Below are 49,159 nucleotides of genomic sequence, written 5' to 3'. Positions count from 1 at the left end.
TTAGGTGGATACTTAGCTAGGTCAAATGACCCGCCTCCAGGTAATACAGTCATTTGGCGTGGTCTTAATAGACTATATGAACTGAAGGCAGGCTTTGAGCTAGCCCAAATTTGTGGGTAATTAAATGCCATCTGTGGTGATTAGGATTGAAGATAACAAAACCTAGAAATCATTCGTGAAGGGTATAAATGAATTTTTTTAATAAAGATATGCTTTTTAGTATTCTTATGTCGTTAATTAAAGGTTAATCTATTATTTTATTGTTGTCTGAATTTTGGTTGTGTATAGTTAGTATGTTAATTGTTGTTTTCCTGGTAGCTCAATGTTAAGCCTGTAAAAATAATAGGCAAAGGAAGAAAAGCATGAAGTTACGAAAAGATGACAATCAAAGCGAAGTCAGCATCTATGCAAGAAGACTTTCTGACCGTTATTTTAAAGCAAGCCATGGCTGGTATTTTTATACTAGAGAGGGTGAAACGATAGGCCCTTATTATGACAAAAACTCTGCTATGCACGGAGTAAATGATTATATTGAATTTTTATCTTTGGCCTCTTCTACTGTTTTAGAAAAGTATTTTAAATATTCTCATAAACAAACAGTAGCCCAAGTTGAATAATAGCTGATTACATATTCAAGAAGCTGTCAATTTTATTTTTGAAAAGCTCTTAACAGTTTAGTGATAGGAAGCCTGGTAAGTTGTTATATTATAAGGTTTCATCAATTGCTTTTTTGTTTCATGAATCGCTTATAAAAATAATTTACTGATAGCCTAAAAAAGGCTGGAACTATTGGGTCTATATAAACCAAATAGAGGCTTATATAAGTGAAATTAAGAAAATTGAATCAGCTAAAAAAATCACTAAAGAAGCTACAAATAATCCTGTGTATAAGCCTTGTGGTTTGGGTCGCTGGATGCACGATTCACCCTCGAACAGGTGAAGTGGAAGTTGATGTGCCAGAGACAATTCACATTGAACCAGGGTCATCACCTAGCAACGGTAAATTCTGCCCGCCAGGTCAAGCGAAAAAAGGACGTTGTTAATGCATGGATGATTAGCACTAAGCAGCATATTTTATTCCTACGTTGTCTTGGTGCTGCCAAACTACTTTACCAACCTTGGAGTTGCTCAACCGATTCAACTGAACCACCTGGCCAAGTTTTAACGGCTCTTCACAACATATCGCTGCACCGCCGGCAGACTGATTGACAATAGTACAATGGATGTGCTCGTGGCCACTACCAGCATCAATTTCAGCTGGCTCGTAACAGTTGATGCGCGGATAAATACGGCGATCTTGGGGTTGATTAGCGCCAGGGCCAATGCCTAAGTATTGTATTTCGTCATAATCGAGTGCTTTGAGTATGTTCTCTGGCTGATAATTTTTATTTAGCTCCATTAACTTTTCAACGCTAGGATGAATAAACTCATTCAAAGCAGGTAGTAGCCCTTTTTTATGGCGTTGGCTAGTTCCAATTGCCCGGCCAGGTTTTTTTAGTCTAATTAGATCAAACAAGTGATAAAATAGTGAATAGGTCTGATTGATAGCTGGGAATGACTCGTCCAAAGTGTTTTCTATTTCTTGTGTATATCTCTCAATATCAGACACCATTTGGGCATTAAATTGTAAGCCTGCTTCACTGGCCTCTCCCATCATCCACAATAAGGCTTGGTCTGACAAATAGGAATCAGTATAACCACCGCCAACATTAGCATGAACCCCACTGAACCAAACTTGTTTTATATTTTGGTCTGGTGATAACTCGGCAGTAGAATTAGTCCAGAGGTCAGGGTCAAAGGGGCCGCGCTTTTCATCAATCGCGATAGCCTGGCGGGCAAATTTAACATTATTGCCAAGCTTAGTGTCAAAAAAACCAACCCAGTATTTATGCGACAGTTTTTGTAAAAAGGGTAAGGGAATGCCTAATGCACCTACGGTATCCCAAACACCTAGAAAGCGGATGGAAATATTATTGTTAGAAATCTGTTTTATATGTAAATAGTCTTCATGCTCATTGGTCAGAAACCGTTGTTCTGGAGACATACGATAATATTTGTAAGCTTTTGATAACAGGTCTAAGTCATTTTTATTTAATAACCCAATTAACCCAATAAGCCCACAGAGTGCCCGGATAGTATAGGCACCTCTACTAAACCCAAAGCAGTAAATATCATCTCCTTTACAGTAGTTATTGGCAAGAAATCGGTAGGCTTGCAGAATGTTGCGTGAAATACCATAGCCAGTAAAGCCTCCTAGATATCTTTCAATCAGTCCTTCAGTGCCTATACCCGGGTCATAGAAAACCACTTGGGGAATTTTTAAGCGCAAACCAGGGCCTGAATAAGCCATTGGCTCAATTGCCCGCATGATTTTAACCACATTAGTTGGAATCATGCGTTTAGTCTTTTTGTCTATTTGATCTGGCCGGTTCCAAGTGCCATCACAGCATAAGATAATTCGTTTGGCCATTGTATAACTTTCATCAAACAGCTTTCAAAAAACGGTAACCACCATTGTAAGTATAGAAGCAAGATTGGACTAATTACGAAATTATTTGTTAGTTTGGTATCCATACTAAAGCCTCTTAAAAAGAGGGATTAATAAGCTGATAATGTCTCTGGGTAACGAATTTTATTCTTGTCATCTATACCCAATGCGAAGGGTTTTTAGGTGAGGACAACAAGTGACGAAGCCTCATGAGCCTATTGCAATAGGTGATTGGGGTGACAGTTAAATGCTCCTCGGCAATTGTTCCTGCATTGCCCTAATACATGACATCCATGTCATAATGTATTAACTGTATTCACACCATCCTTGGTGATTAGGAACGATGATAACAAAGCCTAAAAATGATTCGCGACGGGTATATTTCAAATATAGACATAAATTTGACAGTTATATCTAATTAATACGTCAAATATAAAAAATTGGCGTATATGCTATATAACAATGATGACTAATTGGCACTGATATTTGATGCAATTCATAATAAGAATGGCCACTCATCACTAAAAATTTGTGGCTTGTCTTTTACGCAACCGTAAAATTCTCAGTGTACTAACTTATTTATTAGAAGAGCGAATCAACATGCATGGAGAAAAGGATATATGCGGACAACAGGTTTTACGCTCATTGAAATGTTAATCACGTTAGCTATTGCTTCTATTCTCTTAGGTGTTGCTTACCCTGCTTTTAATAATATGATTAATGAAAATCGGCTAACTACAACCGCTAATTCTTTTATTGGAGCGTTAGCGATAGCACGTAATGAAGCTATTAAAAGAGGTGTGCAAGTTAGTGTTGTAGCTAAAGATGCAACGGATAATAATAATGAATGGGGGAGAGGCTGGACAGTTCAAGATGCGGCAAATAATGTTATCAGAGACTTTCCCTCATTGAACCAACAAAATATTAGTTTAAATAGTACTGGTAATATTAATACGATTACCTTTAATGCCCGTGGTTTTCTAGCAACTAATCAAGATAACGTTGATATCCAAATACCTGGTAGTACAACCAGCCGTTTGGTAACAATCACTCGCTCTGGTGTTACTCGTATAGAGAAATTATGATGGAAAATTCAAACACTTATAGGGTTTCAGAAAAGCACAGGATAATTAGGAAACAGCATAAAATAGTCGATGAAATGAAAATTTATCGACAGCAAGGCATTGGGATAATGGAAATATTAATTTCTATTCTTGTGCTATCGATTGGTTTATTGGGTTTGGCAGGATTGCAAGCGGTTGGTTTAAAAAATAATAGCCAGTCTTTTGATAGAAGCTATGCAGTATTTTTGGCAAATAATATTTTAGACAGAATTAGAGCAAACCCTACTGCAGACTATACAACAGGTATTAACGATGCTCCTAGTGTAGCAGCTAATAGCTGTGAAACTGGAACTTGTAATGCCAATGCATTAAGAGATTACGACTTAGCTCAGTGGAAATGTTTATTAGGTCGTTTTAATCAAAATGGAAACTGTGTAACTTTTACCTCAAGTGTATTAAATCCAGCGAATAATCAGTTCCAAAATACTCAGCTACAAGGCTTATTAAGTGATGGTACTGGCTCTATTACAAGAGTCGTTACAGGGAGTACAACCCGTTATACCATCTCAATTGAATGGGCCGATCCAACCAACGTAACAGACCCTAATGATCCAGCCAATACAGGGGTTAACAAGCGCTCTAATTATACTATGGTTACGGATATATGAAAGCTAATAGAATCTATAAAAATAGTGGTTTTACTATTGTTGAGATGATGATCTCGCTAGTATTGGGAGCATTATTATTAGGCGGTATTATTAGTTTGTTTACTAATAATCAACAAACCTATCGTATTATTCAAGGTACTGCAAACTTGCAAGATAATGCACGGTTTGCGATTGATGTCATCAGTGAAGATATTCGCATGTCTGGATATTATGGCTGTTTATCGAATAGTGCGGCTCCAGTATACAACCCATCTTTGTTAAATACTGGCAGCAATATTGACTTTCTTTTTCAAAACCTTTCGCTGGGTTTAGAAGCTTTTGAGGCTACAAATGTAACTACTTGGCAACCAGCATTACCAGCGTTATTAACGGTAGACTTACCCGCGCTTAATCGTCCTCCCCCTCAAGGTGGAACGGATGTTGTTGCAATTAAAAGAGTGATCAGTAACGGTGTAACCCTGAATAGCTTAAATGATCCAACCAAAACAATGCAGGTAGAGGGTACTGGTTCTTTTGCACAAAACGATGCAGCAATCATTAGTGATTGCGAAAAAGCAACACTCTTTCAAGTTACCGCTGCAAATGATTCTGGTACTAACCAAAACATTGAATATAAAACAACAGGCGCCACCCCAGGTAATATAAATGCACCTATATCAACAGGTGCAAGCTATGTTGCGAGCTCATCAAGTGTTTATCAGTTTGCTAGCGCTGTTTATTATATAGCCCCAGCCTGGGATACAACTAATAATCAAGCAGTCACGAATAATAGAGGAGATCAAGTGCTTTCCTTATGGCGAATACAGGGTATTAATACTGCTGGTCAACCAGTTCCTGAAGAGTTATTAAGAGGAGTTGAAAATCTGCAAGTGGTGTATGGGGTAGATAGTAACCCTGCACCACCTAATGAAGGTGATAATACAATTGACCAGTATCTGAATGCAAACCAAGTTGATGCTATTGCAAATGGGTTTGAAAGGGTAATAACTGCAAGAATAGATCTAACAGTTAACTCTATCGATTCTATTGGTACCCAAAATGATGGGGTATTACGTCGTACTTTTTCTCATACCGTAAAGCTTAGAAATAGAGGTAGTTAATATGCTAGCGATTATATATACAAAAGCAAAAAATTTACCTGTGTCAGCTGCTAAAAGATTAAATAATCTACCGGATAAACAACAAGGGGCTGTATTATTTATTAGTTTAATTATTCTGCTTGTTTTATCTATTATAGGCATTAATGCAGTAGATAGAGCTAATATTGACGCAAAAATCAGTGCAAACTTTCGAGACTATAATGTTGCTTTTCAGACAGCAGAAAAAACCCTGATGGAGGCCGAAGGTTTTGTAAGGGATAATGTTGGGACCTTGGCACTATTTACTGATAAGGGAGATAATGGCTTATATTCAAAAAGTGCTGCAGATGGTGCGATGTGGCAAAACTGGAAAAATATAAATACACAGAAATTAACCTCACAGCAAATGACTGGATATTATGTACAAGGAGATCCAGAGTATTACATAGAAAACTACGCCACTATTAAACCTGATAGTGCTGTTTTAAACCAGGATAATTATGGAGAATCTGCCGCCTTGGGAGAAATAGAAATATTTCGTGTTACAGCCAGAGGGGTGGGTAGCTCGGCAGACTCACAAGTAATTTTACAAAGTATGTACGCAAAACAAATGTAATATGCAGGGGTAGCTTGCAAGGGGTAAAAAATATGAAATGCCACAAGCCCACAATGAGAAGGACACCTATTGCGCTGGCAGTTGCATCAATAATGGTTATACCAACAACACATTCTGGGCCTTTGAACTTAGCCCAGAATGCTCTAGAAATAGCGCCAGGCGCTGAACCAAATATTGTTATTTTATTTGACGATTCTGGTAGTATGGACTGGGAAGCATTAATGGCCTCGGGGGTTATGATAGCTAACCAGCCAAATGGTACAAATATTGGTGGTTCAAAAGGGAGTGTCGTTCATCAACCTGGTTGTGGTTATTCTTATTATTATGGTGTAGATTTTAACTCAAACACATATGGATCTAAGTGTTATGTGGCAGAAACTAATAACTGGCGGTTTAGGAACAGTGACTTTAATAAATTGTACTTTGACCCCAACAAGGAATATAAACCTTGGCCTGGTTTGAATAAGCAAGGCAAGCCATTTACTAATATTGATGTTACTAAAGCACCTGATAACCCCTATGACCCTAAAGAGTTTATAGATCTAACAAAAGACAATGAGGTTTTTCCAAGAGGCAGCTCCAGTGTTGGATTTAAATATTATACCTGGAAAGACGATGGTGATGGTCTTTTTGAAAATGGAGAGCAAACTGAATTTAGAATAAAAAATGCTGATGCAAAAACTAAACAAAATTTTGCTAACTGGTTCAGTTATTACCGTTCTAGAGACTTGGTAGCAAAAGGAGCCTTAGGGTTTGTTTTGGAAGATTTAACCAATGCCAGAATTGGCTTTACTACTATAAATACTAAGGCAAATAACTTCCCTGTTGCGTCAATGAATGCTTCTGCATTATCTGGCAATAAAAAAGCACTATTAGATAAAATATATGGAACGCCAATCCCAGCAAGAGGAACCCCACTAAGAAGAAATTTACGTGATGTAGGTAAATACTTTGCCTGCCAGTCAGGTAACCGATTTGATGCTAGTGGTGCTAACTGCCCTATCCAGCCAGCTCCCATTGGTACTTGCCAACAAAACTACTCATTATTGATGACTGATGGTTTTTATAACGGTGGATCCCCTAGTGTAGGTAACCAAGACAAGAATAGTAGTAATCAATTTGATGGTGGCGCATTTGCTGATGGTGTGAGTGAAACGCTGGCAGATGTAGCAATGAAATATTACAAAACTGATTTATCAGGTTTAGATAATAAGGTACCTACTACTAAATATGACATAGCACGTTCTACTTCATTAACAACTGATGATACTTTACATCAGCATATGTCTACTTTTACAGTGGGCTTTGGCTTAAAAGGCAGTGTAAGTAATTTTCCCACCAATCCTTCTACAGCATTTAACTGGCCTAACCCTTTCAACAGCACTTTGGCTAAAGTGGATGATTTATTGCATGCAGCTTACAACGGGAGAGGTAATTATCTAAGTGCTGGTGATCCAACCCAGCTAGTTACTGGTTTACAAGAAATGTTTCGAGGTATTCAAGCTGATTCTGGTGCAGCCAGTGCAGTGGCATTTAATACCCAAAGTATTAAAACAAACTCTGTTGCGTATCGTGCTTTGTATAATCCTAAATTACATAATGGCGATGTATTGGCTCATCCTGTTAATCAAACAACAGGGGTTGTAGATACGAATACAACACTTTGGTCAGCAGCTGAGAAGCTAGATGAAAAGCTTTCAGGTAATAATGCTAATAATCGTAATATTATTACTTACCGAGTTAATGCAGATGGTACTAAAACAGGCGTTCCCTTTAATTATGATACTCATTTAACTGCCACTCAAAAAAGCTTATTAGATAATCCTGTGCCTTTTGCATTGCCTGCAGGTTATGGTGATAATGATGGAAAAATAGGTGACGAGCGCCTTGCTTATTTGCGAGGAGATCAGACGCATGAAGGTGATAAAGCTGATCAAGGCGAATTCCGTGGCCGGTTAAAAAATAAGGGTAGGTTAGGAGATATTATTCACTCAACACCGAGTTATGTTGGTGTTCCTTTATTTACTGGGCGTGATAATGCCCCCTATCCAACTAATAATAAATATTCCAGTTTTGCTTCTACTTATAGTAATAGAACACCTATGCTGTATGTTGGTGCTAATGATGGCATGCTCCACGGTTTTAATGCTACTACAGGAGAAGAAATTTTTGCTTATGTGCCTAATGTGCTTTTTGACAAACTAACTGATTTAACTTTCCCTGATTATGTTCATAAAATGTATGTGGATGAAAAGCCTAGTATTAATGATGCTTTTTATAATAATGCCTGGCATACCGTATTAATTGGAGCACTTGGAGCAGGTGGGAAAGGACTATTTGCTTTGGATATTACCAGTCCAACTACATTTGCTACGGAGGCGGGTGCTTCTAATAATGTGATGTGGGAGTTTACTTCAGCGGATGATGTTGATCTTGGATTCACCTATAGTCGCCCAATTATTACTATGACCAATGCCAAGGATGGTAGTGGTGAGCATATTTGGGCTGCCATTTTTGGTAATGGCTATAACAGTAGCAGTGCAGATGGTGATGCAGCACTTTTTATTGCTAAATTGAGTGGGGGGCTTGATGGTAAATGGGTGCTCAACCAGGATTATTATAAATCGGTTACAGGGAAAGGTAAGGCAGAAAGTAGTGATGGCCTGACACCTAATGGTTTAGGTATCCCCAGAGCAGTGGATTATGACAGTAATGGTACAGTTGATTATATTTTTGTAGGAGATTTGCAAGGGAATGTTTGGCGATTCGATTTAACCAGTAGTAACCCCGTTGATTGGAATAATGCTGCTAACCGGCAAATTATATTTACCGCAACAGATAAAAACGGCAAACCTCAGCCAATTGTTAATCAACCAATAGTTGTGCGTAATCCCAAACAAGGGCTAGCAGGTGTTATTGTGGTGGTAGGTACTGGTACCTGGTTTAAAGAAGATGATATTGGTTCTACTGACATACAGGCTATGTATGGAATTTGGGATGATTTTACTGGTAGTGGTTATCCTGTCAGTAAGAGTGAGTTGGTTGAACAAGATTTTATTAATGAGGTGGATCAAGTCAGTGGTTTTACAGTTAGGAGCTTAACCAACAACCCAGTGGATTACTCCAAAGATAATGATTTGATGGGATGGCGACTGGACTTTGATGCAGAGATTGCTGGTGGTGGTGCTATTGAATATCCCGGTGAACGAGCTGTACGCAGACTATTCTTAATTGGTAACAGCCTGTTAACAACAACGGTTATACCAAACCCAGCACTAGCTTGTGCAGTATTACCAGGTGGTTTCTTGATAGGGATTGATCCCACCACAGGAGGGAAGTCCAAAACCACAGTTTTATTTGATTTGAATAATGATGGAAAATTTGATGGGAAGGATAGTTTACCCAATGGTACTTCTGTGTCAGGTATTCGACTGGATGAAATACCTAATGATCCATCCTTTATTGGCAACAGAATAGTGATACAGCAACATACAGGAGAAATAACCGGTTTTGGAGCTAATATTGAAGGAATGAATACTGGACGCCTCTCATGGAGACAGTTGTTTGTTGAGTAACGTGCTGGAGCTAAAATGATGAAATTCGCCAAAATTTGTAAGTGCTTAAAACGATATCTAGTCCCTCTGCTATTGCTGGTTGGTATGGCCAGTGCTGAAGATATTGCTCAACAAAATATCGTAGCTGAGAGTTTACCAGCCTATTATCCTGCTCAATTTGAGCAGGTTAGAGTTATTAACACGATTAACACTGGAAAAAACTTTCTGGAGGCAGACGCACTGCACTTTAGTATATGGAACAACGCCAAGGTACATTTATTGAAAACTGAATTTGGCAACTTGGTTGATTTAAAGCCAGGTATGGTAATAGGGTTTACGATCAAAAAGTTTGGCGATACCAGTTATATTAATGAAATATGGGAGCTTCCTGAAGAAATGGCACCTCCTCTACAATAATAAATAGAGAAAAATAATGATGAAACAAAACAGGTTGAGGCTTTTAGCATTGGGTTTTACTTTAATTGAGTTATTAATAGTCATTGCAATTGTGGGGATTTTGGCAGCAGTTGGCTATCCGTCATACCAGGAATATGTATTGAGGACTAGGCGTGCTGATGCCCAGTCGGCCTTAATGCAAATGGCTAACGCCATGGAGCGTCGCTATACAGAAGCATCTCCGGCAACTTATACTGGCTTAGCGGGTGCAGGAGGTGTTCCCAATAATGATTTTTTTCCAGATGAAGTCCCTATTGATGAAGCTAACCCTGATAATCCAACCCATAACTTAAGAATAAACAATGCGACAGCTACTATGTATGTATTGACAGCAGAGCCAATAGATACTTCACCTGGAGATAGAGATGGCTATTTGGCTTTATCCTCAACAGGAGCTCGTTGTTGGATTCGAGGAACCTATGCGCCTACAGGGCAGTTGACTGACCAACAGGTCAGAGACTGTACTGGTGGAGAAAGTTGGTAATATAGCCTTTGTGGTGAGTATCTGTTGTACGTTTTGAGTAATTATATTAGCTGACGAATGGTACTATTGACTGATCCTAAGTAGCCTCTGCCAAATAAGTTCAAGTGGTTAATTAAATGGTAGAGGTTATATATTGATTTTCTTTGTTGATAGCCTTTTTCAAGTGGATAAACAGCTTGATAGCCTTGATAGAATGCGTCGGGTAAGCGTTCAAACAACTCTGTCATGGCAAGGTCAACTTCTCGATCTGCGTAATAACAAGCAGGATCAAACAGTACTGGCCCAGTTTCTGTAAAACCGGTGTTGCCTTTCCATAAATCACCATGCACTAAAGATGCTAGTGGTTGATGCTCTGCTAATTGATTGTAAATAACATCAATAATCTGTTGGTTGGGTGCAGCAAGCATATAGCCATTACTGGTTGCTATTTCCAGTTGATATCCAATGCGTTGTTGGGCAAAAAAATTTGCCCACTCATTATTCCAACTATTTTTTTGAGCTGTATGCCCAATAAAATTATCATCGGGCCAACCATAGTGTTGTTTACCGTTATTTATTTTGTGCAAGTGTGCTAGCTGCTCGCCATATTGAAACCAATCTCCTGTGGTGATGAGATTGAGGTATTTCAAAACAAGGAACTGGTTATCCTCATACTCACCAAATATTACTGGCTCTGGAGCATTTATTGCTTTTGTAGCCAGAATAGCAGTTAGTCCATTGAACTCTTGTTGAAACCAGTCAGATGGCATGCCAGATTGCAGCTTAAGAAAAAGTTGCTGCTTAGAGCCTTCCAGTTTAAAAGCTTGGTTAATATCACCTCCATGAATAGGGTAGGTTGTTATAGTGTGAAAGTCCTTATTAAGCTTGCAACTGATGAGTTTGTCGATAGTTGTTAGTAGCTGAGTATTTAAAGTTGGCATTTAAATGTCCTTGTAAGTCAGTGAGCTATACTATCAATTTAATATTGACTATACAGTAAAATGAGTAGGACTGTTGTTTTGCGAATCAGAAAAATAATGGTGTTATTGTTGCTGGTGAGTTTTGGACTATCTGGTTCACTTGTACTGGCTCAATGTCAAAAAAAAATGTTCTTAATAGCCTGGAATGGTTATGAGCCTTTTTTATACCAAAATGAGAATAAAGAAGTCACTGGGCTTGATACAATAGTAATTAAGAATGTATTTGATAGAGCTGGCTGTAAATATCAATTTATAGAAATGCCCTGGAAGCGGTCTTTGTTAGAAATTAAGCAAGGCAACTTGGATATGCTGCCTACTGCCTCAATCACGGATGAAAGAAAAAAATACGCTCTATTTAGTGATGAATATCGTGATGAAGAATATCGAATTATTATACGAAAAGGAGAGGCAAAGGAATGGCCGCTCAAAAAACTGTCTGATATTGTTAGCTTAAAGATGCGTATTCTGGTTGAGTTAGGTGCATGGCTCGGGGATGAGTATAATGCAGCTAGAAAAAAGGAAAACTTTGAACAATTATTGCTAAAAATGCCCCTAGTGGATCACAGGGCACTAAAAATGCTGTTAGCCAGTCATGTAGATGGTCTTATTATGGAACCTCCCACTGCAAAGTTTAAAGCAATGGAGCTAGGAAATTTGGATAGAATTGATGTTCATCCGTATATAGTCAATGCTGATCCCGTTTACTTTATGTTTAGTAAAAAAACTGTTAGTCCCAAAGACATAGAAAAAATTAATAAAGCATTATTAGAATATAAAAATACAGCTGAATATAAGGCGTTGTACGACTTTAATAAATAATTATAAGGTTGGTGAATAGTTTCATAGGATTGTGAGAAAATTCTATTAAATTCTTGTCTATACTGATTGCTAAGTAAAGGTTTCTTAAAACTGACAATAGTTTGACTATTATTTGCCGTAGAGATACAAATATTGCTTTTATGGCGATGGATATAGGGCTCACCACTATAAATTCATCTGAAAGTCGATCAAAAGTAATTTGGTTAAAATGTAAGTAACCTGTTGTGTCACAGGTTGCTACAGGTTACTGACGGTATGCTGCTTAGTAAACAGAAATATGGAGCCATTGCCAGACGACTACTCATCGCTGTCGTTGGGGTGAGTACTACAATTGCTATTTTAACCACTAGTGTACAGCTAGGGCTTGATTATTGGGAAGACATGCGTCGAATGAACGGTGTTTTTCAACAAATTAAGGCTTCTAGTGTGCCAAGTATTATGCGTTCAGTATGGTTATTTGATGAACCTCAAATCAAAATTCAGCTAGATGCGTTTGTTCAAATTCCAGAAGTAGTATATGCCGAAATTCGCCAGGACGATGAAGTTGTTTGGAAGGCTGGTGAAATCGAAGCAGATCGAACCTTAAAAGAAGAAGAATTTGAGCTTATTGCTAAGCCTCTTAACTCATCTCCAATTGACTTAGGAAAGTTGAAAGTTGTTGCTGATATGAGCCAGATTTATAGTCGGCTTATAGATAAATTTGCAGTTATTCTAGTTTCAAATAGCATAAAAACAGCAATTGTAGCAGTAGTTATCTTACTCGTATTTTGGAACCTTGTGACGCGCCATCTAATTAGAATGTCCGAATACTTAAAAAGCACTGAACCAGGTGATGCGAAGAAAAAGCTGACTCTATTGCGAGGGCCAAGTAAAGAAAATGATGAGCTGGATATATTAGTTAAAGCAATAAACGATAATTATCAGCATTATGCAAGTAATAAGCACTATCCAGGTATTTCTGATAACGAAGGTATTTTTTATAAAAAAATTGGCGAAGAACCTCTCAAGCAAGATAATAGTATTTCTAATGCATTACAACAACAAAAGCAAGACGTTCTCGTTGAAACGGAAAAAATGGCTGCACTAGGAGGGCTACTAGAAGGTATAACTCAGGATATTGAGCATCCTTTAACAACAAGCAAGACGGCTACTAAGGCACTTCAAAATCAGTTAATAGAAGCTGAGCATCAGTGTGACGAAGAGTCAGTAAATAAAAATGTTATTTTAGCGCTTCTCCATAATTGTCAGAATCATATTAAAACCCTTACTTCAAATTTAAACTCTGTACACCGAATGACTGCTAATATTCGGCGATTTGCCAGTGGTAGGGAAAAAGTTGTCTTTAAAAATGTAAAATTAAAGGAAGAAGTAGAAGAGGTTGTAGATGCTGTGCTGTCCCAACACCCAACAAAAAATATTAACACTATCATCAATATTGATGAAGCTATTCTTTTATCCACTTACCCGGCAGCAATTCACCAGTTATTAATAAACCTGGTTACCAATGCACTGCAGCATGGTTTTGAAGAGGGAGCTGTAGGAGTACTGAAAGTGGCCGCTGAGGAAAAGGGAGATACAGTTGTATTAACAATAGCAGATGATGGTAAAGGTATGGACCCTGAAACACTTGCCCATATCTTTGATCCTTTTTTTACAACAAAAGTAAACAAAGGCGGAACAGGGCTTGGTATGTACATAGTTTACAATATTGTTACTCAAAAATTACAAGGAACTATTATTTGTGAAAGCCAGCCAGACAAAGGTGCCAAGTTTATTATTTCACTCCCTTCGTTAGAATTTGCTAATGTTATTGATTTAGGTGCAGGATAAACTGCACTTAATCCCAGTTATGCCCATGCAAAGCGTGTTTTCAGCTAGCTTGTGCTTACAGCTAACATATATTATGTGACGTTTATGTTGTTCTAGTCCTTAGTTATGTGTCGTGGTTTGTTGAATTTCTTTGCTCTCTTTTTCTGTTGAAAGATTATAAGCTTTCCTGTGGTCTAACCTTTAATAATGCCTGTAGCTAGTAAAAGCGGGTCATATATAACCACTCATAAAGAGTATACTTATTATGTAGGGCAGGCAGGTAGTGATAGGAGAAAAGAATGCATCAAACTGTCAAAAATTACTATGGAAAAGTCTTACAAAACTCACAAGATTTAAAAACCAATGCTTGCACTACAGATACAAAACTACCTCTCCATATTCGACAAGCCCTTGCTAATGTTCACGAAACCGTATTGAGTCGATACTACGGATGTGGATTAGTAGCGCCAGAAGTGTTAGCAGGCTGCAAAATTTTAGATTTAGGCTGTGGTGCTGGCCGTGATTGCTATGTTTTAGCCCAATTAGTAGGGGAGGCGGGACATGTAGCAGGAGTAGATATGACAGATGAACAATTGGCTATTGCATCCCAGTTTTTGGAGTATCATCAACAGCAGTTTGGTTTTAAAGCCAGCAATGTAGCCTTTTATAAAGGCTATATCGAAAACTTGGCAGAAAACTCTTTTGATGTGATTATCTCTAATTGTGTAATTAATTTATCACCAGATAAGGAGTCGGTGTTAAAACAAGCATATCGCTTATTAAAACCTGGTGGAGAAATGTACTTTGCTGATGTTTATGCTGATCGGCGAATTTCACCTGAACTAGTTGATGACCCTGTATTATATGGTGAGTGTCTAAGTGGTGCGCTTTATTGGCAGGATTTTTTAACTATAGCTAAACAAGCTGGATTTATAGATCCAAGATTAGTTAGTGATAGAGTGATAAAAATAGAGCAGAGCGAAATTAAACAAAAATTAGCCAATACTAATTTTTATTCAGCCACTTACCGGTTATTTAAGTTGCCAGAATTAGATAGTAATTGTGAAGATTATGGGCAGGCGGTTATTTATAATGGAGCTATCCCTTATAACGAAGAACAGTTTGTTCTTGATAAGCATCACATTATTGAAGCTGGTAAAGTATTTCCAGTCTGTGGTAATACCTGGCGTATGCTAGCTGAAACTCGATTTAAACCTTACTTTCAATTTATTGGTGATTTCTCAAAGCATTATGGTGCTTTTCAAGGTTGTGGTATAACACTGCCATTTGCTAAGGATGAATCAGAAGCAACAGCAGCAGCTTGTTGCTAAGAAAAACAAACCAGAGGCATAGTGAGTGGGCGATATCATAACCAGCAGTGAAGCAAGAAGTACTGAGTGGAACTATACCAGCAAAGGAGAAAAACGGGGTTATATTCAACCCCGAGGTTTAGATGAACTGTGGTTTCATATTGGTACAGCTTGTAACTTGTCTTGTTCGTTTTGTTTAGAAGGCTCTAAGCCTGGTGACAATCGATTACAGTTGATGCGTCTGACGGATGTTAAGCCTTTTATTCATGAGGCATTGACGTTAGGTGTACAACAGTTTTCCTTTACTGGTGGAGAGCCATTTGTAGCCAAGGATATGGTTAAAATACTTAATTATGCGGCACAATATAAGCCCTGTTTGGTATTAACTAATGGTACTGACCCAGTACTCAAAAGAATGAACAGTATTTTATCTTTAAAAGATACTAAATATCCCATTGCGTTTCGGATTAGTTTGGATGACATAAGCCCACAATTACATGATCAGGAAAGAGGAGAAGGCTCATTTGAGAAATCTCTGCAGAGCCTTCAATTACTCCATCACAATGGTTTTAAAGTTTCTATCGCGCGACAAATGGTTAATCCTAATGAAGATAAGGTCAAGCAGGACCAGGTTTTTTATCAACTATTGAGCCAGTATGGTTTGCCTGATAGCATAAATATTATTGCATTTCCAAATTTCTTTCAGCCAGGTAGTACAGTGGAAGTACCAGAAATAAGCGAAACTTGTATGACTACTTATCATACAGAAGAAAGCAGACAACAGTTTATGTGTGCTTATAGTAAAATGCTAGTTAAGATAAATGGTAAAATCAAAGTGTATGCTTGTACCCTGGTGGATGATGATAAAGACTATGAAATAGCTGATACTCTAACAGAAGCTATGACGGCAAGGATAAGCTTAAAGCATCATCGTTGTTTTAGTTGCTTTGCTCATGGAGCAAGCTGTAGTGAATAAATCTCATTTGCAACAAGAGGTATATTTCTTAATAAGTTCAATATAAGCTTAGAAAAGGATGCAAATTTCTTATTGGGTATCCAAAAATATAAAAAATAGTTGCTAAATCCTGCAATAAACATTTCTTATATAAGATAAATTACGCCCTACGCTTTGGGTATACCTTTCTCATCGGGTGTACATGGTGTCGTAGATATTTATTGCTGTTAAGAAAAACCATGCCTGCCATCTTTAGTGTTAGCCAGATAGCTAATTTGCATACCTATCAAGAGACTCCAAAAACATTTAGTGATACCTTTTCAGGAGTATTATCAAATGGGAACAGAGCAAAATTACTACAGGCTGATTCAAAATCTAGAGAGCGCTTCTATCAGCATACGAAACCCTATTCAACTCCGCTCAATAACAACCTTAATAAACTTGCCAGATTAAAAATTATCCGTATTTTGAGTCAAGGTGAACAAAATGCTACCAATCAGCAAGCATCAACCACAAGCATTCCATTAGTCGCAGCAAACCTTACTACTTTTGCAAAAGACATATTTTGCAATGTTCAGGGGGATGTCAGCTATTTGGATGTTGTAGTAGCTAAGCAAAGTCAAGGTTTGGTTGACCTACTAAAATTTTATTACTTTTATGCAAAGGAAGAATTGCTTGAAGTAATAAAACTGTCAGAACTAACAGAACAGTTTGAGATAAGAGAATTAGATACGATCATTGATAAGCTGAAAACTCAGGCAATAAGAAACCAGAATAAAAAACAAATAATCGCTGATGATGAGTACCAACAGCTCATGAAGTATATCCCAGAGGTGTTTATCAATATACTGTTAATTAACCTTACCTATCTCAGGCAGACTAAGCCAACCCCTATTTAATGTGAGCTGGATATTATGTCAAGCTTACTTCTACCTAATACTACAAATCACTAAAAGTTGAGTATTTAAAATGCCTGGAAGGTAGCGCGGCAACCATTCTTAACCCATAGTATGTTATCATAGGCTCCCCAGTCCTTATTTTGTTGGCATAAAGATTTTGAGTGTCGCTTTATTAGCCAGGCTCCTTTAATACTTAATGGTAATCGACATTCTTTATACTTTTTATTATTGCTGCTGCAATTAACGCTAATTGGGTCAACGTTTAGATTTGTAACAACCTCAAAGATAGCGCGACAGCCTTTAGTAACGGTAATTTGATTTCCATATGCAGACCAGGTGCTATTGTTACAGCTAGCTCTAGAAAGGCGTTTTTTTACGTTAGTATGTTGAATTTTTAAATTGCCTAACAAGCAAACCGCTGGTTTGTGGTCATGGCTTTCACAAGTTGGATAAATAGTGCGAAAGCCTACAGCGGCAGCGAGTTCTGGATCTTCAATATATTGGCTAAAATGATGAGGTGAGTCTGCCAACCCTTGTTGAGCGGATGTTAATAACAAGCCTGCTAATAAATAGTTAGCACTGATTTTTTTCATACCTACTTTCCTTGTCACAGTATAAATAACTTTATCGAGCCTAAATATTAGCTCTCTTTATTTTTATAATCAATTAAAGTTTTTACTAAAACTAATCTGGTAAATTTAATGGGGTGACCAATTTTATATTTTTTAAAGTGTCATATAAATAAAGTTAATTTATATTTTTTATATAGTATCCTAACCATAAATCTATAGTAGGTGTAAAAATAAGGCAGTATATGTTCATGCTGAAGATCAAGTTTTACAGCAGTATGCTTGTGCTCTAGAGGTAGAAAAATTATTCGCGAATAGTATATGTCAGCGTCTATTTATTAGCTTAGAAAGTAAAATGTTACCTTGTAGATGCTTTAGAAGTATATCTAAATTAAGGGCTGTGGGTTAATTACCCACATAAATAGGTTCCTGTTCCTACGGCGCATAGATCATTCCGATTGTTATAAAACTCTGAGCGAGTCACTGCTACTTTATTACCGGATCTTAATAATGTTGAGCTAACGTAAAAACTTTCTCCTCTGCCTGGGCGTAAATAATCGACTCGTAAGTCGATAGTACTCACTCGGGCTAAACGCTGGATACGTTCTTGAATATCAACATGTTCTAGCTTACGAAATGCTCCTACTAGCGCCATGGCGCCACCGCTGACATCAATCATAGATGAAATAACGCCACCATGTAAAATGCCTGTTATATAGTTACCAATCAAGTCTTCTTTCATTGGTAAGTGCATTTCAACTAAATTAGGAGTGACATTGGTTATTTTCATACCAACTAACTGGTTGAAAGGAACTTTATCAATAAAGCTCATGACGGCAGCTTTAATTTCGGGTAAAAATTCTTCATATCCAGTAGTCATATTGCAATACTCTAGCAATCAGTTAGTACCAACGTTTGGTTAGCCATCAATGGACTAACCGCCAACCCGGATATTTCTATGGATTTATGAAATATTCGGGTTGGCGATTGAATTCTAGAGGTATTGTATCATTAAGCGCAACTTGTTGTGTTAAATAAAAGCAATGACTTGCTTCACCAAAAGCGCAACTTGTTGTGTTAAATAAAAGCAATGACTTGCTTCACCAACTTAGCAATCCCATCTGCCGCTTCACTAATGCGACTGGCTAACATATAGGCTGGTGTGGTTACCAGCTTATGTTTTTCATCAACAACGATATCATTAACTACACAATTTTGGTGAATGACGTTCATTTGCTCTAATGCTGCTGCGGTTTCTTCATCATTGCCAATAGTGCACCTCACTGGCTCACCAAAAATTTTGCCGGCAAGTGCAGGTGCAATGCAAATTAAACCAATAGGCTTGTTATTTGTTGCAAATGATTGACATGCTTTTTGAACACTTTCTGGCATATCCATTGTGGCCCCTTTAGTTGCAAAATTGGACAAATTTTTAGCTACACCGTATCCGCCAGGTAATATTAGTGCATCAAATTCACTGGTAACTAATTGGCTTATATCCTTTATGTTACCGCGAGCAATTCTTGCTGATTCAACCAAGACATTACGTTTTTCTGGAGTAGCTTCACCAGTTAAGTGATTGACAACATCGGCTTGATCTATATCAACAGCGAAACACTGATAATTTATATTTAATAAGTCAAGGTTAAGTAGGGTTAAAACAGACTCATGAATTTCAGCGCCATCAAGAAAGCCACAGCCAGACAGAATAACAGCTACTTTTTTGGTCATTGTTAATGTTCTCCAATTATTTGTGCTAGTCGGGACTCGTTTTTAGGTGTAAAAAATTAGCAAGAATACCTGCAGTGATAGGTGCATTCTACTTTAGTTGTATATTGCTAATAGCTGCATAGTAGCAAACCAGTTTGAAAAGAGAAACAGACTAGATAGTCATTATTTTATAAGCTGTTGTATCATTCGTGAACAATTTTTAGGGGTTACCGTCGTTTTTTACTCTATAAACCTATTATTTATAGTTTTATAGGGCTTTGTTACTTAATAGTCATATCTAATAAATTATTCGTACAGAATTCTAGTTATACCTTAGTTGTAGTGTTTGGTGTTGATTTGTAGTGTTTCACGAAAAATATATAAGTATTCAGACCTATTGTTGTTTTGTTAATAACTGCTTGTAAAGTATCGTTTACATACGAAAGTTGTTTTTAGTAGGTTTTCTTCTGAGGATTAATGACAAAGAAAAATTTAACTTGCTATCATATCTGTCACTGAAAACATTGTTGCCCAAAAATTAAATAAAAGGATAGATTGATGAAAAAAATAGCAAAAAAAATACTCACTACTGCGGCTTTAATTAGTGCTGCTTTTGTTGGTAATGCAATGGCAAACAATTATCTGCCAATGACTATTGGTGATTATGTTGTTTATCAAGGTGATAAATCTAACCAGCAAATCCCATCAAAAGTTGTTGAAGATGATGGTACTTGGAAGTATTTTAAAAACTTTGGTGGTTTGGGTGACCTTTGGTTGCATTTAAGTGATGATAATAAAATATACGTTTGGTCTGAGGCTGATAAAAAAGTACAGTTGTTTGTAGATTTGAATTCAGCTGAGGGTAATGTACAGAAAGTAGGTATTGCTCCTTGTAATAACGGTGAGGTAACAATTACTAGCCGTGCCGAAGAAGTAAAAGTCCCTGCTGGTGCTTTTGATAATATAATTAAGCTATCATTCCGTAATAATTGTGCAGATGCTGGTGTAACTGAGCTGTGGTTAGCGCCAGAGGTGGGTGTAGTTAAATGGTCTGAAACGTCAATTATGGGGCCTAGAGATTACCAAATGGTTCATGGGAATGTGTTAGGGAATACTTATCCAAAGAAATAGTTTGTATGTCTTTTTTAAAGACAGGCTGGGTAGCCCCTAGCCTGTCTTGTTTTTTTACAAAACTCGTGTTGTTTTCCAATAGTGTCGTTGCCAATAGGGCTGATTAAGCTTAGATATAATTACCCCTTTGGATTTGGATACATGTAAAAAGCGATTGTTTCCCAAGTATATTCCAACATGTTGATAATTACGGCTAGTTTTAAAAAATAGCAAATCTCCTGATCGACGGCTTTTTAATGAAACTGTTTTACCTGTACGAGCTTGCTGTTTCGTTGATCTGGGTAGTTGAATTTTAAAGACGGTTTTATATGTTTGCTGAACAAAGGATGAGCAATCAATTCCTGATTTATTGGTTCCACCATACCGGTAGGGTACCTTTTGCCAGTGCTGATAATGCTGTTCAAGTCTTTTGGTAATGGCTTGTTCAGAAGCTGATGCAGGAAGCGGATCTTCTGTTATTGTTGGTGAAAAGCTGCATGCAGAAAGTAAAGTGAGCAAACAGCCAGTTAGCAGGGTTAATGCAGTAAGTCTTAGTTGAGTTATAGGCATTCAGTCCTCATTCGGTCAACATATCAAAAAAGGTTTTGCAGCTTAGCCCGGATATTTCACTAAACATACGGACTTTCAATAGTTTATATAGTTGATATTAACCGAAACTGAACCCAATCTTTGATTGTGTTCGCTTATAAAAAGCCACTGGCTTCTCTACATAGGTTTAGTGGATTAGAGATGACCTTTATTTTCTGTGCCATTACAGCAGCTACAATTACTTGTTAAGAGTAGCGCTGTAATGTACGACCTATGACTGATATTAACTTAGTTAGTGTCATCGCTAGCTGTAGCCTGATACTGGCCACCGCTATAGCTTTTGCTAAAGCGACTGATATTGTGACTTATCCTAGGCCAGTAACAGCTGATGATAAGCGTACCCAATACCCTGCAAAGCTGTTGCAGTTAGGGCTTAGTAAGTCGGGTGAGCCGTTTGAAATACGATCCAGTGAAGGGATCATGCTGCAAGGCAGAGCATTGAAGCTTTTAGAGCTTGGTAAGGTCGTAGATGTGGTTTGGTCAATGACCTCTATTGATCGGGAGAAGAAGCTGTTGCCTGTTAGGGTGCCAATTTATAAAGGGTTAATTGGTTGGCGGCTACCACTTATTAGGGAAATAGACCAACGTAAATTTGCTGCAATTTCCCATTTGGATTTGCTTAAGCCACTATTTGCTGGCCAAGGTCATGATTGGCCAGACACAGTAATTTTAAGGAAGAATGGCTTTCAAGTGAGTGGCGTAGCTTCTTACGAAGGTCTTTTCAAAATGCTATCGCAAAGGCGTTTTGATTACTTTCCTCGCTCCATTGTTGAAATCTGGGCTGAAGCAGCAAATCATGCTGACAAAGGTATTGTTGTAGAAAATAGTATTGCTATTAAATACAAAACAGCATTCTACTATTTTGTTAATAAAGGCAATCAACGCTTAGCCAGGTTGTTGAGTAAAGGGCTGTATCAGGCTATTGAAGATGGTAGTTTTGATCGTTTATTTATGGAGCATCATCAAGAGATATTAAATAAGGCTAAGTTGGAACAGCGAAAAATATTCACTATCCCCAACCCTATCCTGCCTGTAAATACACCACTAAATGAGCCGAAACTATGGTTTGAGTTAAAGGATCTGGATAAGGCTGTAGGCCCAAAATAATAAACTCCACATTTTGCTCCCTCTCCCTTTGGGAGAGGGCTGGGGTGAGGGTATAGTTTTTAAAATACCGCTACGCGGAAAATTCTATTAAAGCTGCTGTCACTAGCCTTGCCGTAGCGGACTAGCCCCTCATCCTAACCTTCTTCCCTGAGGAGAGAAGGGATTTAATTCGTGCAACTAAGCCAGAACTTTAGAGAATTTTACTCTTCACTTTCACATAGCTCAGCGTAGCCTTCTGCATCTAATAGCTCGCTTATTTCTTCTTCACTAGTAAGTTTTACCTTAAAAAACCATCCATCACCATAAGGGTCAGAGTTGACCAGCTCGGGCTCATCTTCTAATGCTTCATTAACAGCGACTACTTCACCTGATATTGGAGCGTAAATATCTGAAGCTGCTTTAACTGATTCAACAACACCTGCATCATCACTGGCGGACAAATTTGCACCTAGGTCAGGTAGTTCGACAAATACGACATCACCTAGTTGTTCCTGGGCATGGTCAGTGATTCCAATAACAGCAGTGCCATCGCTTTCCAGTCGAATCCATTCATGGGAGCTTACATAACGTAATTCTGAAGGAATATTACTCATAATGTTGTTTACCCTCTAATGGTGTATCTGCTTTAGGCTGCTTTTGTTGTAATTGGTTAGTTTGTATTATCGTAGATTAACTAAAGTAAACTACAAAAAAATACATGTTAATACTTATTCGAGCGTCGCATTAATAAAATAACAGGCAATAAACCAACAATCACTAAAGTTAGTGCAGGTAGTGCTGCTCTTGCCCACTCACCCTCAGATGTCATTTCATACACTCTTACTGCCAGGGTATCCCAGCCAAAAGGGCGCATTAGTAAGGTTGCAGGCATTTCTTTTAATACGTCAACAAATACCAGTAGTGCTCCAGTCAACACGCCGGGTGTCATCATAGGCAAATAAATATGTAAGATAATACGTTTTGAATTAGCGCCAAGGCTACGCGCAGCTTCAGTGATGGAAGGTTTGATGTTGTATAAGCTGCTGTCTACTGGGCCAAAAGCAACGGCTAAAAAGCGAATTCCATAAGCAACAATTAATGCTAACAGGCTGCCTAGTAACACCTGTCGTGGTTCCTCTCCCATCCAATTAAACCACGCAGCAAAAATATGGTTATCAAGCCAGCTGAACCCCATCATTATTCCTACGGCTAATACTGAGCCTGGCAGGGCATAGCCTAAGGTAGAAATATTAATCATTTTAGGTAACCAGCGTTGGTTGGGCTGTTTCTGAGCGATTGCTAGCAATAGGGCAATTGTGACTGTAGTAACAGCTGCTATCGCACCTAAACTAAGGCTATGACCAACTAATGATAAAAAACGGTTATCAACATCAGTTAAACCAGTTTTTATCACCCAGATAATTAACTGAGTTATTGGAATTATAAAGGCAATTAAGACAACTAAGCAGGCAAACAAGCTTGCAGCAATGCCTAGTAAGCCAGTGAGTTGATAGCGATGAAATAGGTGTTGGCTATCTTGATTGTAGCGAGCTCTACCGCGGGCATTTTTTTCAATAAAAACGGCCAAGGCAACAAATAGCAATAATAGGGTAGCTAGCTGAGCCGCAGCCTGTAAATTGAAAAAACCATACCAAGCTTTATAAATAGCAGTAGTAAAGGTGTCGTAATTAAAGGTGGCTACAGCACCAAAATCTGCCAGGGTTTCCATCAGCGCCAAGGCCAAGCCAGCCGCAATAGCGGGGCGTGCCATGGGTAAGGTTACTTTGAAAAAAGCCTGCCAGGGGGTTAAACCTAAAATACGGGCTGCATCCATTAAGCCGCGGCCTTGGCTGATAAAGGCACTTCGGGCTAACATGTAAACGTAAGGGTAAAATACCAGAGATAATACCGTGATCACCCCACCGGTGCTGCGAATAGCAGGAAAATAACTGCCTGGGCCAAACCATTCTCGCAACTGGGTTTGGATTGGACCACTGAACTCAAATATCCCTAAAAACACAAATGCCATTACGTAGGCAGGTACAGCAAAAGGTAGCATTAATGCCCAATCCAGCCACCTACGGCCAGGAAACTCACACATGGCGGTCAACCACGCAAGCCCTACGCCAAGCCCTGTTACACCAATAGAAACACCAAAAATCAGCCAAAAGGTATTGCTCAGCAGTTGACCTAGTTGAGTTTCTATCAGATGAAGCCAGATATCTGTTTGGAAGTTGCTCCAACTGATAATTAAATTCGTGATTGGCAGTAATACGATGATAGCGACAGCACAAACCAACCAAAACCAAAATCGATGATGTGTCATTGCACAGGAATAACCTACTGAAAAAACAAAACGCCCGCCAAGTTTCCAAGGCGAGCGTTGTGCATTGTAGCGTGTATTAATAAGATAGCTAGTATTAGTGGTGTGTGCGCAAAATTGTGCGTATTATTTATAACCAGCCCGATCCATTAACTTAATAGCTTCTGCTTGTTTTCTGCCTGCAATTTCAACATTCAGTTGGTCTGCTTTAAATTCTCCCCAGCTTGCCACTAACTTAGCTGGTTTAACTGAACTACTGGCTGGATATTCCATATTAGCGTCAGCAAAAATCTTTTGTGCAGTGGGGGTGCTTAACCATTCCAAAAATTTCACGGCAGCTGCCTTGTGTTTAGCATATTTAGTTACCCCAGCACCAGATACATTCACATGTGTGCCAGTGGTTTTCTGGTTAGCCCAGAATAACTTTAATTTGGTGTCCGGCTTTTCTTTTAATAAGCGGCCATAGTAATAGGTATTGACGACAGTTACATCACATTGGCCTGCTGCGACAGCTTCCATTGCCATGGTGTCGTTAGAAAATACTGGGGCTGCTAAGTTATTTACCCAGCCTTTCACCACTTGCTCGGTTTTTTCTTTGCCCAGTCTTTCAATGATGGTGGCTACTAATGACTGGTTATAAACTTTTTTGGAGGTGCGTAAGCACAGTCGGCCATCCCATTTTTTGTCTGCTAAGTTGGCATAGGTTGATAGTTCTGCCGGCTTGACTCGATCAGTTGCGTACACCATGGTGCGAGCCCGAACTGATAAGCCAAACCAGTTATTGTTGGGGTCGCGTAGATGAGCAGGGATGTTTTGTTCTAGAGTTTCTGACTTAACTGGCTGCAGTACGCCCTTGTCTTGAGCTTGCCAGAGGTTTCCTGCATCAACAGTAATGAGCAGGTCTGCGGGGGTGTTTTTACCTTCAGCTTGAAGCCGTGTAATTAAAGGACCAGCACTATCAGTAATATAGTCAATTTTTACACCAGTTTGCTTGGTGTATAAGTCAAACAGGGGCTTTACTAGATGCTCTTTACGAGCGGTATATACGACTAGTTTTTCCTCGGCTGCTACATAAATAGAGGTGAATGCGCTGATAACCGCAGTAGCTGCCAGGCAGGTGTGCTTGAGAGATTTGAGCATGAAAAAAACCTTAACTCATTTATTTGGGGTTATTATTGGAATGCTAACAGCTACTAATGATAATGATTAGCATTTGATCAAGCAATTACCTTTTGTAAACAACTGTTATACAGCTCTCGTTATATGAGGTACCACAAACGTTACAGAATTAAGTTTCTTTTTACTCAAGTGGAGAGGTGGCTAAAAGCTTTTGCGAAACTTTCCTACTGAGCTAGCTCTGGTAGCTGATTATTATCAATTAACATCGCTTGTTGGATAAGTTTTTGTTTGAGGGGCACTAAGCTATCCACTAGTTTCATTCCTTTATTACGCAACACTCGTAGGGCAAGGCTGTCATGGTGAAATAGCTCTTGAAAGCCTTGCATGGCAGTTGCCATGAGCAGGTTATGGCCGCGTCTACGTCGTTCGTAGCGCTCCAAAATATGAGGATTGCTGTAATTTCCCCCCCGCTGAGAGGCTTGCTGTATTTCTTCTGCTAGCACCGCTGCATCGAGCAACCCTAAGTTGACCCCTTGTCCAGCCAGTGGGTGAATAGTATGTCCAGCATCACCAATCAGAACCACCCTGTCATTATGATAGCACTGTGCATGACGATACCTTAGTGGAAAACTTACTCGTTCAGAGCAGTTGAATAATTGACCTAAGCAGCCTTCAGTTGCAGCATATAGTTCATTCAAAAAAGTTTTTTTATCAATAACTTTTAGGTGTTGAATATGATCAGGAAAACTTGACCAGACAATGGATACAAAGTGCTGACTTTGCTGAGAGGCTAATGGCAGTAAGGCAAGTGGGCCTGAAGGTAAAAATGCCTGATAAGCCGTTTCATTATGGTAATGCTCAGTTTGTATTGTACTAACTAGCGCATGATGACGATAGTCTTGCTCTGACAGAGGAATATTCGCCTGACTTCTTAGCTTAGAATGAGCTCCATCAGCGGCTACCGCCAACTTAGCCTTTAACTGCTGGCCTGTAGTGAGCTTGATGACTACTTGTTCAGCACTATTTTCAATTAGCTCACTAAATGGACTGTTGGGGATGAGTTTGATGTTGTCATATTGGCTTAGTTGTTGGTGAAGCGCGCTGACAATAACGGAGTTTTCTGCAATATACCCCAACTGTTGCTGTTGTACTAAGTCAGCATCAAAACAAACCTGGCCAGTTCCCTCTGCATCCCAAACCGTCATATGTTGGAAGGGTTGTACTCTTAATTGTTGAATCGTATGCCAGACTCCAAGATTATCCAGCAGCTTATAAGATGCATGAGTCAGGGCACTAACCCGATTATCAAACACAGCAGTTGATGTATCTGGTATTTTGATAGGGATTGGGGATGCATCAACTAAAGCAATACTGAGAGAAGTGGTTTTTGCCAAAGCTAGAGCCAAGGTAGCACCAACCAGTCCACCACCAATAATGATAATGTCTGTGGTATTAATATTATTCATAAATTGTGCTCTATAATCCGTGCTTGGTAGGGAACTTGAAACTAACTTGAGGTTAAGCTGCTAAGCTAAATACTCGTTTGGCTAAAACCGACGCCCATTGCTTGCTTGGTAAAAATAGTTTTTGCTTCCGATAATAGATCTAGTCCAACTAAACCAATATTTCTAACAACGGATAGCCCTGCATGTTGGTTGCTGAAAGCTTTTACCAGCCAGTCACTGCCAAGCATAGTGATTATTTGATCATTCTCTTGTAAAGCTAAATAACGACGCAGAATGGCATAGTCATTGATAGCTTCTTGTTGCTCCCAACTGTTTTTTAATAAACTCGCCAGTTGTAGGGTATCTCTTAATGCCAGGTTAAAGCCTTGGCCTGCGACAGGGTGTAAGGCATGTGCAGCATTACCTAATATCACCAGCCCAGGACGAATTTGCTCAGTGCTGTATTTTAATGAAAGAGGGTAGTGGAAACGTTGACCTATTTTAGTAAAGCGGCCTAGTCGGTAACCAAAGTGTTGTTGTAATGAATTTAGAAAGCTGCTATCTGTTGCATCTAACCATTGTGGGGCTTGGTCTTGGTAAATAGACCAAATCAATGCTGAATGATTTTTAGCTAATGGTAGCAAAGCCATGGGGCCTTGTTCAGTAAAGCGTTCAAAGGCCTGGCCTTGATTAGGCTTCGAGGTTGTTACATTAGCAATCATGGCCGTTTGGTGATAATCCGTACATTGAACATTAATACCCAACTGGGTGATTAATGGTGATCGGCCGCCATCTGCAATCACCAGTAAGTCCGTCGTTAGCCAGCTTTTTTTCTCTCCCTGCTCTATTTCAATGGCATAGCCTGTTGCTAAAGGCTTTACCTGGCAGGCCGTTGCTGGTGACAATAGTTCAATAGCCGGGTATTGCTTAATTACTTTAAATAGATTTTGTCCCAACTGCTGATTTGCTACTACATACCCAAAAGCATCCAGTTGATATTCATCTGTATTCATTCGGGTAAAGCCAAACCGGCCTTGGTCTGATACATGAATATGCTTGATTGCGGTGGCATGCTGAGCCAGTGACTGCCAAACGCCTAATTGCTCTAACAACAACTGGCTACCCAGAGATAATGCGGTAGAACGAGCATCATAACTGGGCTGCTGATTCGCCTGGTTAATCGGGTGAGGTTCAATAATCGCTACAGGCATAGAAGACTGGTGACTATGCTTAGCTAGGCTGGTTTGCAAGGCAAGCGCTAGCGAGGCGCCTACCATACCACCGCCAATGACCACTACAGGAAAATGGTTGTCAGGCTTGTTAGCTTCGGTCATTTAGCATCACCGAATAATGGCGTATGCTGCAAAACGAATGCACTCATCGCTGTTCATCATACCTTCAAGTTGACTTCTTCATTAAATCTTCTATTTCTGTAACTTCTTTAGGCACATCTGCTGACATTACTATATGGCCAGATTCAGTAACAACTACATCGTCTTCTATTCTTACCCCAATACCACGCCAGCGCTTTTCTACATCTTCATTATCAGGGGCGATATAAATACCAGGTTCAATGGTAAGCACCATGCCAGGCTCTAATTTACGCCATTCCCCATCAATTTTATATTCACCCACATCATGTACATCCATACCGAGCCAGTGACCCGCTTTGTGCATATAAAAAGGCTTATATTTTTCTTCTTTAATTAGTTGTTCAACATCACCTGAAAGTAAGCCAAGTTCAACTAACCCTTCAGTAATCACTTGGACTGTTACATCATTGGGCTGATTAAAATGATTACCAGGTTGAACAGCTTCAATTGCAGCTAATTGGGCTTTTAATACCAGCTCATAAATAGCCTGTTGCTCTTTACTAAATTTGCCATTAACCGGAAATGTTCGGGTAATATCAGAGGCGTAGTGATCTAACTCGCAGCCTGCATCAATCAGTACCAAATCACCATCAGCCAAAACGTCATTATTTTCAGTGTAATGTAATATGCAAGCATTAACGCCACCACCAACAATGCTGTTATAGGCTGCTGCACGACAGCCGTTGTAAACAAACTCATGCAGTAGCTCAGCTTCAAGTTGGTATTCATAACAGCCAGGTTGGCAGGCTTTCATAGCTCTTAAATGAGCATTGGCAGAAATTTCTGCTGCTTTTTTCATAAGCGCTATTTCTGCTTCACTCTTAAAAATACGCATCTCATGCAAAATATGGTCAAGTGCAACAAACTCACCTGGTGGTACGGAGCCCTGTTTGGTTTTGGCTTTGATGGAATTAATCCAGCTCATCATTCGGCGGTCAAAAATCTCGTTGGTGCCTATTTCATAATAAACACGAGACTTGCCTTCAATTAGTCCTGGTAGTATTTCGTCAATATCATTGACTGGAAAGGCATCATCAAAACCGTATTTTTCACAAGCACCTTCTTGACCTGCTCGTAAGCCTTCCCATAATTCTTTTTCTGGATCTTTTTCCCGGCAAAATAAAATAGCTTCGCCATGGCTGCGACCTGGGATAAGTACTAGCACCGCTTCAGGTTCAGGAAAGCCTGATAAATAGTAAAAATCACTGTCTTGTCGATAAGGGAAATCAACATCTCGGTTGCGAACTTGAATGGGTGCTGAAGGTATTACTGCAATACTATTGTCGTCCATTTCTGCCATTAAATTGGATCGACGCTGTTTGTATTCTGAAGTGGGTAGCTGTTTCATTATTATGTTTAACCCCTAATTAGTGTATTCAAACTAGTGAAGTTGAGAGTCACTTTTTTCAGTGGAGCCTTTTGAGCCACACTCACTGAACACCAGTATTGCGTTAATGCGGACATATTCAGTCACCTGGTGCCAGTCCATTTCATTAGAGTCAGCTTCTTCTATATCTTCACTTTGTACTTGTGAAATTTCAGTAAAGTCTAAAAGAATGTCTTTTACATCAGTAGATAGCTGAGCTTGTTGCTGCCCAGATAACCCAAACCCAGCTAAAAAACTATGAGTCCAGTTAGCGAGCTCTTTAAGGCGACTTTCCAGCTCAGCATCGTCATCAGGTAGTAACAAACGAAAACCATATTCGGGATCAGCCAACTGCTCTTCTGTTTGCTGGTATAAGGAAACCAGCATAACCTTTGCCTGATCAGGCAACACTTCTTCAATATCCAACAGTTGTTGAACTTGGCAGAGCCAACTATCGGCTGATAGTCTCAAACCACCTGCTAGCATACCTGTTAACAAACCATGTAATTCTGCTGGAGAAGCAAACAGCTCCAATGAAACAAACAGGTTAGCAACATCATCAAAGCTAATCGTTGCTGAAGGAGCTTGAGCTGCATTTTTCATTGCAATTCTACCTAGATGTTTAGTTTGTCTCTATCCTAACATTTGAGGGTATTGCAAACTACTGTACACCTTAAGAGTGAAGCGATTACTGATATGACGAGTGATTTTAAAATCTAATATTAATAGTAAGGCGTTGAAATAGTTGGTGTTGGATTGACCCTGGCAGAACGGCCCACTATAGTAATCGCAAGCCTTATACCCTGATACCTTAGTCGTTTAAAATGGATCATCACTTATTTCAGCAGCTTGCAAATAAAACTGAACAATTGATCGCTTTGTGCGAACAATTAAAACAGGAAAATGCTCAGCTTCGTGCCAATGAGCAACAGTGGCGTGAAGAACGGGTGTATTTGATAGAAAAAAATGAGATTGCCCGTACTAAGATTGAGGCGATGATCACTCGGTTAAGAACGCTGGAACAAGAGTCATGAGTGACACAACAACACAAACAGCAACAGTTAACATTTTAGATAAAGGGTATCGGGTAAGTTGTAAGCCTGAAGAGCAGCGTGCTCTGGTCGATGCAGCCCAGTACCTAGATAGCAAAATGCGAGAGATTCGGGAAAGAGGGGCTGTGGTTGGGTTGGAGCGGATTGCAGTGATGGCCGCGTTGAATATTGCCCATGAACTTTTACAGTTAGCTCAGCAGCGGCAGCTAGCCGAGGAAGATACCCAAGCACAGTTACAATCCCTGCTGGATAAAGTCGAGCAAGTATTAACAGATAGCGATACGCCTGCTTTTGATTAAAAATTTTCATAAAAAAAGGGGCGACAATCTAACTCAAATCGATATAATGAAATCAAGCTCCCTGCTCTGTTGGCCAGTCATGAATGTCCCTGAGCCGATAATTTAGGAACTGGAGGCTCCTTGCAGGTGTCGGCGTGCAAGTCCGCTATAGGCGGAAAGCCCAAAGCATCTCAGCAGCCACCACCTTGAACCTAGGGTTCAAGGGCCCAATTGACAGCGGCGGATTGGGGAGCGGTTTTAAACTATGCCTGAAGTAAAAAATAATAGAATTCTTCTTGCTGACAATGAACGTCAGCCGTCACTTCTAATCAATAACCCAGTAAATCCCCAACAGCGTAAACAACTCAGAGCAACCCTTCGCCAAGCACGTCGGGCGCTTACTTGTCAGCAGCAACAATTAGCTAGCCAGCGGCTACTTAAAGTTTTATTAAGCAGACCAGAGTTTCTGAAGGCTAAACACATAGCAGTGTATTTAGCGAATGACGGCGAAATTGATCCTATGCAAATAATAGAAGCAGCTTGGGCAATGAATAAGCACTGTTATTTACCTGTGTTGCATCCTATTTATCATAATCGACTGTGGTTTCTGCGTTTTAGGCCGACGACAAAATTGGCACCGAATCGTTTTAATATATTGGAACCAACTGTGCGAGCTGGGCATCTAAAGTCTGCTTGGGCGATGGACTTGGTATTACTGCCGTTGGTTGGCTTTGATCAATATGGAGGGCGTTTAGGAATGGGGGGGGGCTTTTATGACAGAACTTTTGAGTTTATTGTGAAAAACCCATTGAAGCCTCGTCCCAAGTTGGTAGGTTTGGCTCATGAGTGCCAGCGAGTGGATAAACTGCCCACTGCCAGTTGGGATATCCCACTGACAGGGATTGCTAGTGATAGTAAGTACTATACAGCAAAATAAGGTGCGGCTAGGTAAGCATGTCACAGGGCAAAAGTGCAAAGGCTTCATAGTGCCAAGTGACTTGATTGCAAGTAATTGCTTACCTGGGCCTTATAAAGAACACACTTTTATAGTGTGCGTTGTGCATCAGTGTTTGATTGGTTTACTGTTGGTGTAGCATTATTTGTAACGGTGGCGAGCTCGGCTGAACTTTTTGATAAAGTCATTTGAGCAAAACCTGTGGTCAGCACCCCCAAGCCAAAAATAAAAACTAACACCAGCATAAAATCAGGTTTGTTTTTTTGTGTCATTTCCACTAACCCTGCTGGTCTTTCAGTTAATTCCTAAATTTCCCCAAGTGGTCTTTGCAGTTAGCAAGACAGCTACAAGCTCTTTTATTGACACAGGGAGATATTTATTTTCTCTCAGTGGTTATTACTACACACGTCCTTAGTAAATTGTGGTGAACGAATTGCTACTTGTTTTGTGGTTCATGTATGTAACAATTGTCTATATAGCAAATTTATCGCTTATTTGTATTAGTTGTTTGCTAGTCACCAACTACCTTAGTTACTAAGCACCTCACTCACTAAGTACTTCACATGTGCCGTATGAGCATTGTGGTTTAATTGTACTCATTAGTTAATTGAATGAACGTGACTATAGCCACAGTTTAAAATATGTGTGAAGTAAAACCAATTAGCATATAAAACGCAAGGAATATTTCTTACATGCCAAATTACTGGTTAATGAAGTCTGAACCCGGTGTTTTCAGTATAGACGATCTTGCTAACTGTCCTAATCAAACAGAGCACTGGGATGGGGTAAGAAATTATCAAGCAAGAAATATGATGCGTGATCAAATGCGCAAAGGAGATTTGGTGTTTTTTTATCACTCCAGTTGCAAAAAAACTGGAATTGCAGGAATAGCGAAAGTCGTCAAAGAAGCTTATCCAGATCATACGGCACTTGATTCTGACTCCGACTATTTTGACCCCAAAAGTACAGTCGATAATCCACGCTGGTTTATGGTAGATATTCAATTTGTAGAAAAGTTCACACACTTGGTTTCATTGCAACGCTTAAAGGAAAACCCACTGTTAAAGGATTTACCACTGGTACAAAGAGGTAGCCGCTTATCAATCATGCCTGTAGCTGAAAAACAGTGGCATGAAATTTCATCTATGGTGACAAAACTGTGAGTTTAATAGAAGAATAGCTGACTCATTGGGACATAGGCTTTTCTTGATGTTGTTCCACACCACAAAGGCTAAAAAAGTACCTTGCCAGAAAATAAATGTGCTTGAAGACTATTATCAACTTTATGCATATACCTATGGCTCTCCAACCAGTTGATTAATAGTAAAATAGTGGATAACAGGCCTGTATATTAAGCTCTAGCCAACTAAATCGGTTGTGACTATGCTTGAAATATGGAGCAGGAAAGGGCAGCTGTGTTATCCCCTACAACAGAATCGAGTTTAGTTAAGTGGATTAATGTTGGTGGTGGCTTATTAGTATCCCTCATCAGCGTTTATCTTTTTGTATCTGAAATTTCTCAACCTGTGGCTATCAGCCTGATGTTACTAGGGATGGGTATGGTAGCCTACCTCCACAATGCCTGGCTAGCAATAGGCATCGCCTGTGCGGCTATCGTTTCAGCACTGTTTTCCCTATTTGAAGGCATTTCTATCCAACAGTTTTATGTTGAAAATGAGCTATTAATGTTGGATGAGGATGATCATGAGGTTATAGCCATACCAGGCAGTGTAACGGTTAGCCTGGTCTGTGCTGCGCTGTGCTTAATTAAACCAGATAAATTACCTCTTTTTAGTAACTCGCATTTATATAAATGTGGTTTGGCTGCTATACCTTTAATTTTTGGTTCGGCAGGGTTAATCGCGATAGCACTAAAATTGCCAGATAGCTATGGTTTTGCTCAAATTTTAAGTTTCAGCCTACTGATCAATATTGCTCTAATCACAACAGGGTTGTGCTTACTGGTTGCCTTCACTAACTGGCAGGCTACAGTTCAGGATAAAATACCGCAGTGGATTGCTGGTTATTTAGCGATTGTGCTGATCATTATTTCAACGCTATTTGCCCTAGTCATGGAGAAAAAAGATTTACGTTTTTTAACGCATCATGCACAACATACAGCGCAGCAACTGGGGAATGGAATATCTTCCATGCTGAATACTCAACGCAAGGCTATTGACCGAATGGCTGCTCGCTGGGCACATCAGGGCGATATGGATAAGACGACTTGGCTAGCTGATGCAAATCAGCTGTTGAAAGACTTCCCAGAGTTTCAAGCGATAGAGTGGATGGACCCAGACTACCAAATTCGTTGGCTAGTGCCTTATGAAGGCAATGAGCAGGCGTTGAATTTTCGAGTGCCTGCTGATAATCCCGCCGTGGTACATTTGCGTCGTGCCTTTAGCAGTAAAACCAGCGTGATCACTCAAGTCATTCAGTTGAAACAGGGAGGCGAAGGGTTTATTAATTATACGCCTATTTTTGATTTAAGTGGCCGCTTTCATGGTTATATTGTGGCCGTGTTTCGGGTTAAAACGTTAGTTGAAAGCATCACTCAGTTGCCTATATACAAGGGGTTTTACTTTGAGATTAGAGAAAGGAATAAGGTTATTTATCTCTCATCTTCTGTGCTGAAGCCCAGTGGTTTTTTTGGTAAACCAGCAGCTGAGCATATGATTAACCCTAATCAGCACTCTCCTTGGATTGTCCAAGCATACCCTACTGCAGAGTTAGTAAGCCGTAGCCGTTCCTTGCTACCAGCAGTTGTGCTGTTTTCAGGTTTTATTTTTACCATGATGATTTGCACTAGCATTGTTCTATTACGCCGTTCTTATTTAGATGGTCGTATAGCTGAACAAGCGATCAGCAACTTGAAGGAGGAGGTTGCGCGGAGCAATGAAACAGAGAAAACACTCAAGGAAAGTAATGCACAACTTGAGCTATTTTTTGATCTAATTAATCAGTCGCGTGATGCACTGATGGTGGTAGACCCGGAAACAAGAGACTTGCTTTATTATAATACTTCAACGTATGCATCATTAGGCTATACAGAAGAAGAGTTTGTTGCTGCATTAGAAGAAGGCACATTGATTGCTGAAAAAATGGACAGAGTAATAAAGAAAGCATTGAGTTCTAGACGGAAACTCACCTCAAATATCTATCAAATGGAAGTGATAAAAAAGGATGGAGGTGCTTTGCAGGTAGAAGTAACAACCCGCATGGTGAACCATCACCATAAAAAATACTTAATAATTGTGGCTCATGATGTCACTGCAAATAAAGAGATGGAGCAACGCTTAATTAATCTAGCGACTCGAGATTCGTTAACTGGGCTATTTAACCGCAAGCACTTTGATAATTGCCTTGAGGAAGAGTGGAGCCGGGCAATTAGGCAAAATGAACCGATTGCTCTCATGGTGACAGATTTAGATCGATTTAAAAAATACAATGATAGCCAAGGACATCAGCAAGGAGATGTTTGCTTGAAGGATATTGCGAGTATTCTTAAGCGTTCAATTACTCGCAGCACTGACTTATTAGCACGATATGGTGGTGGTCAGTTTGCTGCAATTTTTCCTGAAACCGATTTACGAGGTGCCCAGGAAATTTCGCGTCGAATTCATCATAATATCGGGGATGCTTATATTAGCCATCCTCTTTCAGATGTTTCGGCCTATATTACCTTAAGCATTGGTCTGGCATCTTGCATCCCGCAACCAGGCAGCAGTAGTCATGAGTTATTAAGGCAAGCAGAAGCTGCACTTATGCAGGCTAAAAAGCAAGGGCGTAATCGCACTTGCTCGCACCAAGATGAGAAACCACCACTAACCCTCACGCGTTAATAACCTTTTTAGTTCCCTGAAGAGGGTTGGGGTGAGGGGAATAAGTTGTTTAAAAATAGCTGATAAGCGGAGTTTTCGGTTTCTTCCCAGTAGTGATAGCCAATGTCAGTTAAAAGCGCTGGAACTTTGTCTCGGTCATTGATTGGCGTTTGCAGACTAATCTGGCTAAATATAACTATCCTTAGTTGGTTTAAGCATAGGTAATATGTGTCGTCTAAAAAATATCAGCTTCAATTACATTAAGTTTTTGTCAAGAATATCTTCAGCAGTAGGTTAGTCATATTTTTTGTTGCCGGTGGTAGCTTTATATTCTGATAAAAAGGATTTTTTTAATATTCCAGGGTTATTTGTTTTGTGTTTTCCTATCTGGTGAAAATTTTTTGTAAATAGTAAACGCTTTTAGAGGAATTTATTTGCTGCTATACAGCTAATTTGACTGCACCTTTTTAATTTTGACATATAAGATTTATTTTATTGTTATAGTTACTTCCAGTAATATTTGTAATTATTAATTAAGACTTAAGTCCTATTAGACCATTGCATTACCTGTTGATTGTAATACGAAAGTATTATACGACATAATACGTTTTATTGTTAAAGTATAGTCTCTTACTAATTTGTGTAGAGTGATGTATTTTTTGTGGAGTAAATAGTAAAGCTATGCGAAACGGGATAAGGGAAATACATACTTTGGGCCCAGATGGGACAAACTGCCAATTGGCTGCAATTCACTATTGCCAAGAAAATGCTTTAGATGCAAAGGTAGTACTTCATGAAACCTTAGAGGATGCGTTAGATGTTGTTTTAACGGATCGAGACTTTGTTTTACTAGGTTGTATCGTTTATCCTGATCTTCATAATATTGTTTTTTCAACACTAAAAGAACTAAAATTAAAAGATATTTTTCTTTTAGATACCTATGAAATGGTTCTTGCAACTAGAGTCGACTTTGAAGGATCTATTGATTGTGTAGCTAGCCATCCGGCCCCCAAAAATCTTGTTCCCAATGGTGCAAATATAGAATTATGTTCGAGCAATGCAAAGGCGGCTAGTATGTGTTCGAAATCTGAGGTGGATGCTTGCATTACAACAAGTAAAGCTGCAAACAAATATAACCTAAAAGTAATAACAGATTTTGGGAAGGTGAAGATGGGATTTAGTATTCATGAACATAAGTAAAATCATTCAGGATATTAAACCTATTATAGAGTTAACCAATGAGTTGGCTTACCTCCAGAATGAAAGTGGGACTATTAATAAAGAAGACGAACCTAAAGGGATAAAAATACTAGCCAAAATTACTGGCTTTTTTAAAAGTGAAGTGAGAAAAAATATTTCACCTGTATATTGTCAGGCACTGATTTCAGATATAGCTGACTGGGTGAAAGCTGGACTTGAAAACCCACCTGATTTTGGGAGGTCTAGAGACTCGATAAAGTTGCCAGAAAATGGCTGCTTATTTTATTTTTTTGGGCCATTGAGATTAGCCAATGGAAATAGAAATGGCTGGAAATTTGAAACCTTTTTATCATTAAGAGATGAGCCAAATACACTTCAATATAAGGATATGTACAGCAAGTACCCACATCCCAAATGTATTTGTCAGTCCTCTCATTTGTTAGCTGGCAGTAGAGGGCTAATGGAAAGTAATAACATTGTTTTCTTTCCAGAAAATATACAGGCCTGTGAGTCAGTAGATCGCCAACAGTATGCAGTCTTCTTTTTTAACAAATTTTACCTAACTTATAACAGCATTTCTATTCCTGTAGCAAATTCAATAATTGATAATAGTTTTGTGAAAAATGAAACTAATGGAAATGTGGTAAATAATTATGAGGCTCGATGTGTCTGGGGATATTTGCACGATTTCTTCCATCATATTGGTCCTAGGCCTTTCGATGAAAATATTGAAATCAAAACAAAATGGTACACAGGCCTACTCGAAGAAGTGAAGGTGGATTTACAGACTCTGTTTGCCTGTTTACAGGATGAAACCATTCCACATCGATTGGAAGTTGCTGAATTTATTTTATTGGATCGTATGTTTAGGTATCCAACGGAAAAGAATTGGTCAAAAAATTTTGATTCAGGGACAGGTCTTCTAATGTTGTCTTGGTTTATCCAGGAAAACGCAATAAAAATTACCGAAGCTAAGCAGCTAGTCATCGATTTAGATCAAATTATAGTAGCCTCTAATAAAATGGTTTGTGAAATTGAAGAAATTGAACTGTTAGAAGATCAAGAGTACTCAGCAAAAGCAAAGCAGTTTGTTGCTATGCATTTGAAAGTGGATAGAGGTGATAAGAAGACCTACTTTGGTTTTGACTTTGAAAAAATTGGTGGCAATGTATTTGAGAAATTTCATGGTATCGCTGGGAGTGTGCGATACGAAGTGGAAGAACTTCTTCAGCCAGTTTTGGCTCGACATGAGTCTATGTTTTCAAGCTAGAATTGCACTATTTGTAAGCCTAAAATATGTATCCAAATTTTCAAGATCTTAACAAACTTATCGAACAGGACCTCCACGAAAAGAAATATTTTTCAAAACAGAGCTGGAGTTTCCCAAAACAATACAATGGCCAAAAAGTCTATGATGTTATTATTGTAGGTGCTGGTCACTCAGGTCTTGCGTTAGCACACCAGCTTCGATTATTAGGCATTGGACGGATTTTAATTTTAGATAAACAGTCAATTGATAAGCCAGGGCCATGGTCAAGTTTTGCGCGAATGGAGAAGTTACGAACCAGTAAATATTCCCAGGGACCAGAATGTGGGAACCCACTATTAAGTTTTAAATTCTGGATAAACTCTTTAAAAGGTCCAAATGCATTTGAAGACATTGATTTTATCAAAACAGTGGACTGGGCTAACTATTTAAGTTGGTTTAGAGATATTTTGAAAATTGATGTGGTAAGCGAAACTGAAGTTTTGTATCAGCACTGGAACAGTGATGCAAACAGTTTTGAAATTACTGCTCTCAACGGCGGAAAAGATAAAAATTACTATGCTTCATTTCTGTGCTTTGCGACAGGGATGATCGCCTGCGGGGGCTGGGAGGCTCCCAGTAACCTCGTTAAGAATATAGATCCAAATAAAATTGGGTATGCCTGGAAAAATATTGATTTTTCTGAACTGTCTGGTAAAACCCTGGCAGTTATTGGGGGAGGTGCATCTGCGTTTGATAATGCGTTAATGGCTTCTAAACATGGAGCTACCTGTTCGGATATTATCTCTCGCCGAAAAATTCCTGATGGTCGTCCTCTATCAGAAAAGCTCTGGCTGGGGAGAAGTGATGACCAAATATTTCCGGATGAAGAGACATATCCCGCAGATATGACAAACCCAATTTTGAGATTTACTAACACATTAGAGAAAGATCTATATCTGGATGTAATAGAAAACTTCTTTTTGGATGGTAGAACAACCTCGCGCCCAGAATATCAAAGGCAATTTCAAAATATTGAAGGGTTAAATGTCTATGATGGCGTTGGTGAAATTGCAATAACTGAAAGTGATGATAAAGGCAAGTATCGCATCAAGAGCCGATTAGGATTTGATAAGACCTATGATTATTTAATTTTAGCCACAGGCCCAAGATACGATTTAGCATTAAGGCGAGAATATTCATCAATATCAGATGAAATTTTAACTTGGGGAGATATCAACGATAAGATAAAGCTCTTTGATATCGAAGCACTTCCTAAATTAACGGACGAATATCAAATTCAGTTTAAAACAGATAACCCCGCGGCCACAAAACTATATTGCCTGACAGATTTTGTTCATTTAACGGTGGGAATTCCAGCTTTAGCGAATGTGGTAGAGAAAATTTCTAGGTCCATTGCAAATGCCTTGTATTTGGATAACTCGAAAAAAATAGTTGCTTATATGGCCGAATTGAACAATCAAGAAGAGACCTGTGATGATAGTCGTTGTAGTTGATGCAATCTCTACGGGGGTAGATTTATCCTTAGCACTTATTGAGCGCGGCTGCCTTTGCATTCAGGTTTGCTCGAAAGTGGTATACCGACAAGATAATATCAGCTTTTTGAAAACACTTGTTGTTGAAGCACCTCAGGCTTTAGATAAAGCAATAAGCGAAGATTTTTTTGATAATGTGGATATGGTGGTTGCAGGTTCGGAACCAGGTGTTACATTAGCAGACGAAATAGCTTCAAAACTTTCAATACCCTATGCCAACGATTCAAAAACAACCGAATTGAGACGAAATAAGTTCAAGGCTCAGGAAAGATTGGCTGAGATGGATGTACGTTCGATTCATCAACGGTTGATCAGTGAGTTTTCAGATGTGGGGAAGTATGACATTCAATTTCCTGTCGTTGTTAAACCCATAAATAGTGGCGCTAGTGATGGTGTTTCCTTATGTTTAGATGACGAAGCATTTGAGCATAGCGTAATGAAAAATCTGGGGAAGACTAATATTCTAGGCCACATTAACTCAGAGCTATTGATTCAGGATTATATAGAAGGTGTACAGTATTTTGTAAATACTATTAGCTGGGATGGCGATGTATACACCACGGACGTTTGGAAAACCTATCGGCGAAAAGTGCCTGGCGCGATGTTTATTTTTGAGGGAATGAAGTTATGTGACCCAACGTCGCCAGAGGTGAAAAGGCTTATAGAATATAACAATCGTGTGCTATCGGAACTGGGATTAAAGTTTGGTGCAGCACATAATGAAATAATTATCGATAAACATGGCCCTGTACTAGTTGAATCCAATGCACGGTTGATGGGAGCCTCAATAAATGATTCTGCTTTTAAGGCTGCAATTGATAACACTCAAGTAGAGTTGCTTGTAGATGTATATTTAAATAAAGGATTCGGTGAAGATCGCCGCATTTACCAAATGTCTAAATCCCTAGCGGAAATATCACTAGTGTTCGAAAAAACAGGTGTATTGGAAGCCTTTAGTGCTAAGGATTCAGTTTGTGACCTGGATTCCTTTTACTGCTTATCAGGAATACCAGAAATTGGCTCAAAGGTTTCAAAAACTAATGACACCATTGGGCACGCGGGTTTTATTTATCTTGTAAATGATAATCCAGATCAGCTGGATAAGGATTTTAATTATGTGCTAGATCTGGTCAAAAAAGATCAGATCTACAAAATATTAGAATCTAAAAATAAGGAGCAAATTTTATGCTAGAAAATAACAAGCAAAAATACAATTTTGATCTTAGTGACTTTAATAAATCTTATAGTGATACAGTTCTTGATAAAGTTCGAGAGGAAACGGAAAAGTTAGGGTTTGAAATGTGCTCTGACCAAACAATGGGAGCGCTTTTGCGGTTTCTTGTTTCCACAAAACCGGGTGGTAATTTTCTTGAGCTAGGAACTGGAACAGGAGCAGCTACTTCTTGGATCTTGGACGGGATGGATGAAAACTCCAAGTTGATTACTATCGATTCAGACAAGTTCTGTATTGAGGCAGCTAAGCGCGCTTTACCAAATACGTCTTCGATTGAGTTTGTTAATGATGATGCTTTGGAGTTCCTCAAAGCCCAAAGTGCAAAGTCCTTTGACTTAATTTTTGCTGATGCTGAACCAGGTAAATATTTTTATCTAAATGAGACCTTAGAATTATTAAAGCCAGGTGGTATGTTTATTGTTGATGATATGTTGCCCCAAAGTGATTGGCCAGAGGATCACTTTCCTTATGCAATGCAGGCTTTAAGTAATCTCAAATCTGTTACTACCACTCACACGGTGAGTTTAGATTGCTCAACCGGTCTTATAATGATGTCACCAAAGTGAAATTATCGTGATTATAAAAAATATACTAGGTGTAGGCTTTGGCGGTAGTATGCATAACTCTGGTGCTACTCTTATTAAAGATGGAGAAATTTTAACTTCGATTGAAGAAGAGAGAATTTCCAGAGTTAAGGAAGATGGCAGCTTTCCATCGAAGGCTATTCAATTTTGCCTTGAGTCAAATGGCATCAAACCAGAAGAGATAGACTTGGTTGTCTTAGGTTGGGAGAACAAGCGGCAACACAAAGATTATCTTAATTTATTACTGGCTGGAGATATTTTTTCTAAATACACAGCAGTTAATAAGTTAGGGTATTTATGTTTCCAGAAAATTACAATGAATCGGTATTTGGATAAGCTGAAGTCTCAGTTTCCAAATGCGGCGGTTGAAACAGTTTCTCACCATCAAGCTCACGCTTATAGTACCTATTATGCTTCTCCTTTTGATGATTCACTAGTTGTTACCTGGGACGGGCGAGGTGAATATGAAAGTGCAACTGCATATAACGTGAAGAATGGGAAATTTGACTTACTTAAGCGTCAAGTTATGCCCGAGTCATTGGGTTTTATTTATCTTGCAGTTACTCAGTTTATTGGTTTTGATTTTGGTGATGAATACAAAGTAATGGGCTTAGCTTCGTATGGTGAACCTATTTATTTGGATAAGTTTCGGGAAATCATCAAGCTCGATGATGAAACCATGTATAAGATTGAACCTGGGTACCTGCAGCATTGGCTTTTTCACAAAAAATGCCCCCAAGAAGGTCCATTTTTTGGTGAAAAGTTTGTAGCGCTATTTGGTGAACCTGCACCTAAAGGAGTTGAACCAAGTAAGAGAGAAGTGGATATAGCTGCTAGCCTTCAAGCTCGTCTGAATGAAGTCTGTAGTTCCATTGTTCAGTCTTTGGTTCACGAAACTGGCATTAAAAAGCTTTGTCTAGCAGGAGGTGTGGCGTTAAATGGCGTTGCCAATCATTATGTCTTAAAGAACTCTGGTATTGAGGATATTTTTATTCAGCCGGCTTCCGGTGATGGAGGGATTTCCTTGGGCGCAGCCTATTGGGGATACCACCATTATTTTGGTTGTAAAACGAAAATTCCGTTTGATCATGCCTATAAGGGAGCAACATTTACCAATGAGCAAATTAATGCAGAACTAGCACCTTACAATCTGAATAGTTATAGGCTGAAAAAAAAGGCGAAGACAATAGCGACTTTACTAAACGAAGGAAAAGTGATTGGGTTATTCCAAGGCACTGGAGAAATTGGACCAAGAGCTTTGGGTAGTCGCAGTATTCTTGCTGATCCAAGGCCGTCAGAACATAAGGAACTTGTTAATTCTAAAATTAAATTTAGAGAAGGCTTTAGACCTTTTGCTCCCTCTATCCTGGCAGACTATGCCTGCGACTATTTGGATATAGAAGGCCCTTCTGAATATATGCTATTAATTGCTGAAGTCAAAGAACAGTACAGAGATTATTTGGGAGCGGTTACCCATATTAATAATACTGCTCGCCCACAAACTGTAGAAAAAGATGTAAACCCGGAATATTACAGCATTATTTCAGTATTTTATGAGCTTACGGGATGTCCTGCTGTATTAAATACAAGTTTTAATGTTAAAGGTGAGCCTGTGGTTCACACGCCAACAGACGCTATTCGGTGCTTCTTTTCAACGGGGCTGGATTACTTGGTAGTCGGCGATTTGCTATTTAGCAAAAATAAAGACTTCTCAGAAATTCAGGCAATTGAAGGGGAAAGTCATAAGCATGAAGAATATAGCTTGGCATAAGTGGGCTTACTGATGCTAGATGAAAATATAAAAGAAAAAATTTCTGATGAACTATTAGAAATTGCGGAAAAAGTTCTCTTTCACAATAAGCAATCAATCGATATCGATACAGAGCTTTTTGGTGGTGGTTCTGGATTAGGATCATTAAAGTTGATTGAACTTGTCTTTGCAGTTGAAAAAAAATATCAAATTGAATTTGACCCTAAATACATGCAAGGAGAGTACTTCTCTTCAGTTGCTACGTTGACAGAAACTGTATTATCAATACTAGAGTCCAAACAGTAAATCTATGAAGACAAGGCCAACAAGAGCAATCTTTATTCATGGAAACAGGGGAGCAAATGCAGATTTTGGTTGCTTTCCTTATATAGATAATCTTATTCGAGCGTTTGGTATTGAGATTATTCGTGTAAACTTCCCAGACCCAATTCGTGGTCGCATGAAGTATTGGATGCCTTTTCTTGAGTCCCTGCAGCCAAATGAAAACACACTGATTGTTGGTCATTCTTCAGGAACTAGTGCTGCCTTAAGATATGCAGAAACAAATAAAATTTATGGGAGTCTCTTAATTTCTGCTCAATCTGATGATTGTGGCTTAGAGTTTGAGAGGTTCAGTGGATTTTATGAAAGCCCGTTTAACTGGCAGCAAATAAAAAATAATCAAAACTGGATAGTGCAGGTACATTCCTCTGATGATCCTTATATTCCTGTTACCAGTGCGACTAATCTCAGTAACCAATTAAGTAGTACGTTGATACTGACCAATCAGCATGGACACTTTACAGAGTTCGACTTTGCTACAGACTCTATACCCCGGTTACAAGAAATTTTGACTGATAAATTAAAAGTAGAATCCAATGAGTGCGGTTGTTAATATTTTTTCCCTGATTGCAGAAAACTGGAATAGCGATAATATTGCGCTGATTGATGATGCTTCGGGCAATCAAATTAGCTACAAAGATTTTGCCAACCTTGTTGATAATCTTTCCAGTCAATTAACAGACTGCGGAGTTCGAGAAAATGAAGCAGTCGTATTGTTGCTAGAAAAAAGTATTTTTTCTGTTGCTGTGATGGTTGCTTGCCTCAGGCTGGGTGCCTGTTATATCCCCTTGGATTTAAACTCTCCGCAAGCCCGTCTCGATTACATCATAGAGCTTGCTAATCCAAGATTGATTCTTTCTGAAGGTGAGAACTTTGAGTTTTTAAATTATGAGAAAGTAACAACGCCCTCTGTGTTTGTTGCTGCCTCTGTATTTGTTACTGAAAGCTCGTTAACAATGAGTACACCAGTAATAGCGCTAAGGGCAAACGATGCCCGAAAATATCCAGAGGGTTGTACTTATGTCATATTTACCTCAGGTTCAACTGGTAAACCAAAGGGAGTGCAAATAGGTCAAGGGGCTGTTGTAGCATTCCTGAATGCTGTCTCTAAAGAGGTTAGCTATGATGAAAGCACCGTTTTCCTCAACACCTCACCTTTGTTTTTCGATGCTTCTGTACTCGATATATACATGACCCTAAGCAAAGGGGGAACATTAGTTTTATTTACACCTCCACCTTTCCCATCTGTATTACCCAAGGTGATTTCTAAATACGGTGTAACTGATACCTTAATGGTTTCAACCCTACTTAAACTATTTGCTAGTCAATACAGTGGCTTTGAGCAAGCGGATTTAAGCTCATTAAAATCAATTTGGTATGGCGCTGAGCCGTGTCCAACAGGTGTTTTACATAAAATACAGCAGAAGCTCCCCGAGATTGTATTTATTCATGGATATGGTCCAACGGAAGTGACTCATACTTCATTATTTTATGTCACAAAGAATGTACCTTCAGATAACTCTTATTTACCTATAGGGCATCCCTTGGATGGGCTTGATGCTCGCCTTGATAGTAGCGGTTATGATTCTCCCTACATTGGTGAGTTACTGCTAGCTGGGGATCAGGTTATGCTGGGATACTTAGGAGACCTGGACGGATTAAACTTTATAAAAATAGACGAAAAAATATTTTATAAGACTAATGATGTTGTTCGGATTGATGTAGAAGGTAATTATCATTTCTTATGTCGAAATGATGATGCAGTTAAAGTATCGGGACACTTCATCCATACAACAGAAATTGAATCTGCTGTTAATTCTTTACCAGGAATTCTCTCTTCGACGGTCATTGTTTCAACAAAGTCAGATGCCGGAATTGCTCAAAATATATTAATTCTTTTCTATGAAGGTGATCGGACACCCGAAGCGGTGACAAATGAGCTGGCTGGGCGCCTACCCAACTATATGGTTCCAGAGGTTATTCGCCAGTTAGAGGCAAACTCCCCAGCTATTTTACCCTCTGGCAAACTTGATAAAGGCAAGTTAAAGGAGCTTTTCCATGAATTCTGAAAATAGCTTTGATAGCGTCGTGCTGACGGTTACACCAAAGTCAAAGAGTGGTTTATCTATCTATAGGGATATCGAGCAATTATGCATTGATACCTTATCAGAGTTCACCTCTCCAAATGGTGCTGTTGATTCGATAATCCAAGAGCTACAAAGCCTTGATGTTTGTATCGAAGCTTTTTCAGAAGTTGGCCTCACCATTTCTCTTGAGGTTCAATTAGCTAAAAAATTATTCGGCTGTGACTTTATAAAAAGAAGAAACCGATTTATCAGCGAGTTTTATCGCAGTGAAATCATTGCAGATGGAAATATCGATTTTTCTACATTGAAGTGCGCCGAATATATTGAGTGTATTTCAATTCCGAAGGGTAGTTTTGAGCTTAGCCTTGAACGACCGGTTCTTGATTATCATATTTATGCAGTACCAGAGCAGGTTGCTCAGGTCGCTGGAGCCACTGGTTTGAATGCAGCAGGTTTTAATGGGGATGGTGTTAAAGTTGCCATTATCGATACGGGATTGTGGGAGCATCCTCATTTTAGCCATCATAACTATAAAACCTCAGTATTTTCTGCTGTCTCTTTGCTTGATGCTGCTCGTGACGAGCGTGGCCATGGAACAGCAATGTCATCGGTTACCCTTTCCATTGCCCCAAGTATCGATTTAACAATGATTAAAATGTGTGATGGAAAACTTTCTTACCCTGTTGCTGCATTGCAGAAAGCGGTTGAGATGAGGCCTCATATAATTAATTGTAGCTGGGGAACTATAGGTTATGAGCCTGCTGTACACTTGGAAATTGTCAATGCTTTAGCAAAAGGTATTCAGGTAATCTTTTCATCGGGTAATGGTTCTACGGATAAAAAAGAGGCGATGTTCCAGTCGATTGCTCCTCCAGATTGTTTGACTATTGGTGGAGTGTATATAGATGAAAATGAAATTGAAGTGTCGGGTGTATCGAGCTCCTACCAATCTGATGTTTATGAAGGGCGCAATGTACCCGATATGTGTGGTATTTGTGGCCACTTACCTAGTGCCAGATTAATTCTATTTCCAACGGAACCTGGCTCGGAACATGATCTTAGAAATGGGCAGACGGATGGAACCGGGGGGGATGATGGCTGGTTGGTCTCTAGCGGTACATCTGCTGCTGCCGCTTGGGTGACAGGCCATTTGGCTTTGATTTTACAGCAAAATCCATCCATGTCATTGAGCCAGCAACGGGCTTCCCTGCAGAAGGCTTGTATTAAAGTGAGTCGGGGTGTTAGCAATTCTGGAGATGCCGCGACAGGAGAAGCAAACTGTCCAGCTACAGGTTCAGGTGTTGTACATGGAAGCAAAGTTGTTTTAAATCCTATGAGTGAATAGTTTGAATTAAATTATTTTCCTGATTCCACAATAAAACATAAGACAGTATTTGAATAGTTTTGTGTGCTAGTAGGGTAAGTGTGCACAAAGTTTAAGCATTTTGGTGCTTGGGAAAGCTATGCGATAGAGCTACCAGATTATCTTAAATACTGATTACAGATTAATAAAATATTACAATACTTCAGACGGTTTTAGGGGTAGATAAACTGAGGGCTTGCGAAGTGTAGGCGTTCTTTAATACTTTATTACAACTGTTAGGGTGCCTCGGTTGCTTGCGGCCAAGTAGTCAGGCTGAAGGAATTTTTTAATTATATAAAAAACTGTCTGAAGTATTGGTATTATGAACATTCGAAAAATTCTAAATGATAGAGTTCGCTTATCAATGGATGCATTAGGTGTCCCTGCTGAGTGCTCTGCGAATATATCACTTTCGAAACAAGTCAAGTTTGGCGATTATCAAGCAAATGGCGTTATGGGAGCAGGGAAGAAGCTGGGTGTAAACCCCCGGGAGCTGGCGCTCAATATCGTTGATAAGCTCAATCTTTCTGATATAGCGGAAAAAGTCGAGGTTGCTGGCCCAGGGTTTATCAACATTCATTTAAACTATAGCTGGTTAAGTAAGAGGCTTGAGCAAGCCCTTAATGATGACCGGTTAGGTATATCTGCTGTTTCAGAGCCACTCAATATTGTTGTTGACTATAGTTCACCAAACTTAGCTAAAGAGATGCATGTGGGTCATATTCGACCTACTGCTATTGGTGATACGGTAGTTCGAGTGTTGGAATTTTTAGGCCACAAGGTAGTTCGTCAAAATCATGTAGGTGATTGGGGGACTCAGTTTGGAATGCTGCTTGCGCACTTGGCAGATGGAAAAAGTGGTGGTGAAGATGTTGAGATTGTACTTGCAGATTTAGAAGTATTTTACCGAGAAGCCAAAAAACGTTTTGATGAAGAGGAAGGTTTTGACCAGCGTGCTAGGGATTATGTGGTTAAACTTCAAAATGGTGATAAGACCTGTCTTACCCTATGGGAGCAATTTATAAAAACCTCCTTGAGTCATGCGGATGATATTTATGAAAGACTGAACATTAGTTTGGGTTCAGAGAATGTTGCAGGAGAAAGCTTTTACAATCCTTATCTTTCGGAGGTAGTTGAAGACCTTTTGAATCAAGGTATTGCAAAGAGAGACCAAGGTGCGGTGGTTTGTTTTATTGATGAACAAAAAGATAAGGATGGTAATCCTGCCGTCATGATTATCCAAAAGAAGGACGGTGGTTATCTCTATGCAACCACAGATCTTGCTGCAGTTCGTTACAGAACCAGGGAGCTACATGCAGATCGTGTTTTATATTTTATTGATATGCGCCAATCACAACATATGCAGCAGGTGTTTTCTGTTAGCCAAGCGGCTGGTTACGCAGATGAGACAGTCTCTTTAGAGCATCATCCTTTTGGCACAATCAATGGCTCCGATGGTAAGCCTTTTAAAACCCGTAGTGGTGGAACGGTGAAGCTAGGGGATTTATTAGATGAAGCTGTGGAGCGAGCGAAAAAAATTATTTTAGAAAAAAATCCAGATTTAGATGAAGTCAGTTTAGGTGAGATTGCACAAAAGGTGGGTATTGGCGCAGTTAAATATGCAGATCTTTCAAAAACACGAACAAATGATTACGTTTTTAACTGGGATTTGATGTTGAGCTTTGAAGGTAATACGGCACCTTATCTTCAGTATGCCTATAGCCGAGTGCAAAGTATTTTTCGTAAGGCTGAACTTGATCCAGCAAATATAAGAGGAGAGGTTTTAATTGTTAGTCTTCAGGAAAAATCATTATCGCTGAA

At 39.2% G+C, this 49,159-nt stretch carries 46 protein-coding genes and 1 other RNA gene (1 of these 47 running past the window's edge); 33 read left to right on the top strand and 14 right to left on the bottom strand.

The annotated features are described in order from the left end of the window. Window positions 1-362 precede the first annotated feature (362 nt). Window positions 363-617: a DUF6316 family protein gene (locus tag ORQ98_RS11305; RefSeq protein WP_274688915.1), complete on the top strand. Its 255-nt coding sequence runs from the start codon at window positions 363-365 to the stop codon at window positions 615-617. A gap of 207 nt (window positions 618-824) precedes the next feature. Further along, on the top strand, window positions 825-1,043 hold the full coding sequence (locus ORQ98_RS11300; protein WP_274688914.1) for a hypothetical protein: 219 nt from the start codon (window positions 825-827) through the stop codon (window positions 1,041-1,043). 17 nt (window positions 1,044-1,060) lie between these two features. On the opposite strand, the gene ORQ98_RS11295 is transcribed toward ORQ98_RS11300, so the two are convergent. Further along, window positions 1,061-2,470 (bottom strand): phospholipase effector Tle1 domain-containing protein, encoded by a 1,410-nt coding sequence (locus ORQ98_RS11295; protein WP_274688913.1) that lies wholly within the window; start codon window positions 2,468-2,470, stop codon window positions 1,061-1,063. Between the two features lie 638 nt (window positions 2,471-3,108). Here ORQ98_RS11295 and ORQ98_RS11290 point away from each other — a divergent pair. The 7 genes from ORQ98_RS11290 (at window position 3,109) to ORQ98_RS11260 (ending at window position 10,409) form a co-directional block, all read left to right on the top strand. Continuing rightward, a complete protein-coding gene (locus ORQ98_RS11290; protein ID WP_274688912.1) occupies window positions 3,109-3,573 on the top strand; it encodes a GspH/FimT family pseudopilin in 465 nt (154 codons plus the stop codon). A gap of 74 nt (window positions 3,574-3,647) precedes the next feature. Next, window positions 3,648-4,220: a type IV pilus modification protein PilV gene (gene pilV, locus ORQ98_RS11285; protein ID WP_274688911.1), complete on the top strand. Its 573-nt coding sequence runs from the start codon at window positions 3,648-3,650 to the stop codon at window positions 4,218-4,220. Continuing rightward, on the top strand, window positions 4,217-5,320 hold the full coding sequence (locus tag ORQ98_RS11280) for a PilW family protein (protein ID WP_274688910.1): 1,104 nt from the start codon (window positions 4,217-4,219) through the stop codon (window positions 5,318-5,320). The genes pilV and ORQ98_RS11280 overlap by 4 nt, the downstream gene beginning before the upstream one ends. Window position 5,321: 1 nt before the next feature. Then, on the top strand, window positions 5,322-5,915 hold the full coding sequence (locus tag ORQ98_RS11275) for a pilus assembly PilX family protein (protein ID WP_274688909.1): 594 nt from the start codon (window positions 5,322-5,324) through the stop codon (window positions 5,913-5,915). A gap of 32 nt (window positions 5,916-5,947) precedes the next feature. Beyond that, window positions 5,948-9,490, top strand: coding sequence for a pilus assembly protein (locus tag ORQ98_RS11270; protein WP_274688908.1), 3,543 nt, complete (start codon window positions 5,948-5,950; stop codon window positions 9,488-9,490). A gap of 15 nt (window positions 9,491-9,505) precedes the next feature. Then, window positions 9,506-9,886, top strand: coding sequence for a hypothetical protein (locus tag ORQ98_RS11265; RefSeq protein WP_274688907.1), 381 nt, complete (start codon window positions 9,506-9,508; stop codon window positions 9,884-9,886). A 16-nt stretch (window positions 9,887-9,902) separates the two neighbouring features. Then, entirely contained in the window at window positions 9,903-10,409 is a 507-nt protein-coding gene (locus ORQ98_RS11260; protein WP_274688906.1) for a type IV pilin protein, read from the top strand. Between the two features lie 41 nt (window positions 10,410-10,450). On the opposite strand, the gene ORQ98_RS11255 is transcribed toward ORQ98_RS11260, so the two are convergent. After that, window positions 10,451-11,329 carry a fructosamine kinase family protein gene (locus tag ORQ98_RS11255; RefSeq protein WP_274688905.1) on the bottom strand — a complete coding sequence of 293 codons (879 nt, stop codon included), beginning with the start codon at window positions 11,327-11,329 and terminating at the stop codon, window positions 10,451-10,453. A 78-nt stretch (window positions 11,330-11,407) separates the two neighbouring features. Here ORQ98_RS11255 and ORQ98_RS11250 point away from each other — a divergent pair, with 78 nt between their 5' ends. The 5 genes from ORQ98_RS11250 (at window position 11,408) to ORQ98_RS11230 (ending at window position 17,160) form a co-directional block, all read left to right on the top strand. Further along, on the top strand, window positions 11,408-12,187 hold the full coding sequence (locus ORQ98_RS11250) for a substrate-binding periplasmic protein (RefSeq protein ID WP_274688904.1): 780 nt from the start codon (window positions 11,408-11,410) through the stop codon (window positions 12,185-12,187). A 255-nt stretch (window positions 12,188-12,442) separates the two neighbouring features. Beyond that, the gene (locus ORQ98_RS11245; protein WP_274688903.1) at window positions 12,443-14,017 is read left to right on the top strand and encodes a sensor histidine kinase; all 1,575 of its coding nucleotides are present in this window, start codon (window positions 12,443-12,445) and stop codon (window positions 14,015-14,017) included. 278 nt (window positions 14,018-14,295) lie between these two features. Continuing rightward, a complete protein-coding gene (locus tag ORQ98_RS11240; RefSeq protein WP_274688902.1) occupies window positions 14,296-15,327 on the top strand; it encodes a methyltransferase domain-containing protein in 1,032 nt (343 codons plus the stop codon). Between the two features lie 25 nt (window positions 15,328-15,352). Continuing rightward, a complete protein-coding gene (locus ORQ98_RS11235; protein WP_274688901.1) occupies window positions 15,353-16,282 on the top strand; it encodes a radical SAM protein in 930 nt (309 codons plus the stop codon). A 218-nt stretch (window positions 16,283-16,500) separates the two neighbouring features. Continuing rightward, the gene (locus tag ORQ98_RS11230; protein ID WP_274688900.1) at window positions 16,501-17,160 is read left to right on the top strand and encodes a hypothetical protein; all 660 of its coding nucleotides are present in this window, start codon (window positions 16,501-16,503) and stop codon (window positions 17,158-17,160) included. 65 nt (window positions 17,161-17,225) lie between these two features. Here the strand turns inward: ORQ98_RS11230 and ORQ98_RS11225 are convergent, their stop codons facing one another. The 3 genes from ORQ98_RS11225 to elbB form a co-directional block, all read right to left on the bottom strand. Then, the gene (locus tag ORQ98_RS11225) at window positions 17,226-17,753 is read right to left on the bottom strand and encodes a DUF3011 domain-containing protein (RefSeq protein WP_274688899.1); all 528 of its coding nucleotides are present in this window, start codon (window positions 17,751-17,753) and stop codon (window positions 17,226-17,228) included. A gap of 385 nt (window positions 17,754-18,138) precedes the next feature. Then, a complete protein-coding gene (locus ORQ98_RS11220; RefSeq protein WP_274688898.1) occupies window positions 18,139-18,609 on the bottom strand; it encodes a thioesterase family protein in 471 nt (156 codons plus the stop codon). A gap of 197 nt (window positions 18,610-18,806) precedes the next feature. Continuing rightward, on the bottom strand, window positions 18,807-19,460 hold the full coding sequence (gene elbB, locus ORQ98_RS11215; protein ID WP_274688897.1) for an isoprenoid biosynthesis glyoxalase ElbB: 654 nt from the start codon (window positions 19,458-19,460) through the stop codon (window positions 18,807-18,809). A gap of 537 nt (window positions 19,461-19,997) precedes the next feature. Here elbB and ORQ98_RS11210 point away from each other — a divergent pair. Next, window positions 19,998-20,570, top strand: coding sequence for a hypothetical protein (locus tag ORQ98_RS11210; protein WP_274688896.1), 573 nt, complete (start codon window positions 19,998-20,000; stop codon window positions 20,568-20,570). Between the two features lie 54 nt (window positions 20,571-20,624). Here the strand turns inward: ORQ98_RS11210 and ORQ98_RS11205 are convergent, their stop codons facing one another. Continuing rightward, window positions 20,625-21,119 (bottom strand): C40 family peptidase, encoded by a 495-nt coding sequence (locus tag ORQ98_RS11205; protein WP_274688895.1) that lies wholly within the window; start codon window positions 21,117-21,119, stop codon window positions 20,625-20,627. A gap of 252 nt (window positions 21,120-21,371) precedes the next feature. Here ORQ98_RS11205 and ORQ98_RS11200 point away from each other — a divergent pair, with 252 nt between their 5' ends. Next, window positions 21,372-22,265: a type 2 periplasmic-binding domain-containing protein gene (locus ORQ98_RS11200; protein WP_274688894.1), complete on the top strand. Its 894-nt coding sequence runs from the start codon at window positions 21,372-21,374 to the stop codon at window positions 22,263-22,265. A gap of 200 nt (window positions 22,266-22,465) precedes the next feature. Here the strand turns inward: ORQ98_RS11200 and gcvH are convergent, their stop codons facing one another. From gcvH to ORQ98_RS11165, 7 genes are all read right to left on the bottom strand, one after another. Next, a complete protein-coding gene (gene gcvH, locus ORQ98_RS11195; protein ID WP_274688893.1) occupies window positions 22,466-22,858 on the bottom strand; it encodes a glycine cleavage system protein GcvH in 393 nt (130 codons plus the stop codon). A 107-nt stretch (window positions 22,859-22,965) separates the two neighbouring features. Further along, window positions 22,966-24,570: an ABC transporter permease gene (locus ORQ98_RS11190; protein WP_274688892.1), complete on the bottom strand. Its 1,605-nt coding sequence runs from the start codon at window positions 24,568-24,570 to the stop codon at window positions 22,966-22,968. A 123-nt stretch (window positions 24,571-24,693) separates the two neighbouring features. Next, on the bottom strand, window positions 24,694-25,707 hold the full coding sequence (locus ORQ98_RS11185) for an extracellular solute-binding protein (RefSeq protein ID WP_274688891.1): 1,014 nt from the start codon (window positions 25,705-25,707) through the stop codon (window positions 24,694-24,696). 203 nt (window positions 25,708-25,910) lie between these two features. Then, window positions 25,911-27,152, bottom strand: a complete 1,242-nt coding sequence (locus ORQ98_RS11180; RefSeq protein ID WP_274688890.1) for a UbiH/UbiF/VisC/COQ6 family ubiquinone biosynthesis hydroxylase — start codon at window positions 27,150-27,152, stop codon at window positions 25,911-25,913. Between the two features lie 65 nt (window positions 27,153-27,217). Continuing rightward, window positions 27,218-28,465, bottom strand: a complete 1,248-nt coding sequence (ubiH, locus tag ORQ98_RS11175) for a 2-octaprenyl-6-methoxyphenyl hydroxylase (protein WP_274688889.1) — start codon at window positions 28,463-28,465, stop codon at window positions 27,218-27,220. Window positions 28,466-28,529: 64 nt separating this feature from the next. Beyond that, complete coding sequence (gene pepP, locus ORQ98_RS11170; protein WP_274688888.1) at window positions 28,530-29,852, bottom strand: Xaa-Pro aminopeptidase; 1,323 nt, start codon at window positions 29,850-29,852, stop codon at window positions 28,530-28,532. A gap of 33 nt (window positions 29,853-29,885) precedes the next feature. Further along, window positions 29,886-30,473 (bottom strand): UPF0149 family protein, encoded by a 588-nt coding sequence (locus tag ORQ98_RS11165; protein ID WP_274688887.1) that lies wholly within the window; start codon window positions 30,471-30,473, stop codon window positions 29,886-29,888. Between the two features lie 221 nt (window positions 30,474-30,694). Between ORQ98_RS11165 and ORQ98_RS11160 the strand changes: the two genes are divergently transcribed. The 4 genes from ORQ98_RS11160 to ORQ98_RS11145 all read left to right on the top strand — a co-directional run bounded on the left by ORQ98_RS11160 (window position 30,695) and on the right by ORQ98_RS11145 (window position 32,137). Further along, a complete protein-coding gene (locus ORQ98_RS11160; protein ID WP_274688886.1) occupies window positions 30,695-30,904 on the top strand; it encodes a TIGR02449 family protein in 210 nt (69 codons plus the stop codon). Further along, window positions 30,901-31,221, top strand: a complete 321-nt coding sequence (locus tag ORQ98_RS11155) for a cell division protein ZapA (protein WP_274688885.1) — start codon at window positions 30,901-30,903, stop codon at window positions 31,219-31,221. Before ORQ98_RS11160 ends, ORQ98_RS11155 begins: the two co-directional genes overlap by 4 nt. Before the next feature lie 55 nt (window positions 31,222-31,276). After that, window positions 31,277-31,456, top strand: a non-coding RNA gene (gene ssrS, locus ORQ98_RS11150) — 6S RNA. A 9-nt stretch (window positions 31,457-31,465) separates the two neighbouring features. Continuing rightward, window positions 31,466-32,137: a 5-formyltetrahydrofolate cyclo-ligase gene (locus ORQ98_RS11145; protein ID WP_274688884.1), complete on the top strand. Its 672-nt coding sequence runs from the start codon at window positions 31,466-31,468 to the stop codon at window positions 32,135-32,137. A gap of 107 nt (window positions 32,138-32,244) precedes the next feature. Here the strand turns inward: ORQ98_RS11145 and ORQ98_RS11140 are convergent, their stop codons facing one another. Then, window positions 32,245-32,427 carry a hypothetical protein gene (locus tag ORQ98_RS11140; protein ID WP_274688883.1) on the bottom strand — a complete coding sequence of 61 codons (183 nt, stop codon included), beginning with the start codon at window positions 32,425-32,427 and terminating at the stop codon, window positions 32,245-32,247. A gap of 420 nt (window positions 32,428-32,847) precedes the next feature. Here ORQ98_RS11140 and ORQ98_RS11135 point away from each other — a divergent pair, with 420 nt between their 5' ends. The 13 genes from ORQ98_RS11135 to argS all read left to right on the top strand — a co-directional run. After that, on the top strand, window positions 32,848-33,318 hold the full coding sequence (locus ORQ98_RS11135) for an EVE domain-containing protein (RefSeq protein ID WP_274688882.1): 471 nt from the start codon (window positions 32,848-32,850) through the stop codon (window positions 33,316-33,318). A gap of 231 nt (window positions 33,319-33,549) precedes the next feature. Continuing rightward, on the top strand, window positions 33,550-35,997 hold the full coding sequence (locus ORQ98_RS11130; RefSeq protein WP_274688881.1) for a diguanylate cyclase domain-containing protein: 2,448 nt from the start codon (window positions 33,550-33,552) through the stop codon (window positions 35,995-35,997). A gap of 660 nt (window positions 35,998-36,657) precedes the next feature. Then, window positions 36,658-37,176, top strand: a complete 519-nt coding sequence (locus ORQ98_RS11125; RefSeq protein WP_483414573.1) for a prephenate dehydratase domain-containing protein — start codon at window positions 36,658-36,660, stop codon at window positions 37,174-37,176. Beyond that, window positions 37,163-38,446, top strand: a complete 1,284-nt coding sequence (locus ORQ98_RS11120; protein ID WP_274688879.1) for a DUF6421 family protein — start codon at window positions 37,163-37,165, stop codon at window positions 38,444-38,446. The genes ORQ98_RS11125 and ORQ98_RS11120 overlap by 14 nt, the downstream gene beginning before the upstream one ends. Window positions 38,447-38,472: 26 nt before the next feature. Continuing rightward, a complete protein-coding gene (locus ORQ98_RS11115; protein ID WP_274688878.1) occupies window positions 38,473-39,939 on the top strand; it encodes an NAD(P)-binding domain-containing protein in 1,467 nt (488 codons plus the stop codon). Then, window positions 39,920-41,170, top strand: a complete 1,251-nt coding sequence (locus tag ORQ98_RS11110; RefSeq protein ID WP_274688877.1) for an ATP-grasp domain-containing protein — start codon at window positions 39,920-39,922, stop codon at window positions 41,168-41,170. The genes ORQ98_RS11115 and ORQ98_RS11110 overlap by 20 nt, the downstream gene beginning before the upstream one ends. Further along, entirely contained in the window at window positions 41,164-41,778 is a 615-nt protein-coding gene (locus tag ORQ98_RS11105) for an O-methyltransferase (protein ID WP_274688876.1), read from the top strand. The genes ORQ98_RS11110 and ORQ98_RS11105 overlap by 7 nt, the downstream gene beginning before the upstream one ends. A 7-nt stretch (window positions 41,779-41,785) precedes the next feature. Then, window positions 41,786-43,567, top strand: coding sequence for a carbamoyltransferase family protein (locus ORQ98_RS11100; RefSeq protein WP_274688875.1), 1,782 nt, complete (start codon window positions 41,786-41,788; stop codon window positions 43,565-43,567). Between the two features lie 12 nt (window positions 43,568-43,579). Beyond that, window positions 43,580-43,852, top strand: coding sequence for a phosphopantetheine-binding protein (locus ORQ98_RS11095; RefSeq protein ID WP_274688874.1), 273 nt, complete (start codon window positions 43,580-43,582; stop codon window positions 43,850-43,852). A 4-nt stretch (window positions 43,853-43,856) separates the two neighbouring features. Further along, the gene (locus ORQ98_RS11090; protein WP_274688873.1) at window positions 43,857-44,441 is read left to right on the top strand and encodes an alpha/beta hydrolase; all 585 of its coding nucleotides are present in this window, start codon (window positions 43,857-43,859) and stop codon (window positions 44,439-44,441) included. Continuing rightward, complete coding sequence (locus ORQ98_RS11085; protein ID WP_274688872.1) at window positions 44,425-45,957, top strand: AMP-binding protein; 1,533 nt, start codon at window positions 44,425-44,427, stop codon at window positions 45,955-45,957. Before ORQ98_RS11090 ends, ORQ98_RS11085 begins: the two co-directional genes overlap by 17 nt. Beyond that, window positions 45,947-47,320: a S8 family serine peptidase gene (locus tag ORQ98_RS11080; RefSeq protein ID WP_274688871.1), complete on the top strand. Its 1,374-nt coding sequence runs from the start codon at window positions 45,947-45,949 to the stop codon at window positions 47,318-47,320. The genes ORQ98_RS11085 and ORQ98_RS11080 overlap by 11 nt, the downstream gene beginning before the upstream one ends. 340 nt (window positions 47,321-47,660) lie before the next feature. Next, on the top strand, window positions 47,661-49,159 hold the 5' portion of the coding sequence (gene argS / locus ORQ98_RS11075; protein ID WP_274688870.1) for an arginine--tRNA ligase. It continues 241 nt past the right edge of the window; the window shows 1,499 of its 1,740 coding nt (coding positions 1-1,499); it begins with the start codon at window positions 47,661-47,663; the stop codon falls past the right edge of the window.

Source organism: Spartinivicinus poritis (assembly GCF_028858535.1).
GTDB classification, from domain to species: domain Bacteria; phylum Pseudomonadota; class Gammaproteobacteria; order Pseudomonadales; family Zooshikellaceae; genus Spartinivicinus; species Spartinivicinus poritis.
This window is presented reverse-complemented; position numbering and strand designations above follow the sequence as displayed.

Excerpts from the sequence above, each read along its gene's own strand:
- ORQ98_RS11305 (WP_274688915.1), top strand. The coding sequence starts at position 363 with ATGAAGTTACGAAAAGATGACAATCAAAGCGAAGTCAGCATCTATGCA.
- ORQ98_RS11295 (WP_274688913.1), bottom strand. The coding sequence starts at position 2,470 with ATGGCCAAACGAATTATCTTATGCTGTGATGGCACTTGGAACCGGCCA.
- ORQ98_RS11290 (WP_274688912.1), top strand. The coding sequence starts at position 3,109 with ATGCGGACAACAGGTTTTACGCTCATTGAAATGTTAATCACGTTAGCT.
- pilV (WP_274688911.1), top strand. The coding sequence starts at position 3,648 with ATGAAAATTTATCGACAGCAAGGCATTGGGATAATGGAAATATTAATT.
- ORQ98_RS11280 (WP_274688910.1), top strand. The coding sequence starts at position 4,217 with ATGAAAGCTAATAGAATCTATAAAAATAGTGGTTTTACTATTGTTGAG.
- ORQ98_RS11275 (WP_274688909.1), top strand. The coding sequence starts at position 5,322 with ATGCTAGCGATTATATATACAAAAGCAAAAAATTTACCTGTGTCAGCT.
- ORQ98_RS11270 (WP_274688908.1), top strand. The coding sequence starts at position 5,948 with ATGAAATGCCACAAGCCCACAATGAGAAGGACACCTATTGCGCTGGCA.
- ORQ98_RS11265 (WP_274688907.1), top strand. The coding sequence starts at position 9,506 with ATGATGAAATTCGCCAAAATTTGTAAGTGCTTAAAACGATATCTAGTC.
- ORQ98_RS11260 (WP_274688906.1), top strand. The coding sequence starts at position 9,903 with ATGATGAAACAAAACAGGTTGAGGCTTTTAGCATTGGGTTTTACTTTA.
- ORQ98_RS11255 (WP_274688905.1), bottom strand. The coding sequence starts at position 11,329 with ATGCCAACTTTAAATACTCAGCTACTAACAACTATCGACAAACTCATC.
- ORQ98_RS11245 (WP_274688903.1), top strand. The coding sequence starts at position 12,443 with ATGCTGCTTAGTAAACAGAAATATGGAGCCATTGCCAGACGACTACTC.
- ORQ98_RS11240 (WP_274688902.1), top strand. The coding sequence starts at position 14,296 with ATGCATCAAACTGTCAAAAATTACTATGGAAAAGTCTTACAAAACTCA.
- ORQ98_RS11230 (WP_274688900.1), top strand. The coding sequence starts at position 16,501 with ATGCCTGCCATCTTTAGTGTTAGCCAGATAGCTAATTTGCATACCTAT.
- ORQ98_RS11225 (WP_274688899.1), bottom strand. The coding sequence starts at position 17,753 with ATGAAAAAAATCAGTGCTAACTATTTATTAGCAGGCTTGTTATTAACA.
- ORQ98_RS11220 (WP_274688898.1), bottom strand. The coding sequence starts at position 18,609 with ATGACTACTGGATATGAAGAATTTTTACCCGAAATTAAAGCTGCCGTC.
- elbB (WP_274688897.1), bottom strand. The coding sequence starts at position 19,460 with ATGACCAAAAAAGTAGCTGTTATTCTGTCTGGCTGTGGCTTTCTTGAT.
- ORQ98_RS11210 (WP_274688896.1), top strand. The coding sequence starts at position 19,998 with ATGAAAAAAATAGCAAAAAAAATACTCACTACTGCGGCTTTAATTAGT.
- ORQ98_RS11205 (WP_274688895.1), bottom strand. The coding sequence starts at position 21,119 with ATGCCTATAACTCAACTAAGACTTACTGCATTAACCCTGCTAACTGGC.
- ORQ98_RS11200 (WP_274688894.1), top strand. The coding sequence starts at position 21,372 with ATGACTGATATTAACTTAGTTAGTGTCATCGCTAGCTGTAGCCTGATA.
- gcvH (WP_274688893.1), bottom strand. The coding sequence starts at position 22,858 with ATGAGTAATATTCCTTCAGAATTACGTTATGTAAGCTCCCATGAATGG.
- ORQ98_RS11190 (WP_274688892.1), bottom strand. The coding sequence starts at position 24,570 with ATGACACATCATCGATTTTGGTTTTGGTTGGTTTGTGCTGTCGCTATC.
- ORQ98_RS11185 (WP_274688891.1), bottom strand. The coding sequence starts at position 25,707 with ATGCTCAAATCTCTCAAGCACACCTGCCTGGCAGCTACTGCGGTTATC.
- ORQ98_RS11180 (WP_274688890.1), bottom strand. The coding sequence starts at position 27,152 with ATGAATAATATTAATACCACAGACATTATCATTATTGGTGGTGGACTG.
- ubiH (WP_274688889.1), bottom strand. The coding sequence starts at position 28,465 with ATGACCGAAGCTAACAAGCCTGACAACCATTTTCCTGTAGTGGTCATT.
- pepP (WP_274688888.1), bottom strand. The coding sequence starts at position 29,852 with ATGAAACAGCTACCCACTTCAGAATACAAACAGCGTCGATCCAATTTA.
- ORQ98_RS11165 (WP_274688887.1), bottom strand. The coding sequence starts at position 30,473 with ATGAAAAATGCAGCTCAAGCTCCTTCAGCAACGATTAGCTTTGATGAT.
- ORQ98_RS11160 (WP_274688886.1), top strand. The coding sequence starts at position 30,695 with ATGGATCATCACTTATTTCAGCAGCTTGCAAATAAAACTGAACAATTG.
- ORQ98_RS11155 (WP_274688885.1), top strand. The coding sequence starts at position 30,901 with ATGAGTGACACAACAACACAAACAGCAACAGTTAACATTTTAGATAAA.
- ORQ98_RS11145 (WP_274688884.1), top strand. The coding sequence starts at position 31,466 with ATGCCTGAAGTAAAAAATAATAGAATTCTTCTTGCTGACAATGAACGT.
- ORQ98_RS11140 (WP_274688883.1), bottom strand. The coding sequence starts at position 32,427 with ATGACACAAAAAAACAAACCTGATTTTATGCTGGTGTTAGTTTTTATT.
- ORQ98_RS11135 (WP_274688882.1), top strand. The coding sequence starts at position 32,848 with ATGCCAAATTACTGGTTAATGAAGTCTGAACCCGGTGTTTTCAGTATA.
- ORQ98_RS11130 (WP_274688881.1), top strand. The coding sequence starts at position 33,550 with ATGGAGCAGGAAAGGGCAGCTGTGTTATCCCCTACAACAGAATCGAGT.
- ORQ98_RS11125 (WP_483414573.1), top strand. The coding sequence starts at position 36,658 with ATGCGAAACGGGATAAGGGAAATACATACTTTGGGCCCAGATGGGACA.
- ORQ98_RS11120 (WP_274688879.1), top strand. The coding sequence starts at position 37,163 with ATGAACATAAGTAAAATCATTCAGGATATTAAACCTATTATAGAGTTA.
- ORQ98_RS11115 (WP_274688878.1), top strand. The coding sequence starts at position 38,473 with ATGTATCCAAATTTTCAAGATCTTAACAAACTTATCGAACAGGACCTC.
- ORQ98_RS11110 (WP_274688877.1), top strand. The coding sequence starts at position 39,920 with ATGATAGTCGTTGTAGTTGATGCAATCTCTACGGGGGTAGATTTATCC.
- ORQ98_RS11105 (WP_274688876.1), top strand. The coding sequence starts at position 41,164 with ATGCTAGAAAATAACAAGCAAAAATACAATTTTGATCTTAGTGACTTT.
- ORQ98_RS11095 (WP_274688874.1), top strand. The coding sequence starts at position 43,580 with ATGCTAGATGAAAATATAAAAGAAAAAATTTCTGATGAACTATTAGAA.
- ORQ98_RS11090 (WP_274688873.1), top strand. The coding sequence starts at position 43,857 with ATGAAGACAAGGCCAACAAGAGCAATCTTTATTCATGGAAACAGGGGA.
- ORQ98_RS11085 (WP_274688872.1), top strand. The coding sequence starts at position 44,425 with ATGAGTGCGGTTGTTAATATTTTTTCCCTGATTGCAGAAAACTGGAAT.
- ORQ98_RS11080 (WP_274688871.1), top strand. The coding sequence starts at position 45,947 with ATGAATTCTGAAAATAGCTTTGATAGCGTCGTGCTGACGGTTACACCA.